At 65.7% G+C, this 57,671-nt stretch carries 50 protein-coding genes and 2 CRISPR repeat arrays (1 of these 52 running past the window's edge); of the genes, 24 read left to right on the top strand and 26 right to left on the bottom strand.

Features of this window, described 5'->3' with window-relative positions; genetic code table 11:
* Positions 1-2,607 carry the 5' portion of a CRISPR-associated helicase Cas3' gene (gene cas3, locus ACYVG8_RS04885; RefSeq protein WP_460745097.1) on the bottom strand. Its footprint begins 147 nt before the window's first position, so the window shows 2,607 of its 2,754 coding nt (coding positions 1-2,607); its start codon is at positions 2,605-2,607; its stop codon lies off the left edge, out of view.
* Positions 2,608-2,880: 273 nt separating this feature from the next.
* Positions 2,881-4,559: a CRISPR direct-repeat array (repeat unit 29 nt; unit sequence GTGTTCCCCGCGGACGCGGGGATGAACCG).
* A gap of 275 nt (positions 4,560-4,834) precedes the next feature.
* Here cas3 and cas1e point away from each other — a divergent pair.
* Positions 4,835-5,755: a type I-E CRISPR-associated endonuclease Cas1e gene (gene cas1e / locus ACYVG8_RS04880; protein ID WP_028500591.1), complete on the top strand. Its 921-nt coding sequence runs from the start codon at positions 4,835-4,837 to the stop codon at positions 5,753-5,755.
* Positions 5,736-6,035 (top strand): type I-E CRISPR-associated endoribonuclease Cas2e, encoded by a 300-nt coding sequence (gene cas2e / locus ACYVG8_RS04875; RefSeq protein WP_107889575.1) that lies wholly within the window; start codon positions 5,736-5,738, stop codon positions 6,033-6,035. The genes cas1e and cas2e overlap by 20 nt, the downstream gene beginning before the upstream one ends.
* Positions 6,036-6,126: 91 nt before the next feature.
* Positions 6,127-7,620: direct repeats of the CRISPR family, unit length 29 nt; unit sequence GTGTTCCCCGCGGACGCGGGGATGAACCG.
* A 173-nt stretch (positions 7,621-7,793) separates the two neighbouring features.
* Here the strand turns inward: cas2e and ACYVG8_RS04870 are convergent.
* From ACYVG8_RS04870 to ACYVG8_RS04805, 14 genes are all read right to left on the bottom strand, one after another.
* Entirely contained in the window at positions 7,794-9,575 is a 1,782-nt protein-coding gene (locus ACYVG8_RS04870) for a family 2A encapsulin nanocompartment cargo protein cysteine desulfurase (protein ID WP_028500593.1), read from the bottom strand.
* A complete protein-coding gene (locus ACYVG8_RS04865) occupies positions 9,550-10,479 on the bottom strand; it encodes a family 2A encapsulin nanocompartment shell protein (RefSeq protein ID WP_028500594.1) in 930 nt (309 codons plus the stop codon). Before ACYVG8_RS04865 ends, ACYVG8_RS04870 begins: the two co-directional genes overlap by 26 nt.
* Before the next feature lie 100 nt (positions 10,480-10,579).
* On the bottom strand, positions 10,580-10,804 hold the full coding sequence (locus tag ACYVG8_RS04860; RefSeq protein ID WP_112692317.1) for a helix-turn-helix domain-containing protein: 225 nt from the start codon (positions 10,802-10,804) through the stop codon (positions 10,580-10,582).
* A complete protein-coding gene (gene epsC / locus ACYVG8_RS04855; RefSeq protein ID WP_112692318.1) occupies positions 10,801-11,775 on the bottom strand; it encodes a serine O-acetyltransferase EpsC in 975 nt (324 codons plus the stop codon). The genes ACYVG8_RS04860 and epsC overlap by 4 nt, the downstream gene beginning before the upstream one ends.
* A gap of 4 nt (positions 11,776-11,779) precedes the next feature.
* Positions 11,780-12,286 (bottom strand): rhodanese-like domain-containing protein, encoded by a 507-nt coding sequence (locus tag ACYVG8_RS04850; RefSeq protein ID WP_112692319.1) that lies wholly within the window; start codon positions 12,284-12,286, stop codon positions 11,780-11,782.
* 243 nt (positions 12,287-12,529) lie between these two features.
* Positions 12,530-12,943, bottom strand: a complete 414-nt coding sequence (locus ACYVG8_RS04845; protein ID WP_112692320.1) for a hypothetical protein — start codon at positions 12,941-12,943, stop codon at positions 12,530-12,532.
* A gap of 136 nt (positions 12,944-13,079) precedes the next feature.
* Positions 13,080-13,454 (bottom strand): Gfo/Idh/MocA family oxidoreductase, encoded by a 375-nt coding sequence (locus ACYVG8_RS04840; protein WP_028500598.1) that lies wholly within the window; start codon positions 13,452-13,454, stop codon positions 13,080-13,082.
* Positions 13,455-13,546: 92 nt separating this feature from the next.
* Positions 13,547-14,323: an ABC transporter permease gene (locus ACYVG8_RS04835; protein ID WP_156952612.1), complete on the bottom strand. Its 777-nt coding sequence runs from the start codon at positions 14,321-14,323 to the stop codon at positions 13,547-13,549.
* 10 nt (positions 14,324-14,333) lie between these two features.
* Complete coding sequence (locus ACYVG8_RS04830) at positions 14,334-15,527, bottom strand: ABC transporter substrate-binding protein (RefSeq protein WP_107889580.1); 1,194 nt, start codon at positions 15,525-15,527, stop codon at positions 14,334-14,336.
* Positions 15,528-15,529: 2 nt separating this feature from the next.
* Positions 15,530-16,339, bottom strand: coding sequence for an ABC transporter ATP-binding protein (locus tag ACYVG8_RS04825; RefSeq protein WP_084300398.1), 810 nt, complete (start codon positions 16,337-16,339; stop codon positions 15,530-15,532).
* A 10-nt stretch (positions 16,340-16,349) separates the two neighbouring features.
* A complete protein-coding gene (locus tag ACYVG8_RS04820) occupies positions 16,350-16,517 on the bottom strand; it encodes a rubredoxin (RefSeq protein ID WP_028500602.1) in 168 nt (55 codons plus the stop codon).
* Positions 16,514-17,614 (bottom strand): acyl-CoA dehydrogenase family protein, encoded by a 1,101-nt coding sequence (locus ACYVG8_RS04815; protein WP_051529089.1) that lies wholly within the window; start codon positions 17,612-17,614, stop codon positions 16,514-16,516. Before ACYVG8_RS04815 ends, ACYVG8_RS04820 begins: the two co-directional genes overlap by 4 nt.
* Before the next feature lie 25 nt (positions 17,615-17,639).
* Positions 17,640-18,209, bottom strand: a complete 570-nt coding sequence (locus tag ACYVG8_RS04810) for a carboxymuconolactone decarboxylase family protein (protein WP_107889582.1) — start codon at positions 18,207-18,209, stop codon at positions 17,640-17,642.
* Between the two features lie 105 nt (positions 18,210-18,314).
* Complete coding sequence (locus ACYVG8_RS04805; protein WP_460745096.1) at positions 18,315-19,736, bottom strand: aminotransferase-like domain-containing protein; 1,422 nt, start codon at positions 19,734-19,736, stop codon at positions 18,315-18,317.
* Between the two features lie 304 nt (positions 19,737-20,040).
* Here ACYVG8_RS04805 and ACYVG8_RS04800 point away from each other — a divergent pair, with 304 nt between their 5' ends.
* From ACYVG8_RS04800 to ACYVG8_RS04770, 7 genes are all read left to right on the top strand, one after another.
* On the top strand, positions 20,041-20,556 hold the full coding sequence (locus ACYVG8_RS04800; protein ID WP_112692321.1) for a DUF934 domain-containing protein: 516 nt from the start codon (positions 20,041-20,043) through the stop codon (positions 20,554-20,556).
* 88 nt (positions 20,557-20,644) lie between these two features.
* On the top strand, positions 20,645-22,066 hold the full coding sequence (gene ccoN, locus ACYVG8_RS04795) for a cytochrome-c oxidase, cbb3-type subunit I (protein ID WP_107889585.1): 1,422 nt from the start codon (positions 20,645-20,647) through the stop codon (positions 22,064-22,066).
* 56 nt (positions 22,067-22,122) lie between these two features.
* Complete coding sequence (locus tag ACYVG8_RS04790) at positions 22,123-22,305, top strand: cbb3-type cytochrome oxidase subunit 3 (RefSeq protein WP_028500607.1); 183 nt, start codon at positions 22,123-22,125, stop codon at positions 22,303-22,305.
* Between the two features lie 159 nt (positions 22,306-22,464).
* Entirely contained in the window at positions 22,465-22,785 is a 321-nt protein-coding gene (locus ACYVG8_RS04785; protein WP_158537421.1) for an Hpt domain-containing protein, read from the top strand.
* Positions 22,782-23,426 carry a response regulator gene (locus tag ACYVG8_RS04780; RefSeq protein ID WP_107889588.1) on the top strand — a complete coding sequence of 215 codons (645 nt, stop codon included), beginning with the start codon at positions 22,782-22,784 and terminating at the stop codon, positions 23,424-23,426. Before ACYVG8_RS04785 ends, ACYVG8_RS04780 begins: the two co-directional genes overlap by 4 nt.
* 112 nt (positions 23,427-23,538) lie before the next feature.
* Entirely contained in the window at positions 23,539-24,843 is a 1,305-nt protein-coding gene (locus ACYVG8_RS04775; protein ID WP_028500610.1) for an aminopeptidase P N-terminal domain-containing protein, read from the top strand.
* Entirely contained in the window at positions 24,844-26,007 is a 1,164-nt protein-coding gene (locus ACYVG8_RS04770; protein WP_112692323.1) for an FAD-dependent monooxygenase, read from the top strand.
* A gap of 6 nt (positions 26,008-26,013) precedes the next feature.
* Here ACYVG8_RS04770 and ACYVG8_RS04765 read toward each other — a convergent pair whose 3' ends face one another.
* Entirely contained in the window at positions 26,014-27,837 is a 1,824-nt protein-coding gene (locus tag ACYVG8_RS04765; protein WP_051529091.1) for an ABCB family ABC transporter ATP-binding protein/permease, read from the bottom strand.
* 235 nt (positions 27,838-28,072) lie between these two features.
* Here ACYVG8_RS04765 and ACYVG8_RS04760 point away from each other — a divergent pair, with 235 nt between their 5' ends.
* The 4 genes from ACYVG8_RS04760 to ACYVG8_RS04745 all read left to right on the top strand — a co-directional run bounded on the left by ACYVG8_RS04760 (position 28,073) and on the right by ACYVG8_RS04745 (position 32,847).
* The gene (locus ACYVG8_RS04760) at positions 28,073-28,897 is read left to right on the top strand and encodes a ChaN family lipoprotein (RefSeq protein ID WP_460745095.1); all 825 of its coding nucleotides are present in this window, start codon (positions 28,073-28,075) and stop codon (positions 28,895-28,897) included.
* A gap of 222 nt (positions 28,898-29,119) precedes the next feature.
* Positions 29,120-30,223 (top strand): alanine/ornithine racemase family PLP-dependent enzyme, encoded by a 1,104-nt coding sequence (locus ACYVG8_RS04755; RefSeq protein WP_028500613.1) that lies wholly within the window; start codon positions 29,120-29,122, stop codon positions 30,221-30,223.
* A 77-nt stretch (positions 30,224-30,300) separates the two neighbouring features.
* On the top strand, positions 30,301-31,743 hold the full coding sequence (gene arcD, locus ACYVG8_RS04750) for an arginine-ornithine antiporter (protein ID WP_028500614.1): 1,443 nt from the start codon (positions 30,301-30,303) through the stop codon (positions 31,741-31,743).
* Between the two features lie 180 nt (positions 31,744-31,923).
* The gene (locus tag ACYVG8_RS04745) at positions 31,924-32,847 is read left to right on the top strand and encodes a LysR family transcriptional regulator (protein WP_036386986.1); all 924 of its coding nucleotides are present in this window, start codon (positions 31,924-31,926) and stop codon (positions 32,845-32,847) included.
* Positions 32,848-32,936: 89 nt separating this feature from the next.
* Here the strand turns inward: ACYVG8_RS04745 and ACYVG8_RS04740 are convergent, their stop codons facing one another.
* On the bottom strand, positions 32,937-35,216 hold the full coding sequence (locus ACYVG8_RS04740) for a sensor histidine kinase (RefSeq protein WP_460745094.1): 2,280 nt from the start codon (positions 35,214-35,216) through the stop codon (positions 32,937-32,939).
* Positions 35,217-35,455: 239 nt separating this feature from the next.
* Complete coding sequence (locus ACYVG8_RS04735; RefSeq protein WP_107889592.1) at positions 35,456-36,403, bottom strand: helix-turn-helix transcriptional regulator; 948 nt, start codon at positions 36,401-36,403, stop codon at positions 35,456-35,458.
* 335 nt (positions 36,404-36,738) lie between these two features.
* On the opposite strand from ACYVG8_RS04735, the gene moeB reads away from it, so the two are divergent.
* The 7 genes from moeB (at position 36,739) to ACYVG8_RS04700 (ending at position 44,822) form a co-directional block, all read left to right on the top strand.
* Entirely contained in the window at positions 36,739-37,902 is a 1,164-nt protein-coding gene (gene moeB / locus ACYVG8_RS04730) for a molybdopterin-synthase adenylyltransferase MoeB (RefSeq protein WP_107890341.1), read from the top strand.
* A gap of 89 nt (positions 37,903-37,991) precedes the next feature.
* A complete protein-coding gene (locus ACYVG8_RS04725) occupies positions 37,992-38,468 on the top strand; it encodes a M67 family metallopeptidase (protein ID WP_199489776.1) in 477 nt (158 codons plus the stop codon).
* 38 nt (positions 38,469-38,506) lie between these two features.
* Positions 38,507-38,779, top strand: a complete 273-nt coding sequence (locus ACYVG8_RS04720) for a MoaD/ThiS family protein (protein WP_028500618.1) — start codon at positions 38,507-38,509, stop codon at positions 38,777-38,779.
* Positions 38,780-38,784: 5 nt separating this feature from the next.
* Positions 38,785-40,602, top strand: a complete 1,818-nt coding sequence (locus ACYVG8_RS04715) for a CoA transferase (RefSeq protein ID WP_460745092.1) — start codon at positions 38,785-38,787, stop codon at positions 40,600-40,602.
* Positions 40,584-42,248: a class I adenylate-forming enzyme family protein gene (locus ACYVG8_RS04710; protein ID WP_460745091.1), complete on the top strand. Its 1,665-nt coding sequence runs from the start codon at positions 40,584-40,586 to the stop codon at positions 42,246-42,248. The genes ACYVG8_RS04715 and ACYVG8_RS04710 overlap by 19 nt, the downstream gene beginning before the upstream one ends.
* A complete protein-coding gene (locus ACYVG8_RS04705) occupies positions 42,245-43,477 on the top strand; it encodes an acyl-CoA dehydrogenase family protein (RefSeq protein ID WP_051529093.1) in 1,233 nt (410 codons plus the stop codon). The genes ACYVG8_RS04710 and ACYVG8_RS04705 overlap by 4 nt, the downstream gene beginning before the upstream one ends.
* 124 nt (positions 43,478-43,601) lie before the next feature.
* Positions 43,602-44,822, top strand: a complete 1,221-nt coding sequence (locus ACYVG8_RS04700; protein ID WP_051529094.1) for an MFS transporter — start codon at positions 43,602-43,604, stop codon at positions 44,820-44,822.
* Here ACYVG8_RS04700 and ACYVG8_RS04695 read toward each other — a convergent pair.
* A complete protein-coding gene (locus ACYVG8_RS04695) occupies positions 44,781-45,887 on the bottom strand; it encodes a sigma-54 interaction domain-containing protein (RefSeq protein ID WP_276325003.1) in 1,107 nt (368 codons plus the stop codon). The genes ACYVG8_RS04700 and ACYVG8_RS04695 overlap by 42 nt on opposite strands.
* A 290-nt stretch (positions 45,888-46,177) precedes the next feature.
* On the opposite strand from ACYVG8_RS04695, the gene ACYVG8_RS04690 reads away from it, so the two are divergent.
* Positions 46,178-48,316: a TonB-dependent siderophore receptor gene (locus ACYVG8_RS04690; protein ID WP_460745090.1), complete on the top strand. Its 2,139-nt coding sequence runs from the start codon at positions 46,178-46,180 to the stop codon at positions 48,314-48,316.
* 407 nt (positions 48,317-48,723) lie between these two features.
* Here the strand turns inward: ACYVG8_RS04690 and ACYVG8_RS04685 are convergent, their stop codons facing one another.
* Complete coding sequence (locus ACYVG8_RS04685; protein ID WP_159076015.1) at positions 48,724-49,179, bottom strand: GNAT family N-acetyltransferase; 456 nt, start codon at positions 49,177-49,179, stop codon at positions 48,724-48,726.
* A gap of 418 nt (positions 49,180-49,597) precedes the next feature.
* On the opposite strand from ACYVG8_RS04685, the gene ACYVG8_RS04680 reads away from it, so the two are divergent.
* The 3 genes from ACYVG8_RS04680 (at position 49,598) to ACYVG8_RS04670 (ending at position 52,375) form a co-directional block, all read left to right on the top strand.
* On the top strand, positions 49,598-49,924 hold the full coding sequence (locus tag ACYVG8_RS04680) for a BON domain-containing protein (protein WP_233495223.1): 327 nt from the start codon (positions 49,598-49,600) through the stop codon (positions 49,922-49,924).
* A gap of 188 nt (positions 49,925-50,112) precedes the next feature.
* Positions 50,113-51,963 (top strand): bifunctional diguanylate cyclase/phosphodiesterase, encoded by a 1,851-nt coding sequence (locus tag ACYVG8_RS04675; RefSeq protein ID WP_460745089.1) that lies wholly within the window; start codon positions 50,113-50,115, stop codon positions 51,961-51,963.
* Positions 51,964-52,243: 280 nt separating this feature from the next.
* On the top strand, positions 52,244-52,375 hold the full coding sequence (locus tag ACYVG8_RS04670; RefSeq protein ID WP_460745088.1) for a hypothetical protein: 132 nt from the start codon (positions 52,244-52,246) through the stop codon (positions 52,373-52,375).
* A 587-nt stretch (positions 52,376-52,962) separates the two neighbouring features.
* Here ACYVG8_RS04670 and ACYVG8_RS04665 read toward each other — a convergent pair.
* From ACYVG8_RS04665 to ACYVG8_RS04640, 6 genes are all read right to left on the bottom strand, one after another.
* Entirely contained in the window at positions 52,963-53,376 is a 414-nt protein-coding gene (locus ACYVG8_RS04665; RefSeq protein WP_460745087.1) for a hypothetical protein, read from the bottom strand.
* Positions 53,373-53,915, bottom strand: coding sequence for a glycoside hydrolase family 19 protein (locus tag ACYVG8_RS04660; RefSeq protein WP_460745086.1), 543 nt, complete (start codon positions 53,913-53,915; stop codon positions 53,373-53,375). Before ACYVG8_RS04660 ends, ACYVG8_RS04665 begins: the two co-directional genes overlap by 4 nt.
* A gap of 60 nt (positions 53,916-53,975) precedes the next feature.
* Positions 53,976-54,467 carry a hypothetical protein gene (locus ACYVG8_RS04655; RefSeq protein WP_460745085.1) on the bottom strand — a complete coding sequence of 164 codons (492 nt, stop codon included), beginning with the start codon at positions 54,465-54,467 and terminating at the stop codon, positions 53,976-53,978.
* A gap of 58 nt (positions 54,468-54,525) precedes the next feature.
* A complete protein-coding gene (locus ACYVG8_RS04650) occupies positions 54,526-54,942 on the bottom strand; it encodes a hypothetical protein (protein WP_460745084.1) in 417 nt (138 codons plus the stop codon).
* The gene (locus tag ACYVG8_RS04645) at positions 54,939-55,508 is read right to left on the bottom strand and encodes a hypothetical protein (protein WP_460745083.1); all 570 of its coding nucleotides are present in this window, start codon (positions 55,506-55,508) and stop codon (positions 54,939-54,941) included. The genes ACYVG8_RS04650 and ACYVG8_RS04645 overlap by 4 nt, the downstream gene beginning before the upstream one ends.
* A gap of 3 nt (positions 55,509-55,511) precedes the next feature.
* Positions 55,512-57,671: hypothetical protein (locus ACYVG8_RS04640; RefSeq protein ID WP_460745082.1), on the bottom strand; the 2,160-nt coding region annotated here is incomplete at its 5' end.

Below are 57,671 nucleotides of genomic sequence, written 5' to 3'. Positions count from 1 at the left end.
ACTGTGCAGCTGCGCCAGCGCAGCGGCAAAACGTTGCTGCCAGTCGGCGCTCAGGGCCTGCAGCTGGTGGCTGGGCAGGCGGATCGCCGACATCGACCACTGGCGCAGGGGATCAGCATCGCGGTACAGCGGGCGCAGTCCGGATTCCGGTGTATCGCCGGCTTCCGCCAGATAGACGGTGCGCGTTTCCGCGCCGAGCCGGGTCGGGATGTTGGCTTCCTCATCCCAGAAATGGCTGCTGCCCTCGCAATAGCCTTTGCCCAGCTCCAGCGAATTGAAGCGGGCGATGTCGGCCTGGCTCATCGCTTCGCCCAGGCATCTGGCCGATGCCTGCTGCAGGGCCGCCGGAACCCGGGCTTCGGCGTCATCGCCATAAACCGCTTCCACCAGTTGACGAACCGCGCCTGTCTGCCCGGGCACTCCCGGAGAGATGATGCAGCCGGCGGCCAGCAGCGCCTGCTGGGTCAGCCATGATTTGGCGAAGTCGGGATAGACGTATTGCGCGCCGGCAAAGACCTTGCCGTACCAGTCGGCTTTCGGTTCCGGGTCCGGTGGCGGACCGAACACGCACAGCCGGGGAGCCGGGCGCCGCTCGATCCCGTCGTCGGCCGGCTGGCCATCGGCATGGCGGGCATGCCGCTGCAGACGGCCGGCGCGCTGGATCAGCAGATCGATCGGTGCCAGATCGCTGATCATGATGTCGGCATCAAAATCCAGAGACTGTTCCAGTACCTGGGTGCCAATCAGCACCTGACCCCGGCGCATGGCGGCGGTAGCGTGTTTGCCGAAAAGGTCCAGCACGCGATTTTCGATATCCAGCCGGTGGCCAATGGCAAAGCGGCTGTGGAACAGGTGCAGGTTTTCGGCCGGCAGCCGCGCCTGCAGGGCGGCAAAGCCCTGGCGCGCATCGTCGACGGTATTGCGAATCCAGCAGACGCAGCGTCCGGCAGCCGCTTCTTCCGCAATCAGGTCAAGAACGGCGGCCTTGTTGTCAAAGAGCTGCACGGCGACCGTGCGTCTGACCTCGGCGCGGGTTTCACACGGCGTTGCCAGTGTCACCTGAGCGGCAAGCCGGGTGGTCAGTGGGTAATGCGGATCGAGCTCGACGTATTCGGCTGCCAGTCCCAGCCCGGCGCGAAAGGCGTTCAGCAAACCGGTTTTGACCGTGTGCGGCACGGTGGCCGACAGCAGAATGGCGCTGCCGCCCTGTGCCGCGTGTGCGCGCAACAATTGGCACAGCAGGGTTTTGACATACGGGTCGAAGCTGTGAACTTCGTCGATCACCAGCACCTTGTCGCGCAGACCGGCCAGTCGCAAGGACTGGTGCCTGGCCGGCAGTACGGCCAGCAGGGCCTGGTCGATGGAACCGACGCCGACATGGGCCAGCAGTGCCTTCTTGTTGCCATCCGCCAGCCAGGCATTGCAATGCATGCTGGCGCTGCCTTCCTGCGGGCCGTAACCGTGATCCGGCTGTTGCAGCGTGCGGGTGAAATCGTCGACCAGTTGCCGGGCAGAATGGGCCAGCACGATCGAGGGGGCACTCTGTGGCTGATAAAGCTTGCGGTAGATGGCGCCGACGCGCCGGTACATCTGGTTCGACGTCGCCATGGTGGGCAGGGCGAAGTACAGCCCCTTGCCGTGACCGGCCGCCATCAGCCGGTGTGCCAGAATCAGCGCCGCCTCAGTCTTGCCGGCGCCCGTCACGTCCTCCAGCAGGAACAGCTGCGGTCCCGGATCCAGCGTCACCGTGGCGGCATAGTGCTGCAGCGGGGTGGGGGTGTGCAGATAGTCGATAAAGTCGGTCAACCGGTCGGCACCGCAATAGGGGGCCACCACACATGCCCCCAGCCCGTTGTGGGCGATGGCCTGGCGCGCGGCCGGCAGGGCATGGTTGAACCAGTAATCGTCGAGCGGCAGCGGCTCGCTGTGATAGCGAAAAAACGCCTGGCTGGAACCCAGCCAGTCGGCCAGAACCATCAGGCCGGCCAGTGGCCAGCTGACGGTTTTGCTGTGCTCGCGCGAGATGCCCTCTGGCGCATGCAGCCCCTCCGGCAGCAAAAGCGCCACCACGTCCTGACAGAATGCCGTTGCCGCCGTCTGGTCATCGACCAGGAAATAGTCATCGGCATGCAGCTTGCTGCTGCTTCCTTCTTTTGGCGGCTGGCCGTGATGGCCGCAGACCACGCGTATCCACTCGCCCCACAACTTGTCTCTGGGGGCTGGCAGCAGGTTTTCGGGCAAGGTGCGCGACAGACAGTCCAGCCAGAGCAGAAAGCCCAGGGTATCGTGGCGCTGGGTATACGGTCGTGCCTTTTCGCATGACACCAGCCCGGGAGAATCATGCGGACAAAGTCGCTGGAAACTGCGGGAGAACTTGCCGATATCGTGCAGGGCGGCAAAGAAAACCAGATGCTCCGCCAGTGCCCGGGGTTGCCAGTTCCAGCGCGCGGCGAGCACTGCCAGCCATTCGGTCTGCTGTTCCAGCAGACAGTGCATGACCGCTGCCACATCCAGCGAGTGCAGGGGCAGCAGGTGCCAGGCGGCACTGTCGGCCGTGGCCGGGGAGGCCTTGCCCCAATAGCGCCAGTAGGATGCGGTAGTCTTCAAGACGATCCTGTTCGTACGGCATGTAAGTGAGCGAACAGACTATTCCGTTTGATTAATTTTTTCAAATCATCGACATGGCCATCATGATGCTGGTGATGTGACGTGGTCGAACGGCATGACCTTGTGTAGGGTAGTGGTGCCTGTGAACGCTGGCGGTGGGGCCTGAAATACCAGTCATGCTGCGAGACGGAAAGCGCTGCTGCAAGCGTGCTGAAAATCGGTAGATTTTTGAGGTGTTAAATTGTCTTTTTTAATCAGTTGGTTATTTTTAGAGTGTTCCCCGCGGACGCGGGGATGAACCGGCGGAAAAGGCTGTGTTGCACTGTGATCAACCGTGTTCCCCGCGGACGCGGGGATGAACCGCTGCGGTAGCGCTCGTTCAGGCTGGCCGTGGCGTGTTCCCCGCGGACGCGGGGATGAACCGTCGGCTCTGGAGCAGTATTACGATCCGAATCAGTGTTCCCCGCGGACGCGGGGATGAACCGCTGGCCGCCTCAGACCATGACGTGACGCCAACGTGTTCCCCGCGGACGCGGGGATGAACCGATTGATTGATCCCATACGCGGTCGGATTGAAGCGTGTTCCCCGCGGACGCGGGGATGAACCGGCTGCCAGCAGCGTGACCTTTCGCTGGGTCGCGTGTTCCCCGCGGACGCGGGGATGAACCGACCGAGGCGCTGGACAGCGTTGCCGCCGGCGCGTGTTCCCCGCGGACGCGGGGATGAACCGACATAGCCGTGTCGCTGAAGGTGCCGGTGGTGGTGTTCCCCGCGGACGCGGGGATGAACCGCGCCGTAGCGTCACTGCGCGACCTGAGCAACGGTGTTCCCCGCGGACGCGGGGATGAACCGTTTGCGCAGGGGGAGGCAGAGCATTCCGCGCAGTGTTCCCCGCGGACGCGGGGATGAACCGATCGGGTTGTTCCGGCCTTCGGAGGCGGCAGCGTGTTCCCCGCGGACGCGGGGATGAACCGTGATCGGTATTTCTCAGGGTTGGCGTCTTGGGGTGTTCCCCGCGGACGCGGGGATGAACCGGAGGCGAGGGTGCGAGGAGGACCAGGAGGCGCGTGTTCCCCGCGGACGCGGGGATGAACCGGAAGAACTCCGGGCTGAAATCGCTTCCATGATTGTGTTCCCCGCGGACGCGGGGATGAACCGTTCCCGGCGTACAGGTAGACGATCAGGATGTAGTGTTCCCCGCGGACGCGGGGATGAACCGCGTTCCAGCTCCATCAGCGGGAGCAGATCGGCGTGTTCCCCGCGGACGCGGGGATGAACCGCACTCGATCGTTTCGCTCAGCGGGCGAACAAAGTGTTCCCCGCGGACGCGGGGATGAACCGCCTAGACCTGCCCAAGCCCCGGCCCCGGTCAAGTGTTCCCCGCGGACGCGGGGATGAACCGACTACAAGGAAGCGGCTGCGCTCGGCTCGACCGTGTTCCCCGCGGACGCGGGGATGAACCGCAGAAAGCACAGCCCGCCTGTCCTAGCGACAGGTGTTCCCCGCGGACGCGGGGATGAACCGATCGACGTGAACACCGAGAAAATGCGCGTGTTGTGTTCCCCGCGGACGCGGGGATGAACCGTCCAGCCAGAGGATCGCGATCAGCGTCGTGAAGTGTTCCCCGCGGACGCGGGGATGAACCGAGGGCGAGTAATGGCGTTCATTTCGCTGGAGCGTGTTCCCCGCGGACGCGGGGATGAACCGTCCGGCAGCCGCACGCGGGCAAACCCCGGCCGGTGTTCCCCGCGGACGCGGGGATGAACCGGCGAGGGTCCATCTGCACCGCCGTGACAACGGGTGTTCCCCGCGGACGCGGGGATGAACCGGGGAGATCCAGCGCTTCGCCGACTACGACGTTTGTGTTCCCCGCGGACGCGGGGATGAACCGCAGATGGCGCATATCGCACCACCAGCAAAGGAGTGTTCCCCGCGGACGCGGGGATGAACCGGTTGTCGCATATTGCCGTGATGCCTCCGCCATGTGTTCCCCGCGTGAGTGGGATGGTGTTCCATTGGACGCTCAGGTTTTGCGCACCATGCTTTTCGCATGACATACTCATTCTGTCCTGATCAATGCGCGGGAAGGCCATATGGGCGGCGGAGTCATCCAGTCATCAGGTGAAGCTTGGCATTTTGATACGCTGCCGCCGGTGTGCCGGCAGCCATCGGCAGCAGGTGGCGTGCCGAGTCTCCATATATGCGGCATTGGCCGAGGGATGACCCGATGAGCCAGCCTCTTCCCAAACTCAAGCCGATTCCGGTCAGGGAACGGCTGTCGGTGCTGTTTGTCGAGCGCTGTCAGCTGGACGTGCTGGATGGTGCATTTGTCGCCGTCGATACGACCGGGATACGGACGCATATTCCGATCGGCGGTGTTGCCTGTCTGCTGCTGGAGCCCGGGGTTCGCGTGTCGCATGCGGCCTGCAAGCTGGCTGCCGAAGTGGGTACGCTGCTGGTCTGGGTGGGTGAGGCCGGGGTACGGTTGTACTCGGCAGGCCAGCCGGGCGGAGCGCGGGCGGACCGGCTGCTGCATCAGGCCCGGCTGGCGCTGGATGATGATGCCAGGCTCAAGGTGGTACGCGAGATGTACCGGCGCCGTTTTGGCGACGAGCCGCCGCAGCGGCGTTCGGTCGAGCAGTTGCGCGGTATCGAGGGCACGCGCGTCCGGGCGCTGTACAAGTTGCTGGCCGGGCAGTATGGCGTCAAATGGCAGGGGCGAAACTATGATCGCAATGACTGGGACGCCGCCGACCCGGTCAATCGCTGCCTGTCTGCGGCCAACCATTGTCTGTATGGCGTGGTCGAGGCGGCCGTACTGGCGGCCGGCTATGCGCCGGCCATCGGTTTTATCCATAGTGGCAAACCGCTGTCGTTCGTCTACGACATCGCGGACCTGTACAAATTCGAAACCGTTGTTCCGGCCGCTTTTGCCGTTGCCGCGAAATCGACCGGCGGCAATGACGAACGGACCGTGCGACAGTCATGCCGGGACATGTTCCGCCGCACGCGACTGCTGGAGCGGATCATCCCCGATATCGAAGAACTGCTGGCGGCGGGCGGGCTGAGCGTGCCGGTCGTGGACGGGGTGGTCGAGGTGGCGATTCCGGAAGAGAAGGGGCTTGGCGATGCTGGTCATCGTACTTGAGAATGCCCCGCCCAGACTGCGCGGCCGCATGGCCATCTGGCTGCTGGAGGTACGGGCCGGCGTCTACGTTGGCACGTACAATCGCAAGGTGCGTGAATACCTGTGGCAGCAGGTGGAAGAAGGGCTGGAGGACGGCAATGCGGTAATGGCCTGGCAAGCCGCCAATGAGGCCGGTTTTGAGTTTGTCACGCTTGGTCGCAATCGACGGATGCCGGTCGAATTCGACGGTGCCAGACTGGTGTCGTTTCATCCTCCGGATGCCGGTGACGTCACAGCCTAGGGTGGTTTGACGCTGGTCTTGGGCAAGGCAAAAAGTTGGTAGATTTTCCGGGTGCAAAATAGTCTTTTGTAATCAATTGACTATTTTTAGAGTGTTCCCCGCGGACGCGGGGATGAACCGGCGGGCGGTTCGTCAGGAAAAAATCCGCCAATGTGTTCCCCGCGGACGCGGGGATGAACCGCCATCTCCCAACAAGAAATGGGAATATCAACCGTGTTCCCCGCGGACGCGGGGATGAACCGCAGACCTACCCGGACCTCAAGGGCCGGCCCGAGTGTTCCCCGCGGACGCGGGGATGAACCGAATAACCCGAACCTGTGGTTTAGGTGCCGGGGGTGTTCCCCGCGGACGCGGGGATGAACCGGCGCTGTGTGACGAGCTGGACGTCATGAAGGCGTGTTCCCCGCGGACGCGGGGATGAACCAGGCAGGGATTGATCTTACCGGTCAATTCACCAGTGTTCCCCGCGGACGCGGGGATGAACCGGTGGAGCCGCGTGGCAATGCGCTGCTGATAACGTGTTCCCCGCGGACGCGGGGATGAACCGCGCGGCATGCTGCTTTGGCATCCGCAGCAACCGTGTTCCCCGCGGACGCGGGGATGAACCGTATGGCGTTGCCTTTCAGTCCAAGAGTGAGAAGTGTTCCCCGCGGACGCGGGGATGAACCGGGGAGGGGGCGTCAAAAGTCTACCGATCCCGAGTGTTCCCCGCGGACGCGGGGATGAACCGAATTTGCACAGCCACTCAAGCTCGGCCAGGTTGTGTTCCCCGCGGACGCGGGGATGAACCGAACAGTGGGACCAGCTGCACCGCATGCGCGATGGTGTTCCCCGCAGACGCGGGGATGAACCGCTGGCCAGCATCTTGACCTTTGCCTCGGCCTGGTGTTCCCCGCAGACGCGGGGATGAACCGTTCGTCCGCCGCGGGACCGACCTCGACAGCTAGTGTTCCCCGCAGACGCGGGGATGAACCGCGCAGCGGCCACGTTCGGCGGTTCCATGGCCCGTGTTCCCCGCAGACGCGGGGATGAACCGCAACCACATATTGGCGTATTTTTTACTTCGGCGTGTTCCCCGCGGACGCGGGGATGAACCGCACTGTTCAGTGCCGCCAGGTATTCCGGCAGGGTGTTCCCCGCGGACGCGGGGATGAACCGGTCTGGCCATCGACCTTGCCACCGAACGCATGGTGTTCCCCGCGGACGCGGGGATGAACCGATTACTGGAACAAAACGCTTGTCCTCAATCTTGTGTTCCCCGCGGACGCGGGGATGAACCGACTTCGCTGCACTTGGCAAAGACCCGGTTAACGTGTTCCCCGCGGACGCGGGGATGAACCTCGCCATCCAGCAATGTAATGTGCCGCTCTATCGTGTTCCCCGCGGACGCGGGGATGAACCGCTGGTGCAGTCGATGAGCATTTCCGCCGACGGGTGTTCCCCGCGGACGCGGGGATGAACCGGGCAACTTTGCCGGTACCGACCAGGAGCGCGAGTGTTCCCCGCGGACGCGGGGATGAACCGATGTGATTGCGCTGCAGGCCTATCTGACGGCCGTGTTCCCCGCGGACGCGGGGATGAACCAGATATGCCGGCATTTTGGTCATGACCAAATCGTGTTCCCCTCCGGCGCGCGGAGAAAATACCCACTTCCCATGACTGCCGACCCGGTACGGAAGCGACCAGAACAAACGGGCAACCCCGTCCATTCCCTCCCGGGAATGCACCGGATTGCCCGTTCTGGCTTGACGCGCCCCTCTACCGTCGTGCCAGTCCCCTGACCACGGCCACCAGCTTGTCGACCTCTTCGCAGGTGTTGTAGAACGCCAGCGACGGCCGCACCGTGGCTTCGACGCCGAAGCGGCGCAGGATCGGCTGTGCGCAATGGTGGCCGGAGCGCACGGCGATGCCTTCGCGGTTCAGCGCGTCGCCGACTTCCTCCGGTTTGTAGCCCTGCAGGACGAAGGATGCGACGCTGGTCTTGTGCTGCGCGGTGCCGATCAGGCGCAGGCCGGGGATGGCGCGCAGGCCGTGGGTCGCGTATTCGAGCAGCGCGTGCTCGTAGGCGGCGATATTGTCCAGGCCCAGCTGCTCGACGTAGTCGATGGCGGCGCCAAGGCCGACGGCGTCGGCGATGTTGCCGGTGCCGGCTTCGAAGCGGGCCGGGGCGCCGTGGTACAGCGTGCGCTCGAAGGTGACGTCGGCAATCATGTTGCCGCCGCCCTGCCACGGCGGCATGCCGTCCAGGATCGCCTTCTTGCCGTAGACCACGCCGATGCCGGTCGGGCCGAACACCTTGTGGCCGGAGAACACGTAGAAGTCCGCATCCAGCGCCCGCACGTCAACCCGCAGGTGGGACACCGCCTGCGCGCCGTCGACCAGCACCGTGGCGCCGACGCCGTGTGCAAGCGCCACGACTTCGTGCACCGGGGTCACGGTGCCCAGCGCGTTCGATACCTGGGTCACCGCAACCAGCCTGGTGCGCGGTCCGAGCAGCTTGCGGTACTCGTCGAGCAGCAGTTGTCCGCTGTCGTCGACCGGAATCACGCGGATCTTTGCGCCCTTTTCGGCTGCCAGTTGCTGCCACGGCACGATATTGGCGTGGTGTTCCAGGTGGGAAACGATGATTTCGTCACCCGCGCCGATATTGGCTGCGCCCCAGCTCTTTGCCACCAGATTGATGGCCTCGGTTGCGCCGCGCACGAACACGATTTCGTCCGGCGAGGCCGCGCCAAGGAAGCGGGCCACCTTCTGTCGTGCCGCCTCGTAGGCATCGGTCGCCCGCGCCGCCAGTTCATGCGCGGCACGGTGGATGTTCGAGTTCTCGTGGGCGTAGAACCAGGCGAGCCGGTCGATGACGGCCTGCGGCTTGTGCGTGGTCGCGGCATTGTCGAACCAGACCAGCGGCTTGCCGTTCACCCGTTCCTGCAGGATCGGGAAGTCGTGGCGCACCCGGTTCACGTCCAGCGGCGGCTGGCTGGCGGCCTGTGGGGCACTGCGGGCCGGACGGCCGTCGGCTGCCGGGTCGAGGAAGTAGAAATGACCGCTGCCGTTTGCCGGTGCTGCCCGGTCCCGTGGCCGGTGGTCGATGTCGGCCAGCAACTCGCGCAGCGCCGTTTCGCCGGGAAAGCCGAATGGCTGTGCGGCGAGGCTGTGCGGTACCGACAGCCCGCTGGCGGACGGATAACCATTGCCGCTGTCGAGGAAGTAGTACGGCGACGACGAGGAGGGCGCCGACGGCGCAGCCAGCGTCGGCAGCGCGGCAGCGTAGCCCTGCGGCACGCCGGGCGCGGCATTGTGGCCGCGCGGTACGCCGGCGGCGGCCGGTGCTTCGCCCGGCGGGGCTGCCGGGGCCAGCGTCGGCGAGCCGCTGCCGGAGGCGATGACCGGTCCGGTCGCGCGCAGCGGGGTCGGTGCCGTCGGGGCGGCCGGCGGCGACCCCGGCAGCGCGGCGAAGAACTCGCCGGCCAGCTGCGCCAGGGTCAGCACGTCCGGCAGGCCGGCCGGGACCGGCTCACTTGTAAGTGTCTGGATAGTCATGGTACTTGCCAATTTCCACGTCTTCGAGAACGGCCAGCGCATCGTCGGACAGCACTGCCAGCGAGCAATACAGCGAGATCAGGTAGGACGCGATGGCATTGCGGTTGATGCCCATGAAGCGCACCGACAACCCCGGGCTCTGCTCGCCGGCCAGGCCGGGCTGGAACAGGCCGACCACGCCCTGGCGCTTGTCGCCGGTGCGCAGCAGCAGGATGCGGGTCTTGCCGTCCTCGACCGGCACCTTGTCCGACGGGATTAGCGGGATGCCGCGCCAGGTCAGGAACTGCGAGCCGAACAGGCTGACGGTCGGCGGCGGCACGCCACGACGGGTGCACTCGCGGCCGAAGGCGGCGATGGCCAGCGGGTGGGTCAGGAAGAAGCCCGGCTCTTTCCACACCCGGGTCAGCAGGTCGTCGAGGTCATCCGGGGTCGGGGCGCCGGTCAGGGTCGACAGCCGCTGCTCGTCGGCCACATTGGCCAGCAGGCCGTAGTCCGGGTTGTTGATCAGCTCGCTTTCCTGGCGCTCCTTGATCGTCTCGATGGTCAGCCGCAGCTGTTCCTTGATCTGGTCATGCGGGCTGGAGTACAGGTCGGACACGCGGGTGTGCACGTCCAGTACCGTGGTCACGGCGTTGAGGAAGTATTCGCGCGGCTGTTCTTCGTAGTCGACAAAGGTCGACGGCAGTTCCGACTCGTCCCGTTGCGAGCAAGCGACACGTACGTCGCGCGGGTTCCTGACCTTGTTCAGACGGTAGATGCCGGCTTCGACCGGTTGCCATTGCAGCAAGTGGGTCAGCCAGCGCGGCGAGATGATGGAAAGTTGTGGAACCGTCTTGGTGGCGTTTGCCAGTTGACGGGCGGCATTGTCGCCGAGCGCCAGCTGCGCATCGTGTTGAGCGGACATCAAACTGCTCCTGGGGTGAGTGGAAGGGAATCGGCAAACAGGGTCCGCTCGTTGATGGCGACTGGATATGCTATCGACATCAACGGGCGGTCCTGGGCATTCAGGCTGCGAGGCGGGTTCCGCAGCGGGCGACCCGTCCGGGCCGTTTCAATCCGGGCGCGCCGGCGAGCCAGGCCATGGTGTTCAGCGATGGCACCACGTCGCCACGCTCGATCCTGCCGGGGCAGGATCGGTTCAGGTCGGCGCGTTCCGCCAGCGCTTCCTGCGCGCAGGCCCGTGTCTCGCGGAGCTGGCGCACCTCGCGGCCAAAGTGATGCGGGTTCATGGCGCCGGTCCGTCGCGCGGTGGCGTTTCCTGCTGCAGACCGGCCTGGGTGATGGCGCTGCCCGGCGGCACGCTGCGGGTCAGCCAGACATTGCCGCCGATGGATGAGCCGCGGCCGATGGTGATCCGGCCGAGCAGGGTGGCGCCGGCATAGATGACCACGTCGTCCTCGACGACCGGATGGCGTGGACCACCCTTGCGCAGCGCACCGCTGTCGTCGGTCTCGAAGCGGCGCGCGCCGAGGGTGACGGCCTGGTACAGGCGCACGCGCTCGCCGATCACGGCGGTTTCGCCGATGACTACGCCGGTGCCGTGATCGATAAAGAAGCCACGGCCGATCTGCGCGCCGGGATGGATGTCGATGCCGGTTTCGGCATGCGCCAGTTCGGCGACGATGCGCGCCAGCAATGGCACGCCAAGCCGGTACAGCGCATGGGCGAGCCGGTGATGCATGATGGCGACGATGCCGGGGTAGCACAGCAGGATCTCGTCCACACTGCGCGCGGCCGGGTCGCCGAGGTAGGCCGATTCGACATCGCTGTCGAGCAGGCGGCGGATCTGCGGCAGGCGGATGGCGAACTCGCGCACGATGCCGCGCGCCTTGTGGTCGATCTGCGCGTCCAGGTTTCCACTCTTGTGGCGCAGTACGAAATGCAGCTCCAGCCTGACCTGGCCGAGCAGGGCGTTCAGCGCCCGGTCCAGGGTGTGGCCGACGTAAAAGTCCTCACCGGCCGGACGCAGGTCCGGCGGGCCGAGTCGCAGCGGGAAAAGCGCCGCACGCAGTGCGTGGGTGATGTCGGTCAGGATGTCGCGCGAAGGCAGCTCGCGGCTGCCCGGTTCGGCCTGGCGGTGCTGGGCGGCGCGCCACTGGGCGCGGGCAGTGCGCAGTTCGGCGACCACCTGTTCCAGCGGCCACAGGCCGTCGCCGGCGTCTGTGGCGGCGGGCGGAATGGCGAGGAAGGGAGAATTCATGCCGTCAGTCCTGTTGCCACGGCAGTTGCCGGTGACGCCAGCCCCCGGCCGCGCCGCGCTGCTGGTGCGCATCCAGCTCGCCCTCGAAGCCTTCCAGGACATTGAATACCGCGTCAAAGCCGGCGCGGGTGGCGGCCGCAGCGGCCTCGGCCGAGCGCTTGCCGCTGCGGCACAACAGCAGCAGCACGGCGTCCTTGCCGCCGGCGCGGGTTTCCAGTTCTTTCAGAAAACGCGGATTGCGGTTCAGTGCGGTGCCGGACGCCCACGGCACGTTCTGCGTGTCAGGCACGCGGCCGACGAATTTGACCTCTTCCGGCGAGCGGACATCGACCAGCTGCGCGGCGCCGGCCTCGACCAGTTGCCATGCCTGCTGCGGCGTGACGCTGCCGGCAAACGGCAGGTTCGCGACCCGGGCCTGGTAGCGGGCGGCGGCGAGAACCGGGTGTTCGTGACGGGGGGCATCAGCCCGTTCGCTGGCGGGGGAAATCAGGGACAGGGCTACGGTGGACATGCGGTTTTTCTCCATTCGGTTCGCGTCGGCACGGGCTGGCCGTGCTGGCGATAACCATCAGGATATGAATCCGCGATATGGCTGTAAAAGAATAAAGACTGGATTGGTTAGCACAAATCGTGATGATGAAACCGGCGCTTGCCGGCATGAAAAAACCCGCGCGCGGCGGGTTGGTCAGGGACTGAAGCACAAACTGGAACAGCAGACCGGGGGGTCTGCTGCGGTTGAACCGGCGTCTTGTGCTTACTTGGCGGCGGGCCGCTTGCTGGTCCGCTTGGCGGCCGGCTTTTTTGCGGCCGGGGCAGCCGGGGTCTTGGCCGGTGCCTTTTCCACTACCGGGGGGGCGGCGGCTTCGACAGCCGGGATGTCGCCGTCAGCGACCTCTGCGGCCTCTGCCGGTTCGTCGCTCGGTCGGGCACGCAGTTCGTTGGCCAGTTGCTCCCACAGCTTGCTGCGCGAGGAGATGTGGTGATCGAAGCGCCAGTCCTGGATCAGCTCGATGGCCAGGTCGAAGTGCGGCATGTTCAGGTCATACAGTGACTGCAGCCGGAACGGTTCGCCTTTTTCGATGGCGAGCACCAGCGACTTCAGGATGGTGATCTGCTCGGGTTCCTGATTGTTCTCTATGAGTTTTCGGATCTTCTTTGCAGCATTCATCTTCAGCCCGGAGGATATGACAAAGTCTCATTATTTATAGTCTATTTACAACTTGCTAGTGAATCTTTTATGAAAGGTCGGAAAAAGCCGGCCGCCGGCCTTCCCCCGGGCATGGGAAGGCCGGCCGGCGGCGGTATTACACGTAGTGTTCGTTGTCGTGCTTGCCGTCGATCCAGTGGCCGGCCGACAGCGACAGCATCAGCAGCGCGATGCGCTCATGCATGATCAGCGTATGTTCGTTGCGGGTGTCCTGCATGATCTGGCGCAGTGTTTCGCGCACGGCCGGGACGCCGGTCACGTCGATCAGGATGTCGATCGAGGCATCGCGTGCCAGTTCGCGGAAGTCGGTAGTGACGGGGCGGCCATGCTCGCGCGCCAGCGCAATGCCCGGCTGTTCGAGGTCGAGGTCGGCCAGGCCGACCAGTTCGACGAACGGGGCGTCAAGCAGTTGGCGCAGCAGGGGGGTGCCGGTTTCACCGGCGCCGATCATGGCGATACGAATGGCAGTCATGACAAATTCCATGTGACAAAAATCAACCCCGCCATTATGCAACACGGATGTCATGTTGCGTTGATGGCGGTCAAAACGGAGGCGGCGGGCGTTCAGGCTTCCGCATGCACGGCACGCTTCAGCCAGCGTGCCAGGGCGTCGAGCAGGTAGCCGAGCAGGCCGATCAGCAGAATGACGGCCATCAGTTCCGAGTAGGCGAGGCGGTCTCGCGTATCGAGGATGAAATAGCCGAGCCCGGCGCTGACGCCGAGCATTTCGCACGGCACCAGCACGATCCAGACGATGCCGATGGCGAGCCTGACGCCAGTCAGGATATGGCCGAGGATGCCGGGAAGGATGATGCGGAACAGCGTTTCCGTGCGCGTGGCACTGAGGCTGCGGCCCAGTTGCAGCCAGCGCGGGTCGAGCTGGCGCACGCCGGCGGCGGTGTTCAGCATGATCGGCCACACCGCGGCGAAGGCGAGCAGGAAGTAGATCGGCGCATCACCGACACCCAGCACCATGACCGCGATCGGCATCCACGACAGTGGCGAGATCATGCGCAGGAACTGGAATGCGGCCGAGGTGCCGGCCTCGACCGGCCGCGACACGCCGACGGCCAGGCCGAGCGGCACACCGATGGCGAATGCCAGGCCGAGCCCGACCAGTACCCGGCGCAGGCTGACCAGCACATGGCGGGTCAGCTCGTTGCCGGCCAGCAGCTCGTACAGGCTGACGAAGGTCGGCCCCGGTCCGAGCAGGGCTGCCAGCGGCTGCTCGCGACCCAGCCACTGGATACCCAGTGCCCAGGCTGCCAGCAGCAGCGCCAGCCCGCCCACGGCCAGCGCCAGCCGCGCGGCCTTGCCGTTTCCGGCCGCAAGAACAGACATCCGCATCCTCCTAGACCGACACGATTTCATTGCGGGTGAACGAATCGGGGAAGCCGAACGTCTTCAGCCCGCCGACCTGGCGCAGCGCCTGCCTGACGAAGCGATCATCGACCAGGTCGCGGGCGACCTGCTCGGGCTTCAGCCCGGCGAGGAAGGCGTTGTTGCCCTCGATGCGGGTGGTCTTCAGCATCCGCACCAGGGTTTCGGTGTAGCTCGGGAACGGATACGGCTGGAAGTCGATCCGCTCTTCCTTCCAGTCCGGGTGACGGATGGCGCCACTGGCTGCGTACTGGCGCGCCTGGGCCGCATTCGGCTCCAGCACCCGGGACAGGGTTTCCACACTGTGCGGCGTGTAGCGGTTGGGGCCGTCCCTGGACAGCAGGCGCGCGGTGGCGCCGCGGTTGTCCTGGATCCAGGCCTGGGCCTTGACCAGGCTGGTGACCACTTTCTGGCTCCATTCCGGGCGCTGGTTCAGATCGCGCTCGTGCATGAAAACCACACAGCAGGCATGGTTTTTCCACACGTCGCCGGTAAAGCGCAGCACCTTGCCGACCTTCAGCAGCTCGGCGGCGGCATTGAACGGCTCGGCGACGATAAAGCCGGCGATCTGGCGGCTGGCCAGTGCCGGGGTCATGTCGGCCGGGGACATCACCACCAGATTCACTTCATTGGCGCGCGGTGCGGCGCGGCCGCCGCTGATCGCCTGCAGGCCGTTCTGCGTCAGCAGCTGCTGCAGCACCACGTTGTGCATTGAATACCAGAACGGGATCGCCACCGTCTTGCCGCCGAGCTGGCGGATATTGTCGATCTCGGGCAGTACGGTCAGGGCCGAGCCGCCGACATGGTTCCAGGCGACCACTTTGGCCGGCACCTTGCTGCCGTAGCGTGCCCACACCGTGATCGGCGACAGCAGGTGGACCACATTGACCTGGCCGGACACAAACGCTTCAACCAGTTGCGCCCAGCTGCGGAACAGGCGCGGGGCTTCCACCGTCAGCCCTTCGGCCTCGTACAGCTTGTTGTGATGGGCGACCAGCAGTGGTGTGGCATCGGTGATCGGCAGGTAGCCGATCCGCACCGGCGCATTGGCATCGGCGGCGGCGCGGGCCTCGAACGACTGCAGCAGCGGCAGTGCGCCGCCGGCGGTCAGCAGCGCGGACAATTTCAGGAACTCCCGGCGGGAGCGCAACGGATCTTGGGTCATGGTCAGGCCTGTTGGGGGAGGGGGGAGGGCGTGCGGGCATGTCGCAGCCGTTGCACGATGTCGAGGCGCAGCTCAGTCAGCGCCCGGTCCTGGTCGGCACCCGGCGCCGGCAGGTTCAGCGTCCAGCTGTCGATCAGGCGGCCGGGCTGGCCGCCGATCAGCAGAATGCGGTCGGCTACCCGCAGGGCTTCGTCGATATCGTGGGTGACCAGCACGGCGGCCGCCTGGTGATGACGAATGACCTCGCGCAGCAGCAACTGCATATCGCCACGGGTAATCTCGTCCAGCGCGCTGAATGGCTCGTCCAGCAGCAGGATGGCCGGCTGGCGCGCCAGGCTGCGGGCCAGCGCGGCACGCTGGGCCATGCCGCCGGACAGTTCGGCCGGGTGGCGCAGGCGGAAGGCGTCCAGTCCGACTTCGGCAATGGCGTCATCGACCCGCCGCCGCCGGCTGGCGGCGTCCAGCGCCGGCTGGTGACGGAAATCCAGGCCGAAGGCGACGTTTCCGGCCAGGGTCAGCCACGGCAGCAGGCACGGGTCCTGGAACACCATGCCCAGACGCGGATGCGGGCCGGTCAGCGGCGCGCCGAGTGCCTGCACCCGGCCACTGTCGGCGGTCTGCAGGCCGGCCAGCACGCGCAGCAGCGACGATTTGCCGACCCCGCTCGGGCCGAGCAGCGCCACGGTTTCGCCAGCGGCGAGCGACAGGCCGAAGCCTTCCAGTATCCGCTGGCGCTGGCCGTCCGGCCGCGGGTAGGACAGGGAAATATTTTCCGCCCACAGGGCGGGCAGGGCATCGGGCCTTGCGGTCACTGCGGGCTCCTTAATCCGGAATGAGGAAGAAATCGGGCTTGCCCAGACCGCAGTCGGGGCAGACCCAGTCGTCGGGAATGTCGGCGAACGGGGTGCCGGGGGCGATGCCGTGGTCGGGCAGGCCCAGTGCTTCGTCGTAAATGAAGCCGCAAGGACCGCACATCCACTGCACGCTCATGCGGCGTGCTCCAGCGCATGGATTTCCTTGCGCAACTGTTTCAGCGCCGGGGTGACGATGGCGACGAACACCGCTTCGCGCAGCCGGCGCTGGGCCGGGTGGCGGATCAGGTAGCCTTTGGCGCCGGCATGCAGCACGGCGGCGTTGGCGGCGCGCAGCGCCAGTTCTGCCGCGGCGGCGCGCAACTTCAGCACGTCCAGCGGCCGTACCGTGCCCTGATCGGCGGCGTCGGCCAGGGCGGCGGCCTGCGCGCGCGCGGCGGCCAGTTCTGCCGCCAGCGGCGCTTCCTGCTGATCGAGGAAGGCGTTGACGTGGCCGTGGGAGACCGCCGACTCGCGCAGGATGCGCAGGCAGGCGTCGACAATGCCGAAGCCGATGCCAAGCTGGCCGAGCACGAAACCGGGCTTGATGCGGCGGATATAGCCGGCGAACTCCGCCGGAGCGGCGATGACGGCATCGGCGTCGATGGCGACGTCATGCAGGCGGACATTCAGCGTGCGCGTCCCTTCCAGACCGGCGAATTCCGGGCAGGCGTGCAGCGAGACGCCGGCCTGGTCGCACTGGAGCAGGAACATCACGTAGCCGCCGTCGTCGACGGCGGCGGCAGCGGCGAATACGTGACCGGAGCCGATGTTGGATACCCATGGCAGGCTGCCGTCGATGCGGTAGCCGCTACCATCGCGGCGGGCACGCAAACGGATGTCCTCGATGCCGGCCAGGTGCTTCATCGCATTGGACAGGCCGGTGCCGCCAAGCCGTTCACCGCGCAGCAGCGGTCCGAGATGGCGTTCGCGCACGGCGGCATTCGGTGCATGGCGCAGATACCAGATACAGGTGGTCTGGCACCAGACCAGAAAGGCGGTTGAACCGCAGACCCGGCCGACGGTGTCGATGACGCCGATCTGGCTGGCCAGCCCGCTGCCGCCGTCCTCCGCGGCCAGCGCGGCCGAAAAGCCGCCGAGGGCGCCGAGTTCGCGCAGGAAGGCTTCCGGGTACAGACCATCGCGGTCGATGTCGATGACCCGTGGCGCCAGTGTCTGCTGCGCCAGTCCGGCGACCCGGTCATGCAGTGCGGGCGTTGTGGAAATATCGTTCATGGCGGTTTCCTCCGGGCCGGCCCGCTTACGCGTGCGCCGCGGCCGGCGCGTCCCAGCGCCAGGTCGCCAGTTCGGGATTCAGCGGTGTTTGTGCCAGGTTGTTGGCGAAGTTGCACAGCGTGGCCAGGCTGACACCCAGCACGGCATCCAGCGCATTGGCCGGGGTGAAACCGGCGGCGAGGAAGGTGGCATACGCGTCGTCATCGACCTGGCCGCGGCCGGCGATAACGGCGAGGGTGAAGCGGGCCAGCGCGTTCAGGCGCGGGTCGTCGAGTGCATGGCGTTCACGCAGCGCGGCGAGCACGGCCGGCGGCAGCAGTGCCTGTTTCTCGACCATGGCGCTGTGGCCGGCGACGCAGAATGCGCAGCCGTGGGTGGTGGCGGCGGTCAGCTGGACCACTTCACGTTCGGCGGCATTCAGGCTGGAGCGGGCGTTGATGGCGGAAACGGTGCGGTAGGTTTCCAGTGCGGTCGGGGCATTGGCGAGCACGCCGATCAGGTTCGGGATAAAGCCGGATGCCTGGCGGACGCTGTTCAGCGCGTCACGCGCGGCTTCGGGGGCAGAATCGGGGCTGTGGATGGGAAAGCGGCTCATGGGGCATTCCTGATTCAGGGTTGAGGGAGCGATGGTAAGTTTTGCCATATGCATTAAAAACATCAAAAAAGTTTCTGTTTATTCTTTTCTGTGCTTAGGGTCGGCTCAGGCCCGGTTGCCGACGGTGGCCAGCTTGCCGAGCGTGGCGATCGCCTGTTCGATGTCGGCGTCCCAGGGATGGCCGTAATTGAGCCGGAAGCAGTTGGCGAAGCGCGGATGGCTGGTAAAGATCCGCCCCGGTGCGATGCTGATGCCGTGTGACAGCGCGCGCTGGTGCAGGTCCAGCGCATCGATGCCGTCGGGCAGCTCGATCCACAGAAAGTAGCCGCCGTCGGGTCGGGTAGCGCAGGTGCCGGGCGGAAAGTGGCGGGCGACGGCCTGCATGACGTCGCGCTGCTGCGAGGACAGCGCCTGGCGCAGGTGACGCAGGTGGCGGTCGTAGCCGCCTTTCTCCAGGTAGGCGGCCAGCGCGGCCTGGGCCGGTGCCGAGGTAGTCAGCGTGGTGGTCAGCTTGTGGCGGGCGACGGTGCGGGCAAAGCGGCCGGGCGCGGCCCAGCCGATCCGGTAGCCGGGTGCCAGACATTTGGAGAACGACGAGCAGTGCATGACCAGCCCGTGGCGGTCGAAGGCCTTGGCCGGTGTCGGGCGCTTGCTGCCGAAATACAGCTCGCCGTACACATCGTCCTCGATCAGCGGTACATCGTGGCGGGCCAGCAGCTCGACCAGATCGCGCTTCTTGTGGTCCGGCATCAGGCTGCCAAGCGGATTCTGGAAATTGGTCATCAGCCAGCAGGCTTTCGGCCGGTGCCGGGTCAGTGCGCTTTCCAGTGCGGCGAGGTCGATGCCTTCACGCGGGTGGGTCTGCACCTCGATCGCGTGCAGGCCGATGCGTTCCAGCGACTGCAGCGCGGTATAGAAAGTCGGTGATTCGACCACTACCGCATCGCCGGGGCGGGTGACCGCCATCAGGCACAGGTTCAGCGCTTCCAGTGCCCCGTTGGTGATGACAATGTCGTCGGTGTGGACGTGCAGGCCATCGATCAGGTAGCGCAGCGCAATCTGCCGGCGCAGGCGGGCGTTGCCCGGGCTCAGGTCGTCGACCGAGCTCCACGGGTCGAGCTTCTGCACCGAGGACGCCATGACCTGGGCCAGCCGCGGCAGCGGAAACAGCAAGGGGCTGGGAAACGCCGAGCCGAGCGGCACCAGATCGCGGCGCAGCGTCGATTCGAGTACGTCGAACACCCGCTCGCTGATCTCCAGCGCGGCTGCGGTGGCGGTCGGCTGCGGCAGGTTTTCCGGCTCCGGCGGCAGGCGCGGCGCGGTGCCGGTCACGTAGTAGCCGGAGCGGTCGCGGGCGCGGATCAGGCCGCGTGCTTCGAGCAGGTAATAGGCCTGGAATACCGTCGACGGGCTGATCTCGCGGCTGGCGCTGGCCTGGCGGACCGAGGGCAGGCGGTCGCCGGGACGCAGTACGCCGGTGTCGATCGAGCGGGCGATATCGTCGGCCAGCATTTCATAGCGTGTCATCGGGAGCGGGGTCCGGGCGGAAGAAGGGATCCCGGATTCTAGGCAGCGCCCGCGGCGGGAAACAGACACACAAACGGGGCAAAACACCGGATCAGAGGGGTAACAGACCGGCAACTGCTCCGGTGTTTTTACTGTCATCTGCCCATACCGCCGACACGGTCTACGGCATAACCTCCCGGCATAAAAACCGCATCGCGTTTCCAGCCCGGAAACCGGCGATGGCGGGAGGGACGGAAAGGGGCCGTGGCAGCCATGCACATGACAGTCGACCGGAGCCGGCCAGCCGCACAGGCGGAGGCCGGCCATGAATGAATCCCGCAGCCGGGTGATCCGCAGCGGGCGGATCGAGAATGACAACTGGCTTGGCTTTGCCGCGGTGGATGCCTTTCCACCTGGCGGATCGGTGTTTGTCGACCAGCCGGGCTGGGTGCTGCCATTGCCGTTGTGGAAGGCCTGCCGTGCACGGCTGAGCGGTCGTCGGCATCCGCCGGCCGTCTGGCTGGATGCGGGTACCGATCCGGCCACCCTGCTGGAAGACGGCCGGCTGATTTTCCCGCCCGACGATATCGCCTTTATCGCCATCGATTTCTCCGGTCATGCCGACCGGCGCGGCCATGCGCTGGCGCGGGCCCTGCGCGACCGGCATGGCTGGCGGGGGGAGTTGCGGGCCGTCGGCGATGTCCGGGTCGAAACCGTGCACGCGTTGTCACAGGCCGGTTTCGACAGTTTCACCATCAGACCGGGTCACGACCCGTTGCAGGCGCTGGCCGCGCTGGAAGGCTGCCCGCCGGTTTGCGGGCCGGGGCCCCGGCGGACCTGAGCGTCCGCCCTGTCTGTTTTTCGTCCGTGTTTCACGCCGTGCCGGCGCGGGACGGGGGCGCCGTTGTTTCAGTCCTGGAGAAAGCGCTATGGAGTCGCAGTCGACATATAACTACAAGGTCGTACGCCAGTTCGCCCTGATGACCGTGCTATGGGGGGTCGTCGGCATGCTGGTCGGCGTGACCATCGCCGCGCAACTGGTCTGGCCCGACCTGAACGTCGGTCCGTATTTCCACTTTGGCCGCCTGCGCGCGCTGCATACCAGTGGCGTGATTTTCGCCTTCGGTGGCTGTGGGCTGATCGCGACCAGCTACTACGTGGTGCAGCGCACCTGCAACACCCGGCTGTTCTCCGATGGTCTGGCCGCGTTCACCTTCTGGGGTTACCAGGCGGTGATCGTCCTGTGCGTGATCACCTATCCGCTCGGCATGTCCTTCAACAAGGAGTACGCCGAGATGGAGTGGCCGATCAAGGTGCTGCTGGCCATCGTCTGGGTCGCCTATGCGGTCGTGTTCTTCGGCACCATCGCCAAGCGCAAGGTCAAGCACATCTATGTTGCCAACTGGTTCTACGGGGCGTTCATTCTGGCGATTGCGCTGCTGCACATCGTCAACAGCGCGTTTGTTCCGGTCACGCTGTGGAAGTCGTATTCGATCTACTCCGGCGCCGTCGACGCGATGGTGCAGTGGTGGTACGGCCACAACGCGGTCGGCTTCTTCCTGACCGCCGGCTTCCTCGGCATGATGTACTACTTCGTCCCGAAGCAGGCCGGTCGCCCGATCTATTCGTACCGGCTGTCGGTGGTCCACTTCTGGGCACTGATTTTCACCTACATGTGGGTCGGTCCCCACCACCTGCACTACACCGCGCTGCCTGACTGGACCCAGTCGCTCGGCATGGTGTTCTCGCTGATTCTGCTGGCTCCGAGCTGGGGCGGCATGATCAACGGCATCATGACCCTGTCGGGTGCCTGGCACAAACTGCGCACTGACCCGATCCTGAAGTTCCTCATCGTGTCGCTGTCGTTCTACGGCATGTCGACCTTCGAGGGGCCGATGATGTCGATCAAGACCGTCAACGCGCTGTCGCACTATACCGACTGGACCATCGGTCACGTTCACTCCGGTGCACTGGGCTGGGTCGGCTTCATCACCATCGGTTCGCTGTACTACATGATCCCGCGGCTGTTCAACCGGGAGCAGATGTTCTCGATCCGCCTGATCGAGGCGCACTTCTGGCTGGCGACGCTGGGCGTCGTGCTGTACATCGCCGCGCTGTGGATCTCCGGCGTGACCCAGGGCCTGATGTGGCGTGCGCTGAACCCGGACGGCACGCTGACCTATGCGTTCGCCGAAGTGGTCAAGGCCACCTATCCGTACCACTTCGTGCGGCTGGTGGGCGGGCTGCTGTACCTGAGCGGCATGGTGATCATGGCGTACAACGTGTGCCGCACCGTGATGATCGGCCGCGCCGTCAACGCCCGCATCCCGGTTCTCGCCGCCCACGCCTGAACGGAAACCCTTTTCCGCCCCGGCGTGGCCGGGGCGGGTCACCGACTGGAGCCGACATGTCAGAAACCGACGCGCTGATCCTCTCCCTGTATACCGTCGCCGCACTCGGCGGCTTCCTGTACGCCATTGCCTGGGCCTGTTTCCGCCGCGGCGCCGGCGAGGAATTCGACGAGGCCGCCGCCCTGCCGTTCGCCGACAACGACCGCCGCATCAGCCGGCGTTCGTCGCTGGATGGCTGAGCGGACACTGCCCCGGATCCGGCTAAAAAGCTGGGAAATCAGAAAAATCCTATTCAAAAGCACTGCCATGTCAGCGATCCTGAACACGATTTGTTCATTCTGAACAGCTTTCCCTGTCTACCTGCCCGGGGCGGGTGGACGGGGGGATCGATGCCGGGCATGAAAGACCTCCTCTTCTCTCCGGTCCTGCCACTGTCACGAGCGGCCATTCCCGTTCTGTTTCTCCAGGTGTTCGAGCAGACCATGCGCGACGACATGCGGAGCCTGCAGACGGCGATCCGGCTTGGCAGCAGGCTGGCCATTCTCCATCACGCGCACCGGATGAAAGGCGTACTGGCCATTGTCGAATCTGCTCCGGGGGTCCGCCTGTGCACGGCCATCGAGCGTCTGGCGGAGGAAAGGCGTCATCCGGCACGGATGGCGGCGCTGGCCGACGCGCTGGAGTGCTGCCTGTTTTCCACCTGGGAGGGTCGTGAATGAACATCGTGCTTGCGGATGACCACCCGATCGTGATGATCGGCATCAGGAACGCACTGCAATCCGTGAAAGAGCTTCGCATCAGCGGCGAGGCCGACAGCGCGTCCGGGCTGATCCGGCTGCTGGAAAGCAAGACGCCGGACATCCTGATTACCGATTTCTACATGCCGGGCAGCAGGCAGGGTGATGGCATCGGCCTGGTGACCTATGTGCAGCGCCATTTTCCGGCGGTCCGGCTGATCGTGCTGACCATGCTGACCAATGCGGCCGTGCTGCGCACGATCGTCGATGTCGGCGTGCAGGGGCTGTTGCTGAAGAGTACCGCCGCACTGGAGATCATCCCGGCCCTCCATGCGGTGATGAATGGCGGCACCTATATCGACCGCGAGGCGGCCGACATCCTGTGCCGCGCCGACAAACTGCCCGACAAGGATGGCAATCCGCTGCAGCGGCAGCGGCTGACGACGCGCGAGCTGGAGGTCGTCCGCCTGTTTGTCACCGGCAACTCGGTGTCGGATATCGCCAGACTGCTGAATCGCAGCGTCAAGACCGTCAGCACCCAGAAGCGCCAGGGCTCGCGCAAGCTCGGCGTGTCGAACGACCGTGAGCTCTACGAGTATGCCCGGCTGAACGGGCTGCTCTGACAGCAGCGCACCGCAGTGGCTACAATGACAGCCTTGTCGCGATGCGCGGCCGTCGCCGGCCGCCGTCGCAGTTCCGACACCGCGACGGCGGTGCCCAAAGACGGAAATTCACATGACCGACGTCACTCCCCATCTCGGCCGCCGCGAGCGGTTGATCCGGTCGCTCGGCGATGGCATCGCCATCCTGCCGACCGCGCCTGAACAGCACCGCAATGGCGATGCCCATTATCCGTACCGCTTCGACAGCAGCTTCTACTACCTGACCGGCTTTGCCGAACCGGAGGCGGTGCTGGTGCTGGATGCGAGCAATGGCCGTTCGGTGCTGTTCTGTCGCGAAAAGAATCTGGAACGGGAAATCTGGGACGGCTTCCGTCATGGCCCCGAAGGCGCGCGCGAGGCGTTCGGCTTCGACGAGGCCTGGCCGATCGACGAGTTCGATGCCCGGCTGCCCGACCTGCTGGCGAACCGGGATACGCTGCATTACGGCTTTGGCCGCGATGCGGCGTTCGATACCCGCATCAATGCGGCACTGAACACGGTGCGCGCCCGCTTTCGCACCGGTGTGACGGCACCCACGGTGCTGAAGGACGTGCATGCGCTCGTGCACGAAATGCGGCTGGTCAAGGATGAGCATGAAATCGCTCTGATGCGCGAGGCCGCACGCCTGTCCGCTGCCGGTCACGTTGCCGCGATGCGCGCCGCGCGTCCGGGACGGCATGAATACCAGGTCGAGGCGGAAATCCTGCGCACCTTCATCGCCGGTGGCGCGCGCTATCCGTCGTTCGAGAGCATCGTCGCCGGCGGTGCCAACGCCACCACGCTGCACTATGTCGGCAACGGCAGTGTGCTGCGCGACGGCGACCTGCTGCTGATCGATGCCGGTTGCGAATACCAGGGTTACGCCGGCGACATTTCGCGCACTTTCCCGGTCAACGGCACCTTCAGCGGTCCACAGCGCGACCTGTATCAGGTGGTGCTGGCGGCCAACCAGGCCGCCATCGACGCGCTGGCGCCCGGCGTGCGCTGGAACGTGCCGGCCGATGCGGCGCTGGCGGTCCAGGTGCGCGGCCTGATCGACCTCGGCCTGCTGCAGGGCAGTGTCGACGGCAATATCGAGTCCGAAGCCTATCGCCAGTTCTACATGCACCGCATCGGCCACTGGCTCGGCATCGACGTCCATGACGTCGGCGATTACAAGATCGATGGCGAATGGCGCGAATACCACCCGGGCATGGTGACCACGGTCGAGCCCGGCCTGTATGTGCGGCCGGCCGACAATGTGCCGGAGGCGTTCTGGAACATCGGCATCCGCATCGAGGATGACGTGCTGCTGACCGCGAGCGGACACGAGGTCCTGTCGGGCGACGTGCCGAAGTCGGTCGAGGCGGTCGAGGCCCTGCTGGCGGAGCGCGACTGAATGCTGCCACTGCATGTTGATGTCGCCGTGGTCGGCGGCGGCGCGGTCGGCGCGAGTGTCGCGCTGGCGGCGAAGGCGGCCGGTCGCTCGGTACTGCTGGTCGAGGCACGGGCGCGGGATGCCGATGTGCGCGATCCGCGCGTGCTGGCGCTGTCGCATGCCAGCCAGCAGGCGCTGGCCGCTTCCGGCATCTGGCACGACGGCATGCCGTCGACGCCGATCGACCGGGTCCATGTCAGTCAGGCGGCGGCTTTCGGCCGCACCGTACTCGACCGCGATGACCTCGGCCTGGCACACCTTGGCCATTCGGTCGCATATTCGGATCTGTATGCGGCTGCGCGCGAGGCGCTGCTGGCCGCCGGCGTGCCGGTCGCGTTCTCGTCGCGGGCGACCACGCTGCGCAGCGGCAGCAGCTTTGCCGAGCTCGGCATCGCGCCGGATGGCGCCGCACCGCACTGGCTGACGGCACGGCTGGTGGTGCTGGCCGATGGCGGGGGGCTGATTGACCAGTTGCCGGATGTGGTGCGACGCGAGCACGACTACCGGCAGTGCGCGGTGCTGGCGCGGCTGCGGCCGGAAACCCCGCATGGCAATGTGGCGTTCGAGCGCTTTTCCGCCCGGGGACCGATGGCACTGCTGCCGGTCGGTGACGAGCTGATGGCAGTGTGGACCCGCAGTCACGACGATGCCGAGCGGCTGATCGCGCTGGATGACGAGGCATTCGGTGCCGAGTTCGGCGCGGCATTCGGCGAGCGGCTCGGGCGGCTGACGCCGACCGCACCGCGACTGGCGGTGCCGCTGCGGCTGAAGGTCGCCAACCGTATCGTCAGCCGCCGCGTGGCACTGGCCGGCAATGCGGCGCAGACCATGCACCCGATTGCGGCCCAGGGCCTGAACCTCGGCCTGCGCGATGCCGCGCTGCTGTCCGGGCTGATCGCCCGTCCCGGCGACGCCGGCGACGCGACGCGGCTGGCCGAGTATGCGCGCCGCCGTCGCGTCGACAGCCTGGCCGTCACCGGCTTCACCCACAGCCTGGTGACGCTGTTCGATCACCAGGACCCGGTCAGCCGGGGCGCGCGGGGCGCAGTGATGGCAGTGCTGGATGCGGTGCCGACCTTCCGCAAGCGGTTCGCGTCATCGCTGGTGTTCGGCATCGGCGGCTAGGCGGAATCAGGCCGGTCCGACCGCCTGACTGGCGGGCTGGCCGGCCGCAGCGGCTTCCTCTTCCTGCAGTTGCAGGCGCCACATCTCGGCAAAACGCCCGTCGCGTTCGACCAGTTCGCGGAAGGCGCCGCGCTCGACGATGCGGCCCTGCTCCATGACCACGATCTGGTCGGCATCGATGATGGTCGACAGCCGGTGGGCAATGATCAGCGTGGTGCGGTTGGCGGCAATGGCGGCCAGTTCGGCCTGGATGGCCTTTTCCGTTTCCGAGTCCAGCGCGCTGGTCGCTTCATCGAATACCAGGATCGGCGGATTTTTCAGCAGGGTGCGGGCAATGGCGACGCGCTGTTTCTCGCCGCCGGACAGCTTGAGCCCGCGTTCGCCGACCTGGGTGCGGTAGCCGTCCGGCAACTGGCTGACAAACTCGTGGATGCGCGCTGCACGCGCGGCCTCGATCACCTCGGCTTCGCTGGCCTCGGGCCGACCGTAGGCGATGTTGTAGTAAATGGTGTCGTTGAACAGCACTGTGTCCTGCGGCACGATGCCGATCTGCGCGCGCAGGCTGGCCTGGGTGTAGTCGCGGATATCGCGGCCGTTGATGCGGATCGCGCCGCCGGTGACGTCATAGAAGCGGAACAGCAGCCGCGACAGCGTCGATTTGCCGGCGCCGGAGCTGCCGACCACCGCGACGGTATGACCGGCCGGAATGTCGAAGCTGACATCGTGCAGGATCTGCCGCTTCGGGTCGTAGTGGAAATCGACCTGGTCGAAGCGGATGGCGGCGGAGCGGGTCGACAGTGTCTGCGCGTCAGGCTTGTCGGCGATTTCTTCACCGACTTCCATCAGCGTGAACATCTTCTCCATGTCGGCCAGCGAGTGCTTGATCTCGCGGTAGACGAAACCGAGAAAATTCAGTGGTGCATAAAGCTGGATCAGATAGGCGTTGACCAGCACCAGATCGCCGATGCTCATCTGCCCGGTGACCACGCCATTGGCCGCCATGCCCATCAGCAGCGCGACGCCGATGGCGATGATCGCGCCCTGGCCGGCGTTCAGCAGGTTCAGCGAGGTCTGGTTCTTGATTGCGCTTTCTTCCCACGAGGCGAGATTGCGGTCATAGCGGGCGACCTCGTATTTCTCGTTGCCGAAATACTTGACCGTCTCGAAGTTCAGCAGCGCGTCGATCGCCTTGCTGTTCGCCTGGCTGTCGAGGTCGTTCATGCTGCGGCGATAGACCATGCGCCACTCGGTCACCGCAAGCGTGAACAGAATGTAGATGGCGATGGTACCGAAAGTGACGGCGGCAAAGCTCCAGTGATACCTGCCGAGCAGGATGAAGGCGACCAGCGCGATTTCCAGCAGAGTCGGCAGGATGTTGAACAGCATGAAATTCAGCAGGAAGCCGATCCCCCGGGTGCCGCGTTCGATATCGCGGCTCATGCCGCCGGTCTGGCGCTCGAGGTGGAAGCGCAGCGACAGCCGCTGCAGATGCGCGAACACCTGCAGCGCGATGCGGCGGATCGCCCGCTGCGTCACCTTGGCGAATACCGCGTCGCGCAGTTCGCCAAACACGCCGGTCGCCAGCCGGGCCAGACCATAGGCAACCACCAGGCCGAGCGGCAGCGTCAGCACGGCATGTTGCGGGCCGAGCGTGTCGACCACATCCTTCAGCAGCAGCGGCACGCTGACGTTTGCCAGCTTGGCAATGACCAGACAGGCCATGGCCACAATGACGCGGCCCTTGAATTCGAGCAGATAGGGCAGCAGCGTGCCCAGGGTCTTGAGATCGTTGCGGTTTTCCGGGGCCGGGCCCGAGTGACTGATGCGCATGGTGGTCTAAGCTGATTCCTGGTGAGTCGCAAGGAGCGTGCCGGATGTGGATCCTTCTCCTCGAGGCCGGGCTGGCCCTGGCCATCGGTCTTTTCGTTGTCTGGTGGACCTGGCCCAAAAAGAACGAAAAGAACAAGTAAGGAACAACTAGTGTATCGGCATTGCCGTTCGGGAGGGAGCGCGCACGCAATCCGGGCTACACTCGCGGCTTCACCCGTCCCGCTCCGGATTTGCCATGTCCCTGCGCCCGTGCCGATTGCTGCCCGCCGTTTTCCTGTCCGTCCTTGCTGCCGGCGCGCAGGCAGCCCCTGCACTGGCTGAAGCGTTGCAGGGAACGGCCGTGGTGCTGATGGGCGAGGTGCACGACAACGCCGATGGCCATCGCGAGCGCCTTGCGCTGCTGACGGCCGCGGTGGAGGCCGGCTGGCGGCCAGCCATCGCCATGGAGCAGTTTGACCGCGAAAGCCAGCCGGCCCTGACCATGGCGCAGCAGCGTTGCGGACAGGACGCCGACTGCGTGATCGCTGCTGCGCGGACCGACAACGGCGGCTGGGACTGGCGCTACTACCGCCCGGTGGTCGCACTGGCGCAGCGCTACCAGTTGCCGCTGCTGGCGGCGAACGTGTCCCGCGCCGATGCCGCCAGGGTGGCGCGCGCCGGCTTCCCGGCCGCGCTGGATGCAGCCAGCATCGCCCGTCACCGGCTGACGCAAGCGCTGCCGGCTGATCTGGCGGCAGGGCAGGGCGAAGCCGTGCGTGACGGCCATTGCCGCCTGCTGCCGGACAGCGCCGTGCCCGGCATGGTCAATGCCCAGGTCGCCCGTGACGTGTTCATGGCCGATGTGCTGGACGGCCAGTCCGGGCGCGGCGTGGTGCTGCTGGCCGGCAACGGCCATGTGCGGCGCGACCTCGGCGTGCCGCGCTGGTTGTCCGGCGACCGCCCGCCGCTGGTGATCGGTTTTGTCGAGCAGGACCCGCCCGAAGCGGCGTTCGATCACCTGCTGCGCCTTGCCCCCGTCTCGCGTCCGGACCCGTGCGCGGCGCTCGCCGCCCCGCGCTGACCCTGCCCCCGTTCTGCGCCGTTCTGGCGATACATTTGGTTTTGCAAATGTAAAGTAAGTCACCTTCGGTATTTAAGCCGGAGAGTGGCCGCAGTAAATTACGCTCAAGCCAAAAGAAACAACAAGGCTCGCATCCAGATTGAATATCGCCTGATGTTCAATCCGGATACGAGTTCGGGTACCCGCTCTTCCCTTATTCGCAACGGTTTGGTGAGGAATATCATGTCTCAGACTTTTCCATGTCTTTTTGTCGATCTGGCAGTGATTAGAAACAATGCCCAGGCGATGGTCTCGTTGTGCCGTGACCACGGAATCACCCCGGTTGGCATTACCAAGCTGGCGCGTGGCGCCTGCGAAGTGGCGCAAGCCTTTATTGATGGTGGCATCAAGACTGTCGGGGATTCCCGTATTGGCAATCTGGAAAACATGGCCGGCATGCCGGTCGAGAAAATGCTGCTGCGCATTCCGCAAGTCAGTCGCGCCGTCGACGTGGTTACGTATGCCGATATTTCGCTGAACTCGGAACCGCGCACGGTGCGGGCCCTGTCCGCCGCCGCCGCCGCCCTGAACCGGACCCACAAGGTCATCGTCATGCACGACCTTGGCGACCTGCGTGAAGGCTGCTTCCGGGCTGAAGACACCGTGGCGCTGGCAAAGCTGGTGCTGGATCTGCCGAACCTCGAACTGGAAGGCGTCGGCGCCAACCTGGCCTGCTACGGCGGGGTCGAGCCGACCACGGAAAACCAGCAGACACTGGTCGATATCGGTCGGCGCATCGAACGCGAACTCGGCGTCAGGCTGCACACCGTGTCCGGTGCCAGCTCGGCCGGTCTGCCCTTGCTGCTGCGTGGCGGGATGCCGGCCGGCGTGACCCAGCTTCGCCTTGGCGCTTCGCTGCTGATGGGCATCGGCCTGAATGACGACCCGATTCCCGGCACCACCCAGGATGCATTCGAACTGGGCGTGGAAATTATCGAGCTGAAGGAAAAACCGTCGGTCCCGATCAATTCCACCGCACTGGATGCATTCGGCAACAAGCCTGAGTTCGAGGATTTCGGCAATCGCCAGCGTGCCATTTGCGCCCTGGGCAAGCAGGATATTGATTTTGAACAGTTGATTCCGTCCGATCCGGCCATTCGTATTATCGGCGGCAGCAGCGATCACCTGATTCTGGATGTCACCGACTCGAAAATGAATTACCAGGTCGGCGATGCGGTGTATTTTTCACTGAGCTACGGTGGGGTCTTGCAGGCAATGACTTCCGACTATGTCCGGAAAACCTACCGTAATGCGAAAAAAGCAGAGCGGCTGGCGGAGGCGGCCTGATCGGTGGCCGGGGGCCATGAAAAAATTTTGCGGTAAAAAATCAGAATCTATTAATTTGTTAACTTTTGGGAGCCAACATGTCTGACGGTACTCAAGTTGCAGCGCCGAAACTGAAATTGGGCGCACTCACCGCGCTGGTTGTCAGCGCGCTGATCGCGGCAGGCATTTTCTCTTTGCCCCAGAATATGGCGGCAAGCGCGGGTGCCGGTGCGATCATCATCGGTTGGGTAATCACTTTCTTCGGCATGCTGACGCTGGCCTTCGTCTTCCAGACCCTGGCCAACCGCAAGCCTGAAATCGAAGGCGGCGTGTACGGTTACGCCCGGGCAGGGTTCGGGCCCTATATGGGCTTCAACTCGGCATGGGGCTACTGGATCTCGGCGTGGATCGGCAACGTGTCCTACTTCGTGGTGATCTTCTCCGCACTGGGTTCGTTCAGTGCGCTGGGGTTCTTCGGCGAAGGCAATACCCTGCCGGCCATCGTCTGCTCGTCCGTGCTGTTGTGGATGCTGCATTTCATGATCTGCCGCGGCATTCAGAGCGCAGCCTTCATCAACATCCTGACCACGGTGGCCAAGCTGGTTCCGCTGGCCCTGTTCCTGGTGCTGGTGATCGTGGCATTCAAGGTCGACACCTTCCGTCTCGACTTCTGGGGTACCGCCGCACTGGGCAGCATCATGGATCAGGTCAAGAGCACCATGCTGGTGACGACCTGGGTGTTCATCGGTATCGAGGGCGCTTCGGTGTTCTCCAGCCGTGCCGAAAACATGCGTGACGTCGGCAAGGCCACCATGATCGGTTTCGCCCTGTCCATCGTGATGTTCGTGGCCGTGACCCTGCTGTCGATGGGCATCCTGACCCAGCCGGAACTCGCCGCACTGAAAAACCCGTCGACCGCTGGTGTGCTGAAGGCCGCTGTCGGTGACTGGGGTGCCACGCTGATGAATATCGGCCTGGTGATCTCGGTGGGTGGCGCGCTGCTGGCTTGGACCCTGCTGGCTGCCGAAGTGCCGTACCTGGCAGGCAAGGATGGCACGATGCCGAAGTTCTTCGGCGTGGTGAACAAGAATGGTGCCCCGGTCAATGCACTGTGGCTGACCAATGGTCTGGTGCAACTGTTCCTGATCATCACCCTGTTCAACTCGGCCGGTTACCTGACCCTGTTGCTGCTCGCAACCTCGATGATCCTGATCCCGTATCTGCTGTGCGCGCTGTATGCACTGATCATTGCAGTTCGCAAGGACGGCTACAGCGAGGCTGAATCCGGTACCCGCACCAAGGATCTGCTGGTCAGCCTGGTGGCATCGGTCTACGGCATGTGGCTGCTGTACGCTGCTGGTCCGAAGTACCTGTTCCTGTCGATGATCCTGTACGCCGTCGGTGTGGTGTTCTACCTGAAGGCACGCAAGGAACAGAACCAGAAACCGTTCATGCCGGCTGAAGTGGTTATCGCCGTGGTCGTGGTTCTCCTCGGTATCTACGCCGCTTACGAGCTTGCAACCGGTGCGCTGACCCTGTAACGATTTATTTGGCTCTCCGGCCAGTTTCGCCCCGCCCGCGCGGGGCGTTTTTTGTTTTCCGGCCTGGCTGGCCGCGACCGGGTGGGCAGTGCGCCGCCTGCATATTGCGCACGGTCATGCGTCCAGCGTGCGCCGGCAGCGTAAAATGCCGGCCCATCACGACGTCTGTGGACGGATCCCATGCGACTGGACAATTTCGACATCCGCCTGCTGCGGGTGTTCATGACCATTGCCGATTGCGGCGGTTTCTCTGCCGCGCAGGCGCACCTCGGGCTGAGCCAGTCGGCGATCAGCAACAAGATGCACGACCTTGAAACCCGGATGGGGCTGCGCCTGTGCGAGCGTGGCCGCAGCGGGTTCAGGCTGACGGCCGAAGGCGAGCGCATCTACGAGGAAACCCGGATCCTGCTCGGACTGATCGACCAGTACGAGGACCGGGTCGGGCAGATCCGCCACGTGCTGTTCGGCCATGTCCGCATCGGCATCATCGACACGCTGGCGACCAACCCGGAGTGCCGGCTGGCCGAGAGCCTGCGTCAGTTCTGCCATGATTTTCCGCAGGTCAATGTCTCGGTCACGGTCATCGACTCGATGGATATCGAGTCCCTGCTGCTGCAGGGCCGGCTCGACCTCGGCATCACCTCGTCCGAGAAGGACATGCCGGGCCTGTCCTACGACCGGCTGTTCGTCGAGCGGCAGTGCCTGTACGCGTCGCCGGAACATCCGGTATTTGCGCTGGGCAAGGAGGTGCTGGACAAGGGTGATGTGCAGGCGTTCGCCGTGGCCGGACGCGGCCAGTCGCACTTCATCACCCCGCTCGAAGCCGGCTTCAATACCCGCGCGGTGTCCGCCCATATGGAAGGCACGGTGTTCCTGCTGCTGTCCGGTGAATTCATCGGCTATCTGCCGAACCACTGCGCGAAGGTCTGGGTCGACCAGGGGCGCCTGCGGCAACTGCCGGCGCCGGCGCTCGAGTACTCGCCGGCCTTTGCCCTGACCCGGCCGCGCTATGGTATCCGCTCGCAGGCGGCGGACCGTCTGTCCGAGGCGATCCTGGCCAGCCACTTTTCGCACCCGCAGGCGGCCGACGACGCTGCAAATTAATATACATGCAGGAATGTATGTGTTAAAGTGGCTTCGCACTCAAAGCAGGAACACGCTGTTCCCCATGCCTTGCGTTGCCTCTTCTGGATTCATGCCCGCCCCGTGCGGGCATCTTTTTGCCCGTTTCCGGCCGCCGGTGTGGCTGCGGCCAGTGCCTGGACTGCCGCAAAATCCAGCGCGTCCAGTGCGGCGCGAACCGCTTCGACAAAGGGGCGAGCTTCCGGACAGCTGCAGGTCATCAGCACGATCCAGTCCTCGATATCGGTGATCAGGCCGGCTTCGGCCATCTGCGCCAGTTCGCGCAGCCGCGGCTCGGGCGGCAGGACATGCGAGGGCGGGGGGGGGACCGCCGGCATGGCCGGCGGGGGCGGCAGGTCGATCTGCATGGTGCGGGCGCTGCTGTCGGCGGCACGGCACGGGATGGCGAAATGGAACTGGCTGCCCTGGTCCGGGGTGCTGTGCAGGGCCAGCGTGCCGCCCATGTACTGGATGATGCGCCTGGAGATGAACAGGCCGAGGCCGGCGCCGCCATGGTTGCGCTGCAACTGGGCGAAGGCCTCGAAGATATGGGCCTGCTTCTCCGACGGGATGCCGACTCCGGTATCGCTGACCGAGATGCCCAGATGCGGTTCGCCGTTGTCGTATTCAATACCGACCCGCAAGCGGATTTCGCCGTCGTGGGTGAACTTGGCCGCGTTCGACAGCAGGTTCAGCAGCACTTGCTGCAGCCGGTAGCCGTCGAGCATCAGCGTGTCCGGGATATCGTCGGCATAGTCGAGGATAAAGGTGTTGTGCTGCTGCGCGGCCAGAATGTGCGCGTACTGCGAAATGTGGTTGATCAGGTCCGGCAGGCGAAGCGGTGCCGCGTCGATGCTGAGCGGATGCAGCTCTCCCTTTGCGTACTCGAGCAGTTCGTCGATCAGGCCCAGTTGGTAGGACGCGCTGTGGGCAATGGTCCGGGCGTGCGCGGCCAGCTCCGGAGGCGAGCCGTCCTGCAGCAGGCGTGCATAGCCGCCGATGGTGACCAGCGGGGCGCGCAGATCGTGGCTGATATAGGCCAGGATGCGGGTCTGGTCGTCATGGGCGGTCCGCGCTTCGGCCAGGGCCTGGTTCAGCGCCGAGGTCTGCCGGTCCACTTCCTTCTGCAGCCGGTCCTTTTCCTGGATATGCCATGACAGCAGCAGCGCCTGGGCTTCGGCACGCTCGGCGCGCATCCGGTTCACCCAGGCGGCCAGGATCGCCAGCATGAAGGCCATGATCACGATGGCGACCAGCGGTGTGTAGTTGATGTCCGGCAGCCAGTGGCGGGTACTGCCGCCGAGCTCCAGCGCGCGGATCAGGATGCCGACGACGGACACCATGAAAAAGGAAATCACCAGCCAGGCCGTGCCCGGCATGCGCTTGATGAACAGCAGGCCGACGGCCACCAGCAGCATGCTGGTGACCAGTGGCGTGTAGATGCTGATTTTCGCGATCAGATAGTAATCGCCGAACAGCGACATCAGCGCAATGCCGACAAACAGCATGGCAGTGCCGATAAAGACACTGGCCCAGGGCAGCGAGATTTTCTCCCGCCGGCACAGGAAGTACAGGTAGGCGATGATGAAGGTTGCGGTCAGCGCACCGAGGCAGGCATTGGCCTGATATCCCCACGCGGTCACTTCCGGCCACAGATACTGTTTCGCATAGCCGCGGTACGACGCTTCGTACAGCAGGAAGACGGCGCAGGTCACGCCCTGCAGGCCGAACAGCCAGTCGCGCGAGAACAGGCACAGGAACAGCGAGTAGATGCACAGGACGACCAGGCCACCCAGGTTGATCCCGTCCAGCAGCGCTTCCAGGCTGCCGCTGGCATGCAGTGTCCCGGGTGTGGTCAGGACGGCATCCATGCCGATCGAGGTCGGGCTCTTGACGCGAATCCAGATCTGCGCGCGCTGGTGGGCGGCCAGTTCCAGGCTGAGGCCGGGCATGCGTTCCGGCGCGTATGACCAGTGCTGCTCGCTGTTGGGCACGGCGAGGCCGGCCCGGGTTTGCGACCAGTGCCCGTCCTGCTCGACATGGAAGGTGACGTCGGCGAGGCGCGGCGACAGGAACATCAGCCGCAGGGACTGCGGGAGCGGACGGTCATTGACCACGCTCAGCCGCAGCCACCAGGCCGAGCGGGTGAACCCGGGGCGCAGCAGATCGGTCGTGGCCGGGACGAAGTCACTGGCGCGGGAACGAACCCCGGCCAGATCCAGCTGCGCATCGGGATCTTTCAGCACGTCCAGATACGGGGTCAGGCTGAGCGGCCAGTCGCTGCGCTGTCCCAGTCGCAGCTCGCCCGCCTGCGCAAACGGCAGCCAGAACAGCAGGCACAGCAGCAGCATCCATCCGCCGGTGTATGACGCTGGCCTTGTCGTGGACAACGGTGGCGGACCTGGGCGGAGGGTAGGCATGCGAGGACAGGGGCTGGGGCGGCGATGGCAGACGGACGATCGTCACCGGGGCCGGGGAGGGCAATGAAGGCATTTCCAGCAGGAAACAGCCGAATGGCAAAAATCATAGCATGAAACAGCCGGGTTTCAGCATGCCTGCGGCGTACCCGCTCCGGCCGGACCGGGCCGCATCAGCGCTTGGGACCGAACACCGACTTTGGCGCCCTGCCATAGAAACGCGCGAAAGCAGCGCTGAAATTGCTCGGATGCTCATAGCCGACCTCGTAGGCGACTTCGGCCACCTGGCGCCCGGTCTCCAGCAGCGCCCAGGCTTTCCGCATCCGCAGTTCCAGTTGCAGTCGCAGCGGACTTTGCCGGAAGCGGTGGCGGAAGCCGGAGCGCAGCTTGCTCTCGCTGAGGCCGACCGCTGCGGCGAGGTCGCTGATGCCCATGTAGTGGCCGTTGTGCATTTCCAGCAGGCGCCGGGCTTCGTCCAGCTTGTCGGCATCGCGCTGGCGGAGACGCGGGGTGTGCCTGTCCTGTGACAGATCCAGATGGCGCAGTTGTTCCGCCAGCAGGCTGAGCACGTGGATATGGGTCTGCAGAATGTCCGGCGTCGGTTCGGATGCCTGCCACAGCAGGGCATTGGCGTGGGCGAGGCAGGCCGGCGAGGTGGGCCGGTACGCGAGTTGCCGCACGCCGCTGCGGCTGTCCAGCAGCTTCCGGCAGCCATGATCGTCGGGCAGGTAGTGTCGCAGCATGCGTTCGCCGACCAGCAGCCGTATCTGCCGGACACTGTGGTCGTGGCGGTAATGGCGCTCGCCATGGCTGCTGAGAAAACTCGAGACCGTGGTGTGACCGCTGCGGAACGACAATTCGGTGCCGCAATGTCCGCGGAATTGTGACTCGCCGGTCAGGCCCAGCGTGATGGCCAGCACCGGGCGTTCCAGTTGCTTGCGGCTCTCTTCCACCAGATCCCGCTGCGGCCGGTAATGGGTGCGCAGCAGGCTGAAATCCGGTGCGATGCCGAGGCAGTCGGTGTGGCACTCGCCCAGTTCTTCCGGCAGGCGGAGCCTGACCCAGCCTTGCTGCTGTCGCTCGCTGCCATGCGCTTCGTTCGCCATGATCCGGTATGACATGTTGTCTCCCTGCCCGCCTGTGTCCGGGCTGTTCGCATATGAGATATTTCAATACGCACACAAACGATATCAATAATCATTATCTTTAGTGCGTACTATCCTGTGTGTCTGCTGGATAACGCCGCAAGTGCTGGCACACGGTGCGGCGTTCGCTTGCTGCATGCGAAGGGAAAGGGCAGGTACCACCATAGGCGCTTATTGCGGCGCCGGTACGGGATTGCCGCATTCCGGCGCGAACGAAAGCGATAGATGTCGCGCTGAAATCGATATTCACATCCCTCTGGCTGCGGATGAAAATAATTCTCATTGACCAATCGGAACTGGAGACGGGCACGATGATACTGCCGCCACTGGTTGCACCGGACGCCACGCTGTCCAGTGCCGAACTCACCAGCTACAGCCGTCACCTGCTGATGCCGGGGTTCGGGCCGGACGGGCAGCGACGGCTGAAGCACAGCCGGGTGCTGGTGATCGGCGCCGGCGGACTCGGTTCCCCGGTCCTGCTCTATCTGGGGGCCGCCGGCGTCGGCACGCTGGGGGTGATCGATTTCGACGTGGTCGAAGCGTCGAATCTGCAGCGCCAGATACTGCACGGGGTCGCCGATATCGGCCAGCCGAAAACCGGGAGTGCCGTCCGGGCGCTACGGGAACGCAATCCATGGATTCATGTGCGATCGCATCGCGAACGGTTCGATGCCGGCAACGCGCGGGCCCTGCTCGCCGACTATGACCTGGTGGTGGACTGCAGCGACAACTTCGCCTCCCGCTATCTGGTCAACGACAGCTGCGTGCTGGCCGGCAAGCCCTATGTGTGGGGGGCCATTTTCCGCTTCGAAGGACAGGTGTCGGTGTTCTGGGAACAGGCGCCCGGCGGTGCCGGACCGAACTACCGCGACCTCTATCCGTCGCCGCCATTGCCGGCCCGTACGCCATCCTGCGCGGAAGGGGGGGTGCTCGGGGTGCTGTGCGGAACGATCGGCACCCTGATGGCCACGGAGGCGATCAAGCTGATTACCGGCATCGGCACCAGCCTGCTGGGGCGCCTGCTGATCTATGACGCTCTGGACATGAGCCTGCGCTGCCTGCCGCTGAGGCGCGCCCCGCAGCGCGAGGTCGTGACCGGCCTGGGCGAGTATCCGGCCGGGCGCGGCGCGGCTGGCGAAGGCGATGCGCCGGTGCCGTCGCTCCGCGCGCAGGAATTGCAGCAACTGCTGGCCCGCCACGAGCCGGTCGTGCTGATCGATATCCGGGAGCGGTTCGAGTGGGACATTGTCCGCATCGACGGCGCGCGCCATATCCCGCGAGACGAGCTGATCCGCCAGGACGTGCTGGAGACGCTGGACAAGTCCGCCGCCATCGTTCTGCACTGCAAGCATGGTCTGCGTTCGCGCCAGGTGCTGCGCGACATGCAGGGGCACGGCTTTCGCAATGTGAAACACCTCGACGGCGGCATCATCGCCTGGATCCGGGACGTCGAGCCCGGACTGCCTTGCTACTGAACGGAATGCACTGCGCATCCGATTCCGCCCTGAGGGCGGGACGACCGCGCGACCGGATGGCCCGTGGCCATCGGCAACAGGGAGGAAACATGATGTTGATCATCCATCAGCGACTGGCTGACGCCATTGTCCGCCAGGCACTGGCCGACCATCCCCTTGAAAGCTGCGGCGTGCTGGCCGGTCCGGCCGGTACCGGCGTGCCGACCCGATGCATTGCGATGGACAACGCCGCGCAGTCGGAGTGCTTTTTCCGCTTCGATTCGCACCAGCAGTTGCGGCTGGCGCGCGACATGGCGCAGCTGGGACAGGAAGCCGTGGCGATCTACCACTCGCATACCGGCAGCCATGCCTACCCGAGCCGCAGCGATATCGACTACGCGACCGATCCGGCCCTGCATTACCTGATCGTGTCCACCGATGCCGGGTATCCACCCGGGCTGCGCAGTTTTCGCATCGGCAACGGTCACGTGGTCGAGGAGCGGATCGCTGCGGTATCCGCCTATCGCGATGTCCGGTTCAACCATGGCCTCGACACCGGCGATACCAGACCGGCCACCGCTGCCTGAACGGCGATCCGGCCACCTTCACTTTCCAGGAGAACGACATGGACATCACTGTCAGCATTCCCGCGCTGCTGCGCCCGCTGACCCGCGATCGCGGACAGATCGTCGCTCACGGATACACCGTGGGTGAACTGATCGAGAATCTCGATGCCTGCTATCCGGGTATCGGGCCGGGGCTGATGGCCGGCGGCGCGGTGCACGGTTTCATCAATCTGTATGTCAACGACGACGATATCCGTTTCGCCGCCGGGCTGGCGACCCCGCTGCAGGCCGGCGACCACGTGACCATCCTGCCTGCTGTGGCCGGGGGCTGACGGGAATGGTCGCTCGTCTGCTGAACGGATGCACGCTGGCCCTGTGCACTCCGCCACCTGCACTGGCGGCCTTTGCCGGCCGGCTCGACTACCAGGCGCGACGTCTGGGGCTGCGCCGCGTCGACGATGGCGTCAGGCTGGCTGGCGGCCTCGGCTTTACGCTGCACACGCCGTTCACGGCACCGGTTTGCTGCGACTGGCTGAGTCAGGGCGGCGGGCATGGACATGCGGCCGGCGAGGCCCTGCTGCAGGCGGCGTCCGGGCTGATGTCGGTGCATGGCCGCGCTGGCGGCGCCCCGCGCCTGCTCGGTGTCGATTACGTGTCGACGCTGGCCAGCGTGCTGGCGCTGAACGGTGCGCTCGCCTGCGCCGTGGGCCAGTGGCGCGGCGGCCGTTTTCCCCGCTGCGACGGGTCGCTGCTCGGGGCTGCGCTGCTGGCGGTCGGCCAGTACCTGGCCGATGCCACGGCTCCGGATCAGGACGGGCTGGCCCCGGCCGTACCGGGCGAGGCGGCGGCCCATCCGCCGTTCGTGTCCGCCGACGGCATGCGTTTCGAACTGGAGGCGCTGGAGGCCGGCCCATGGCTGCGATTCTGGCGGTCGGCTGGCGTGGCCGCCGACGTGGCCGGGCAGGGCTGGCAGACATTCCAGTGGCGCTATGCCCGGGCCATGGCGCAGCAGCCGGCGCCGCTGCCGGCTGCTGCCGCGGCGCTGCCTTTCGCCAGCCTGTGCGAACTGGCGCGGGCGGCCGGCATCGCCCTCAGTCCGCTGCGCACGCTGGCCATGCGGGCCGGCGACGCCGCCGAGATCGAACTGAGGCGGCGGGGGCCATGGGCGTTCGCCTTCCCGCCGGCGGCGCCCCTGCCGCCGGATCCGGGCCGCGCCCCCGCCGCGCTGCCGCTGGAGGGGCTGGTGGTGCTGGAGTCGTGCCGGCGCATCCAGGGGCCGCTGGCCGGTCATCTGCTGGCGATGCTCGGTGCGCGGGTCATCCGCATCGAACCGCCCGGTGGCGATGCGCTGCGCGGCATGCCGCCGCTGGCCGGCGGCTGCTCGGCGCGCTTCGATGCGCTGAACCGGCTTAAAACCGTGATCGAGATTGACCTGAAGTCGGAAGCGGGGCGCCGCGAGCTGAAGGCACGGGTTGCCGGGGCCGATGTGTTCCTGCACAACTGGGCGCCGGGCAAGGCCGCAGCGTTCGGGCTGGATCGCGACGACCTGCTCGCGCTGAAACCGACGCTGGTATATGCCCGGGCGGCGGGCTGGGATGACGATGCCAACCCCGGATTGCCGGGTACCGATTTCATGGCCCAGGCGCATACCGGCGTGGCTGACGCGATCGCCTCGGCGTCGGGGACGCGCGGCGGCACGCTGTTTGCCGCACTGGACGTGCTGGGCGGTGCCGTGGCGGCCCAGGGCATTACGGCGGCGCTGTTCGCCCGGCGAGCCCGTCACAGCGGGGCGCTGGTACGGACCTCGCTGGCCGGTGCTGCCAGCCTGCTGTGTGCCAGCCCGGCCGATCCCGGTTGCAGCGGCGCCTTTCCCACCGCCGACGGCATGCTGGCGCTGGACTGCCGCGATGAGGGGGCGCTGGCGCGGCTGGCCGATCTGCTGGGCGGCACGCCGGCTGATGGCCTGGCCGTACTTGCCTGCCGTTTGCGGGAGAAGGGCGCCAGCGACTGGCTGCCGCTGCTGGCCGGCGCCGGCATCCCGGCCGCCCGCGTGGTCGAGGACCTTGCCCGGCTGCCCCGGCACCCGCACGCCGGGCCGTTGCTGGGCGATGGCGTGTATGCGCAGGTCAACTCGCCGTGGCACTTCCCCGCATGAACAGCGCCGGCCTGATCGACCTGGTCCCCGCCAGTCTGCGCCAGCAGTGGAAGGACGAGGGCATTTATCCGGACCGTCCGGTGTACCGGCTGTTCGCCGATCAGGTGCAGCGCCGGCCGACGGCGCCGGCGGTGCTCATGCCGGGGAAGGTCGTCAGCTATGCACAGCTGGACCAGGCCGTGCGGCGGCTGGCGGGCAGCTTCCGGTGCATGGGACTCGTGGCCGGGGACGTGATTGCCTATCAGTTGCCCAACGGCTGGCAGGGCTGCGCGATCGATCTGGCGGCCGCCGCGCTCGGGGCCGTGGTGGCGCCGTTGCCGCCCGGGCGCGGGAAACTGGACATCGCATCGCTGTTGCGGCGCAGCGCCGCGCGGGCATTCATCGTCGAGCCGCACGAGGCGCAGACCGACATGTGCCAGCTGGTCGAGGCATTGCGGCCGACCTTGCTGTCGCTGCGCTTTCCGATTGTCGACGGCCCGCCGCGTGCCGGCTGGCAGACACTGGACAGCCTGCTGTGCGGTCCGGCGCTGGCTGATGCTGCGCTGGCCGAGGTCGATGCCGATGCGCCGGTCCGGCTGCTGGTGTCATCCGGTACCGAGTCGGAGCCCAAGCTGGTCGCGTATTCGCACAATGCGCTGGTCGGGGGGCGCGGCCGCTTCCTGCAGCGCCTGCATCCGGACGGGCCGGGCTTCCGCGGGCTGTACCTGGTCCCGCTCGGCTCATCCTTCGGCTCGTCGGCCAGCTGCGGCGTGCTGTCGTGGCTGGGAGGCAGCATTGCCGTGTTGCCGCGCTTCGACACGGCCGCCGCCATCGACGCCATCGGTGAATTGCGGCCGACCCACCTGCTCGGCGTGCCGACCATGTTCCAGCGCATGGCGGCCGATCCGGCACTGGCCGCGGTCGATACCTCGTCGTTGCGGGCCATCGTCAGCGGCGGTGCGATGATCGATCCGGCGACCATCCGCCGCTGCACGGAGGCGTTCGGCTGCGGCTTCGTCAGCCTTTACGGCTCGGCCGATGGCGTCAACTGCCACAGCCTGCCGGACGACCCGCCGGACGTGGCGCAACACAGCGTTGGCAGACCGAACCCGTCTGTCTGCGACATCCGCATCGTCGATGAGGACGGCCGGCAGCAGGCGCCCGGGCAGCCTGGCGAGATCATGGCCCGCGGGCCGCTGAGTCCGATGCAGTACGTCAATGCGCCTGAACTGGATGCCCGCTATCGCAGCCGGGACGGCTGGGTCCGCACCGGCGACCTCGGCCATATCGACCCGCTGGGCTACCTGGTACTGTCCGGTCGCAAGAAAGACATCATTATCCGCGGTGGCACCAATATCAGCCCGGTGCAGATCGAGAGTCAGGCGACGGCACACCCCGACATCGTCGGCGCCGCCTGCATCCCGGTTCCGGATGCCGATCTCGGCCAGCGGCTCTGCCTTTGCGTGACGCTGAAGCCCGGGGCGTCACGACCGTCGCTGGAAGACGTCAACCGGCATTTCCGGCTGCACGGGCTGGCTGCCGACAGGCTGCCGGACTACCTGTGCTTCTGCCGCCAGCTGCCGCTGGGACCGGCGGGCAAGGTGGACAAGAAGCGGCTTGCCGCCGATATCCGCTTCCTCGGCACGGCCGGGAGCGCACCGGCATGAATGAACCCTTTTGCGGCAGCACGTACGCGGCACGGGTCCTGGCCGGGCGGGTCCGCCACTTTGTCGGCCACGATATCGTCCCGCACGAGCCGGTGCTGGCCGGCGGCGGTGCGCGGGCGGCGGCATTGCTGGCCGGACTGTCGGCGCGGGCCCGCCGCGCCGGGCTGTGGGGCATGTACTATCCGGCCGAGCTGGGGGGGCGGGTCGCGTCGCTGCGCGACTATCTGCTGGTGGCCGAGCAGGAGGGCGCCTCCGAGTACGGACCGGCGATATTCGGCAGCGATGTCGCGCTGGATGTACACATGCTGCACCGCCATGGCCATGCCGAACTGCGGCAGCGCGTCCTCGAACCGCTGGCGGCCGGCCGCGTCGTGTGCGCCTACGGAATGTCCGAGCCGGACAGTGCCGGCTCGGTACCGGCCACGCTCAGGACCTGCGCCCGGCGGGAGCAGGACCAGTGGCGTATCGACGGGCGCAAATGGTTCGTCTGCCGCGGCGGCAATGCCGACTTCGTCACGGTCGTGGCACGTACCCGCGACGGCGGGCCGGTCGGGCAGTCGCTGTCGCTGTTGCTGGTACCGGCGACCAGCGCCGGTTACCGCATCGAGCGCGAACAGCCGGTGTTCGGTCGCCTGCAGGGGCAATGCGAACTGGTGCTCGAAGCGGTACGGGTACCGGACGCGCATCTGCTCGGTCAGGCGCACAGTGGCCATGTGCTGATACGGGAGCGGCTGCTGCTCGGCCGCGTACTGCATGCCGGGCACTGGCTGGGGCTGGCCGAACGCTGTTACGGGCTGATGTGCCGGCGCATCGCCTCGGCCCGCGGCCGGCTGGTGCGGCTGGCCGACAAGCAGCTGACCCGGCTGAAGGTCTTTGAATGTTACAGCGCCATCGTCAGCGCCCGAGCCCTGCTGGTACTGGCGGCCGGCAGGCTGGACCGGGGGCTGGTGGCGGATATCGACGTCAATGTGGCCAAGGTGGCGGCGTCGCGCGCGGTGAGTCTGGTGTCGGATGCCGCCATCCAGATCTACGGCGCCGAAGGGGTCAGCGACCAGACGCCGCTGTCCGGCATTTACCGCACGGCACGCGCCACCCACATCATGGATGGCGCGGACGAAGCGCTGATCAGCGCTGTGGGCAAACGCCTGCTGGAGACGTTCGCCGACGACGGGCAGATGGATTTTTCCCGCACCGGTCCGGACCTCACCCCGCTGCCGGCCGGTGGCTGATGCGCTGCCGGCCCGCTTTTTCCCTCCCTCCGTCTTTCCGGTCACGACGGGTGGGGCCCGCCGGATACGGCATGGCCATGGCTGGCCGTGTCCGGCGTTTTTCTGATCGCCTGGAATTTTGCCCATGACACGCTTCCTGCCGGACCCCCCTGCCAGCAGCGACGTGATGCTGCCATCACTGCTGATACTGGGCATGGCATTGCCGATGCTGCTGCTGTATGCCGTCGCCGCACTGGGCCCGCTGCTGGTCCATGATCTCGCCATTGCGCCGGCCACACTCGGCTATCTGACCCTGAACGCTTTTGCCGTGGCGGCGGTCCTGTCCCTGCGGGCCGGTGTCCTGCTTGACCGGCTGGGGCCGCGCTCGACCCTGTGCCTGCTGTTTGCCTCGGTGGCGCTGATGTTTGCGCTGATGGCGGTGCTGCCCGGCTTCTGCAGCCTGCTGCCGGTGGCAGCCCTGGCCGGGCTGGCCCAGGCGCTGGCCAATCCGGTGACCAACCAGTTGATTGCGCAGCGGGTCCGGCTGTCGCAGCAGGCTTTCATGGTCGGGCTGAAACAGTCCGGTGTGCAGCTGGCGGCGCTGTTTGCCGGGCTGGTCCTGCCGGGATGCGCGCGGCTGGTCGGCTGGCGTGGCGCCTTTCTGCTGATGGCGGCCCTGGCCGCATGGCTGGTGTGCTGCGCCTGGCGACTGCCGGCCCTGCCACTCGCCATCGCCCGTCCCCTGCCGCCTGCGGCCATGAACCGTCCGCTGGTACTGCTGATGGCCATCCAGTGCTGCGTCGGCATGGTGTTGTCGTCCTTTGTCCTGTTTCTGCCGCTGCACGCCGTCGGGCTGGGACTGTCGGCGACCAGTGCCGGTGGCATGGTGGCGCTGTTCGGCGCCATGGGCATGCTGTCGCGGCTGGTGCTGACGCCGCTGGGGGCCCGCCTGGCAGAGGAGGCGCTGTTGCTGGCCGGACTGCTGCTGGTCTCGGCACTGTCGATTGCGCTGTCCCTGCGGGCCGATGCCGGCAGCCCCGGCCTGCTCTGGCTGGCCGTGGCCGGAGTCGGGCTGAGCGCGGTGGCCACCAATGCGCTGGCCATGGGCATGCTGGTACGGGATTCGCGCTTTGGTGCGCTGGCCCATGCTTCCGGCCGGGTATCGGCCGCGTTCTTCACCGGCATGGCGCTGGGGCCGGTCTGCAGCGGGCTGCTGATCCGCCACCGTGGCGATCCGGGCCAGGCCGGCTGGGGGCTGCTGCTGGTTTTGCTGCTGGCGACCGGGCTGTCGCTGTGGCTGGTCCGGGCGAGAGGGCGGCCGGCGCTAGCGCCGGGCGTCGATGACGCCGATCCGGATCAATCGTGAGCGGATCGCATTGCGGCTGATTCCGAGCAGACGGGCCGTGTGAACCTGATTGCGCCGGCAGTGCTCGTAGGCGGTACGGAGCACGGTGTCCTCGATGCGGTCGAACAGGTCCGGCGGCGGGCGCTCGAACAGCGTCAGCAACACCTGGCGCAAGGTGTCCTCTGCTGGCTGCGGCGCGCTGTCGGCCGGGCCGGTGGCGGCATCCGGCAGCGACAGTGACGACAGCTGCAGGTCTTCCGCACGGATCTGGTGGCTTTCGCTGACCAGCAGTGCGTGGTGAATGGCGTTTTCCAGTTCGCGGATATTGCCCGGCCACGGGTGGCGCAGCAGCTTGCGTTCGGCGTCCGGATGCAGGGGCACATTGCCCTGGCCCAGGCGCTGCCGGTAAACCGCGAGAAAGTGCTGTGCCAGCGGCAGGATGTCGCCGGGCCGGTCGCGCAGTGCCGGCAGTCCGAGCACGACCACGCCCAGCCGGTAGAACAGATCCTCACGGAACTTGCCGGCGGCGACGGCCTCTTCAAGCCGGACATGGGTGGCCGCGATGATGCGAACGTCGATCGGCACCGGTTTGCGCGATCCGAGCCTGACCACCTCGCGCTCCTGCAGTACCCGCAGCAGCTTGACCTGCAGCTTCAGCGGCAGGTCCCCGATCTCGTCCAGGAACAGCGTGCCGCCGGCAGCAGCCTCGAACCAGCCCGGCCGGGCGGAGAAAGCACCGGTAAAGGCGCCCTTTTCGTGGCCGAACAGCTCACTTTCCACCAGCGACTCGGCGAAGGCGCCGCAATTGACGGCAATGAACGGCCCGTGCCGGCGCCGGCTCAGTGCATGGACATGGCGGGCAATCAGCTCCTTGCCGGTACCGGTTTCACCGGTGAGCAGCACATTGGCTTCGCTCGGGGCGATCTGGCGCAGACGCGACAGCAGGGCGACCGATTTCGGGTCTTCGAACACCTGCGCGGTGGCGCGGATCGAGGTCGCCCGTACCGGCGAGTCGGGCAGGGTGATCAGGGTGTCGGTCTGCGCCGGCCGGGTGTCGCTGTCTGATCGTACGCGGTCAAAGTTCACTGCAGGCTCTCTGGAGATCATGGCGACACCACAGCATAAGGGATGGGGCGCGAGTGCTTTAGCAGGATTCCTTGATAGCAAATCAGCATGGCATGCCTTGCGTCCGCGCGGTCCGCGACGATTTGCCGCGGCTTGTCATGGCCGGCTGCGGCAATGGGTCACACGGCTGCGCCATGACCATCGACTACCATTCTTCGCCTTTGATGCGAGCGGATTTTCCGGTTGCACGGGGATCGGTCATGCCGCCGCCACCCGTGCCATCCGTCGATCCGGACACAAGGACAGGCTCGATGCGCAAACTGCTGTATGTGACCCCGCTGCTGGCGGTTTTTCATGGTGTGACGGTGCAGGCCCGGGGCCCGGCCGACGCCGGGGAGCCGGCCGACGGCCGCGAGGTGCCGGAACTGCTGGTAACGGCCGAGGCCATGCCCGGCTACAAGGCCGATGCAGCCACCGTGGCCGGCAAGGTGCCGCTTGCTCCGCGCGAGGTGCCGAACTCGCTGTCGGTGCTGACCCGGCAGCAGATGGACGATCAGGAACTGGTGACCATGTCGGATGCGCTGCGCCAGATTACCGGCGTGACGGTGATTGCCAACGACACCACCAATGACCAGGTGATGGCACGCGGCTACAGCCTGGGCGCGATGTATGACGGTGTGCCGTCCTATGCCGGGCTGACCGCCGTGCAGCAGTTCGATCTGGCCATGTACGAGCGGGTCGAGGTGCTGCGCGGACCAGCCGGTGTACTGCAGGGCAGTGGTGAGCCGGGCGGGGTGGTCAATATGGTCCGCAAGCGGCCGGGCGCGGCATTCGCCCTGAGCGGCACGCTGGCGGCCGGTTCGTGGAACAACTATCGCAGCGAGGTCGATGTGACCGGCCCGCTGAATGCCGACCGCAGCCTGCGCGGCCGGCTGGTGGTGTCGGGGCAGGATCGCGAGTATTTCCAAGACCGCACCCACACCGGCAAATGGCTGGTGTTCGGCACGCTGGAATACGATCTGCAGCCGGCCACCACGCTGGCGCTGTCCGCCAGCATCCAGAACGACAACACCACGGCACCGTCGTCGGGCCTGCCGCTGTATACCGATGCCCGGCTGATCAATACCGACCGCTCGACCAATGTCTATCCGGACTGGGTCAACTACCATATCCGGACCGAAGAAGTGTCGGCCAGCATCGAACACCGCTTCGACAATCGCTGGGTGGCCCGGGCTGCGCTGAATCACCGCAGCCAGCACAGCGATTCCAAAGATGCGTGGCCGGGCAGCGGTGTTGATCCGCTTACCGGCACTTTCAGCCGCTTCAATCGCAGTCAGAGCGAATCCGACTATGACCGCGACGGGCTGGATCTGTACCTGAACGGACCGTTTGCGCTGCTGGGACGCAGTCACAACCTGATGCTGGGCTTCAATGTCGACCGGCGGAAATCGGCCAGCAAGAGCGGCTCGGCACCGGCCGTGCCCAATGTGCTGTTCGGCCAGCCGGACAGCGTGCCCGAAGCGTCGATCCGCTATACCAGCGGCAGCGAGACGGTGACCAGCCAGCACGGGCCCTACGGCCAGTTGCGTGCCAGTCTGGCCGATCCGCTGACCCTGGTGCTCGGCGGCCGCACTACCACCTTCCGGACCCGGAGCCGCAATGTGTCACCGTCGGTGCCTACCGACTGGAGCACCGGCAATGCCAGGGCCGACAATCATTTCACGCCGTATGGCGGGCTGCTGCTCGATGTCAGCCGCGATGTCACCCTGTATGGCAGCTATGCGGATATTTTCGTGCCGCAGACGCAGAAGAAGGCCGATGGCAGCGTGATCGACCCGCGCACCGGCCGCCAGTACGAGCTGGGGGCCAAGGGCGATTTTCTTGACGGCCGGCTCGGCGCCACGCTGGCACTGTTCACGCTGCGCGACCGCAATCGCGCCTATCGCGATCCGGACTACCCGGCCAGCAGCACGCCGTACTATCTGGCCAGCGGGGAAATCGAGAGCAGGGGGTGGGAGGCGGAGCTGACCGGCAGCCCGCTGCGCGGGCTGGACCTGACTGCCGGCTATACCCGGCTGATGACCCGCTATGTGAAGGACCGCAGTCTGGAAGGAAAGGCCTATTCGATCCAGACCCCGTCGCACCAGTTCAAGCTGTGGGCGGACTACCGCTTCAGCGAGGACAGCCTGCCCGGCTTCAGCCTCGGTGGCGGCGTGCAGGCGAACAGCGGCAGCGAGAGCTCGCGCGGCAATCGCGCGGTGCAGGGGCAGGGTGGCTATGCAGTATTCAACGCCCGGGCCGCCTTCCGGCTGGACCGCCATTTCACCGTCGGCGTGCTGGTCAACAATGTGTTCGACAGGAAGTACTACGCCTCGGTCGGCACCAGCACGGCGTACAACTTCTATGGTGAGCCGCGCAATGTGATGCTGACCCTGCGCGGCAGTTATTGACGCGCAAGCCATGACGGACAGGCAATGGGCCAGGCTCTCCCGGTCAATATGGCGAAACAGATGGCGCGCATTCTTTTAGGCACTTCTCCGAAACTCGATACCCCGTCACTGGCCCCTTCGTTCCGGCCGCCGGTCGGCCTGTCGCCTGCCGCGCTGGACTGTGCCGGGCAGATCATCCAGCACTACAAGTACTCCGCAAGCCTGCCGACGATGCTGGCCCGCGGCCGTTCGCTGGCCCTGCACCCGGGGTATGCCTTTGTCGAGGTCTATCCGGACAAACTCATCAGCAGATCGAGGGCATCCGGCAGTGGGGGCGCGAGCGGGCGGTGCCGGCTTCGGGACAGCCAATCGGCGCTTCGGCCAATCCGCAGGGACGGGTGCGGCGCGCGGTCCTGCTGTAGGACCGGCTACAGCGTCAGTTCATAGCTGCGGTCGGCGCCTGCATCCGGTGACGGATCGGCAATGCGCTGCCAGCCCAGCGACTGGTACAGCCGTATCGCCGCGTGCATGTCTGCACAGGTATCCAGTATCAGCCGGGACAGCCCGCGCTGCCGGGCTTCGTCGATGGCGCGCGACAGCAGGGCGCGGCCGATGCCATGGCCGCGACAGGCCGCGTCGGCATGAAAACCGGACAGCTTGCCGCAGCCGTGGCTGACCTCCTGGATCGCCAGGCAGGCGCAAACCTGCTGGCGCCACTCGGCGACCAGTTCGATGGCATTGGGGCTGTCTTCGCGCCCGAGAGCGCCGATGGCCTGGTCCAGCCCGTCGAATTCCGCCTCGATGGCAAACGCTTGCAGCGAATGTCGCACGATGTCCCGCGCCCGGGCATTGTCGGCGGGGAGGGCATGGCGAATCAGCATCATCATCATTCCAGCAGAGGAGAGGCTCCAGTGTGCCGCAAATGGTCGCCGCCGGAGGAGGATTACTTGCGTGCCGGATTGATGTTGGGGTTCCGCGGGATGCTGGGCGCCCGGTGGGGAGCCGGCTGCGTCTTGCCCGGTGCCGGAGGGCCGGATTCCGGTCCGGCGGGTGATGGCTGCGCCGGCGTGTCGGGGGTGGCAAGGGGCGGCTGCGTGACGGGATTGTCCATGGTGTGTCCTTTTTTCGGGGGGTACGGGGCCTGTCATCCTGGGCAGGATCAGGCCCGCCGAAAATACGCCGGACACGGAACCGCTGTCTGTGCGTCATCGCACAGACAGCGGGTGCCAGCAAGTGCAGATTGAAGTGAGTCGCATTGCAAATATTCATTTGCAGGCACTCTGACTTCTGAAGGATCTGATCATGTCAAACCGCTATATGCGCAGTTTGCTGCTTGTGGCACTGGCCACGGGCTTTGTCACCGTTGCCGGTTGTGCATCGACACCACACAAGGAAAGCACCGGTGAATACTTTGATGATTCGGCCATCACGACAAAAGTCAAAGCCGCCATCTTCAATGACCCCGGCCTGAGCGCTGCCGAAATCAATGTCGAAACCTTCAAGGGCAAGGTCCAGCTGAGCGGCTTTGTCAATTCGCAGGAAAAAATCGATCGCGCCGTGAGCGTGGCCCGCAGCGTGAATGGCGTGCAATCGGTACACAACAAGATCAGCCTGAAGCAGGCGCCGTAAGTCTGTTTGCGGCAGCCGGTCCGGCATGAGGGCAGGGCGGTGACATGGCGCGTGGCGCATCGGCATGCACCGCAGCACGGGATGGGGCAAGGCATTGTTTTTGTGCGGAATTGGCAATTTGCAATTGCTTGCATATCCGGTTGTCCAAAACTATTGTCATAAACGGATTCCGTTATGGCGTTATTTTCATGCTGCCATCCCGCCTGCGTCTGGCCGCGGCACTGCTTGTCCCGGCTGCGGCGCTGCTGCTCAGTAGCGGCTACTGGTGGAGCCAGTCCCTGGCGCACCAGAAATTGCTGGACACCGCCCGTCAGGCGGCGGAACACCGGGCCATCCAGCTGGCCAGTGCCGTTGCCCAGCAGACCGATACGCTGCTGCAGATGGTCGATGTCACGCTGCAGACCCTGGGCAACGAGTACGTTGACGAGGAGTTCTCCGGCTTTCTCCGCTCGGTGTCCTATGCCCGTGCCAGTTTTCCGGCCGTGGCCGAAATGCAGGTGTCGATCAACAATGCCCAGGGACAGATGGTGTATTCCTCGGTGGGACTGAATCACACCATCTCGGTGGCCGACCGGGAGTATTTCCGGTTTCATCAGCGCACGGCCCGGTCCGGCCTGTTTGTCGGCGAGCCGCTGCTGGCCCGCACGACCGGCACCTGGCTGATCCCGATCTCCCGCCCGATGTTCGACAAGCGCGGCTTTGCCGGGGTCATTACCATCGGCATCGCGCCCGCCTACCTGCTGCAGCGCTGGCACGAGCTGCAGTTGCTGCCGCGTGATGTGGTGTACGTGATCCGCCGGGACGGCAGTTATCTGGCCCGCTCCCTGTCCCTGTCTCAGGCCATGACCGAGCGCGAGCCCGATGAAGTGCCCCATCCGGGCCGCAGTGGAAGACGCCAGGGGCTGCTGGAAAGGGACAGCGATTTCGATGCCGTGCACCGGCTGATCGGCTGGCAGAAACTGGGGACGGGTGATATGGCCGCAGCGGTCGGGCTGGATCTCGACGCCGTCATGTCCCCGGTCGAGAGCTATATCACCCAATCCCGGCTGCGCAGTGTGGCGATCAATATCCTGCTGCTGCTGGTCTGCGTGCTGATCACCTGGCTGATCATGCGCCTGCAGCGCCATCGGGCCATGCTGCAGGCCATCTACGATGTGCTGCCGGTCGGTGTCGTGGTGACGGATCCGCAGGGGCATATTGTCGACTGCAACCAGATGTCCGAGCAGTTGCTTGGCCTGGAACGTAAGGTGCAGCTGTCCAGCGATCTCAGCAGGTTCGAGGGGCGGCTGTACCACGCTGACGGATCGCGCATGAGCGCTGCCGAGCTCCCCGGCATGCGCGCCCTGCTTGGCGGGGAACTGGTGCACCATGAAGAAGTCGGCTTCATCCATCCGGCGCAGAAGGCAATGTGCTGGCTGTCGATCAGCGCCATTCCCTGCTCCGACGCCGGTTATGGCGTGGTGATTGCCTTTATCGACATTACCCATTCGCGGAATCACCGTCAGGCGGTGGAGCATATTGCCTTCCATGATGCACTGACCGGCCTGCCGAACCGCCGCCTGCTGTCGGACCGCCTCAACCAGGCCCTGTCCAGGACCGCCCGGCAACCGGGCCGGCTGGTCGTCTGCTTTCTGGATCTGGACGGGTTCAAGCCGGTGAATGACAAGCATGGTCATGATGCGGGCGATGCGCTGCTGATGGAGATCGCGAAGCGGCTGCAAAAGGTGGTACGCACTGGCGATACCGTGGCCCGGCTGGGCGGCGACGAGTTTGTCGTGGTGCTGAACGGGCTGGGCAGCGCACAGGAAATGGACGATGTCCTGGAACGGATTGCCGCCGCCGTGGCGACCCCGGTCGAGCTGGGCGCCAGTCAGACGGCACAGGTCACGGCCAGTATTGGCGTGGCCATGCATCCCGAGGATGGCGACGATGCCGATACCCTGCTGCGCTATGCCGATCAGGCCATGTACCGGGCCAAGCAGTCCGGGCAGTGCATCTGCCATTTCCGGCGGGAGGGCAGGGAGAGTGTTGTCTGGTGAGGAGGGGCCGGCCGGAGTCTTGTCGGGTTGTTGGCAAGCCTTTGCCCAAGGTGATTGCCCTCCTTCGGGAAGCGGCTGGTCTCACTGAAAACGATCTTCCCTCTGCGCTTGACCCTCTCTTGAGCGAGGTAGGATAATTCCCGGTTTGATTTCAAATGCTTAGTTATCGTTGCCATGACACTGTTTTCAGTGCAGCAAAAGCATTCCTGGGTGCGGCAGCGGCGGTCATGCGCTCCCGGCGCTGCACCGAAGCGACGAAAACCGGCAAAAACAGGTAGAAATGGACAGCAACAAGACCGCCGCAGACAACGACAAAACCCAGTCATGGCAAGGATTTGCCGGCCAGCTCCCGCCCCGCCGCGTTGCCGTGGCGCCGATGCTGGATTGGATGGATTTTTTAAATTTCATTTAAAAATCAATTGATTAATGATTGCGCTTTATTTTTCTGCATTCATGTCACGCAACAGCGCTCATTTTTTGGTTTTATTATCTTAATGACATAATGTTTGTGATATAGCTATGGTCCGGGCATTTGGCGAAATGCTGAGTTGCTGCTCCACGCCATTGGACAGACTGACGTAGCGAACGGACACACTTTCATGAATGACATGAACCCTGATAGAAAAGGGTTGGCATACCGCATTGGGAAGGCAATCCGATGGGCGTTAGATCACCATCCCATCGCGTTTCTTTTAGCCGTCTTAGTGCTTGGCATCTGTATAGGTCGGTCAACCACGATCTTTGGTTACTCCAGTGCCGAAGCATGTGCCATCGACGCAAAGACAAGGTGGGGAGCAGGGGCATGCTACGACCTGTACCCGAGCGTCAACGACCAGAAATAATTCAAATACAAAAAAGCCCCCTACCGCATGGTCACAACCGTGCAGTAGGGGGCTTTTTTATTGCTGCTTGTAGGCTTTATGCAACCCAGCACGCTCTGCAGTACAAATCGCATACAGCCGCACCAGCACCAGATAGCGTTCGACCAGGTCGTCAGGGCTATCGCTGGTCAGCGGCTCGATCTGTGGCGCTGGCGCCGCCAGATTGGCCGGCAGCGATGGCCGCGTTGGCATCGTCGACGGCGGACTGGATGCGGCGCAGGCGCTCAGCATCAAGGCGGCAGTCAGCAGGCAGAGGATTCTGGGTGACATAGGTTCGGTACTCAGTGCTGTGCCGGATGGCGTTGGTGTTGATCTGGTCGACGCGTTGCTGGATGTCGCCGGCGATGGTGTTCAGGCGGTTGGACTCGGTGCGGAAGTCGGTCAGCGCCTGGCGGGCCTCCGCCAGCGCCTTGCTCTGGACGACGCACTCGGCCTGCTGGTCGCGGGTGTGCCAGCCATGCCACCAGATGCCGGCCAGCAGCGCGAGAACTGCCAGTGCACCGGCGGCGTAGCGATAGAGCGCAGCGGTCATACGATCACCGTCTGCGCACGCTGAAACAGCGCTAGCCGGTCGGCCTGGCCGTTCAGCCCACCATTGATGCGGCGGGTGATGGTGGCGAAGTCCCCGCGATCGGCGAGTGCGTTCAGCCCCTTCTGGCTCCAGAACAGCGCCGCCGACAGGCAGGCCAGCTCCGGCTGCTCCAGCAGCTCCGGTTGGCGCAATAGGCGGTCATCGCTGAACAGCGCCTGCGACGTCGTGCCGTAGTTGGCACGGCCGGTCACCTGGATCAGGCCGCGCCCCATGAACCGGCGACCGTCACCGGCAACAGTGTTGCCGAGGTCGCGCCGGCCCTCGTAGCCCGACTGGGCGGCGGTCGGCCCCCATAGTTCACGGGTGTAGCGCAGCTGGCCGGACTCGTGCCCGATCTGCGCCAGGAATGCACGCTGGCGTGCCGGCGTGGTGATGGCGTACTGCGCCATGGCGGCGTTCAGGTGCGGCAGGAACGTCGCGGCCCGGGCGCCGGCTTTCGGATAAACCCGCTTGAGCTGGTCGAGTGAGATGTGTGACATTGGTATCTCCGAAAATGACGAAGCCCCGACTGGACGGGGCTTCTGAATGGAATGATTTGATTACTGTTCGCTGTCGCCGGCGTCGCGCTGGCCACCCAATCTGACGAACAGCAGGCGCTTGATCCAGCCGACATCTTTCAGCACAGCCATCGCAGCGTCGGCGATCGGGATCAGCAGCACGCCGCACAGCATGCCAGCGAATCCCACGCCGCCCGGGCCGAGCGCCCAGATCTCGGACGTGGCCACGCCGCCGAAATACGAACCACCGGCCGACACTGCCAGCAGCACGCTTTTCTCCGGCCAGGCGCGGCCGCGCAGGTTCAGCAGCAGGAACAGCGAGCCGACGAAGGCGCCGCCGGCAGCGGTCAGGTGAACGGGTGGCACGGCGCCAGTGGCTGCCTTGCCGGCGACGGCTGCGACGGCCTGGGCGGACAGGCCGGCCAGGGCGGCGGATACCGCGGCGACTATCAGACTGCGGAACGCAATCAGGGCGCCGAATCCGACGACGACAGCGATCAGGAATTGCCACGCACGGCGGCGGATATGGGTCATACGGTTCCCTCGGACGAAAAAAACCCCGCACACGGCGGGGATGGATTCAGGACAACAGTCAGGTCGCCGGGTGCGGATCGCCACCGAACGCAGCCGGGCCGAATGCCCGTACCGCGGCTGCATACAGCGCGGCACACCAGGCCGGCATGCCGGCTGCGCGCAACATGTCGTGGAACAGCGCCACGGTCGCGGCCCGGGTCACCGGCACATCGGCGGCGAACTGGCACAGTGCGTCATGCACCAGGCTCGGATAGAAGGTCGGCGGCCGGCCGTCGATGCCGGGCGGACCGTCCGGGGTACCGATCCACAGCCCGCCTGGCAAGCGCCTGGCGGGGCTGCAGCCGTCCCAGGCGTAACCGGCCGGAATGGTCAGCGCGCCGTCGCCAATCCGCAGCCACTCGTTGCAAAAGCAAATCCCCGCGAGGTGCGGGGATTTGAGGGTGTAGGCCGTATCGAGCCGATAGCGCCAGGTCACCACGCCACCTCCTGCACCTGGTCCAGCGTCCCGGCAGCCGCAATGCGGTCTTCGGCGGCCTGGCGGCGGCCGATCAGCACTCCGGATGCCAGCGCATAGGCACCGGCCTTGGCCTGCACCCGCTCGGCCAGCACGGCCACGGTCAGCCCGCGTGCGCCGGCAATCGCCGACAGCAGCGGCGTGTCGGCCTCGGCATCGTGCGCCAGCGCCTCGGCCTCACGTACCTGCTGCGCCCAACTGGTGACCTCGCCGTCCGGGTAGCTGGCGGCCAGCGCGGCCAGTGCTGCGCTGCATGCGGCATTGATGCGTGCCAGTGCCGCCTGTCGAGCCGCATCGAGCAGCGCGTCGTCATCCGGCGCCAACGCGAGCTGACCGAGGTACTCGGTATCGGCCATCGCGCAGGCCGGAATTTCCGGCGGCCGGCCGGCCGGGGTCACGGCGACAAAATAGCCGTCGGCACGGTAGTCGGTCGGCACCGTCCAGACATCGACGGTGGCCGGGGTGGCGAGACGCGGCAGGGGCAGCAGGGTCTCGCCGAGGATCAGGGTATGGTTTTCGATTTTCATGGGTCAGACCTTTGCGAGACGAGTGCCGGCGAGCCCGGTTACCGTCGATTCGGAGTCGATGATGCTGAGATGGAACAGGCCATCACCCGCACCGCCGCGGGCATGGCCACCGTGATAGGCGATGCAGCCGTGATTTTGGTAGAAGAGGTCTCCAGAGCTGCCGTTGGCAGCCAGCTCGTCTCCGGTAGCCGGTAAAAAACAGATCGACAGGTCATGGAGGGCACCACTGTCGATTGAGAATGTGGCTGGATAGGTTCCACTGCGTGGTGTGGTCTGGCCGGTGGTGATCCAGGTCTTGTTACCGCTCTTGTCCCATACCGTGTATCTGGAGTTCGCGTCGGTCCGGAGGCCGTCAACTATCTGGTAGATGTTGCCCCACAGGCCGACGATGCCGCGCCAGGTGGCTTGTGCCACGAGAGAATGATTGACTGGCAGCACGGCCATTTCGTCGACACAACCTTGACCGATCAGGGATTGGCTGTCAGCTCCCCCCATTTCGATCAGAGCCAGCAACTGGATCGCCGCAAGCTGGTAGATATTCCACAGACCAAATCCGGTTACACCTCCTGTGTTACGTGCTACGGCCATGGCCTTCAGGGTCAGGAAGGCGATGGCCACCGCCGGCGCCAGTCGGGAGTCAGAGCCGAGCTTGGCACCGCCGTCGCTGGTGCCCTGATATTTGCCGACCCAGAACTGCGCGACCGGCGCCCCATCGACCATGAACGCCGGGTGCAGCGCGTAGCCGGGCAGCGGCTGGTCCGAGATCGACCAGAATCGACGCCCCGCATATGGCCCTGCGGCCAGCGTGCCGGTCTTCACATAGAACGCCGGGATGCGGACCATCGCCTGCCCGTCGATCGTCACGCTGCTGATGGCGCCATAGATCGGGTGCGTGTTGAAAAACGACGCATCCGTGACCCGGTCATTGCCGTTCTCGTCGATGCGCCGCCAGGTCCCGGCTCCGCCGCCGGTCTGGGCCAGCACGATGCCGATCACGTTCGCAAACTGGGTTTTGGTGGTGACCCGAATTTCATTTGACCAGTCCGACCAGCCCTTGGCTGCCCCTTGGTGGCGCACGCGCAGGAAATAGCTGTTCTGGCCGGGCTGCAGTTTGCCGGCCGGCACCACGACCGACGTTTTGTTGACGGTATCGGTTCCGCTGTCCCAGACCGGCGCCGCATAGCTGCCGGCCGTGCTGCGGATCTGCCACTGGCTGGCCGTATGGGTGTCGGTCGCGCCCGACACGGCGAACGGGCTCGATGCCAGCGTCGGCTGTTCGGGGATGTCGACCGCGTTCATGGCCGGGCCGGTCAGCGTCGGCGTGGCGACGTAGACGAACGACGCAGCGGTGGTGAACGCGCTGGCGGCCGACCAATCCGACCACAGGCCGGCCACGTCACGTACACGGGCGCGCACCTGATAGGTTTTACCGACTGCCAGCACGCCGGCCGGCAGCGGGTAGGACAGCCCGGCCGGCAGTTCGCCGGAGTCGTGCAGCACCGCCGCAAAATCCGCCGTCGCCGACACCTGGAACTGCACCGCCGCCTGGGCATTTCCGGCCGGGCTGCTGTAGCCGGCCAGCGCCAGCGTCGGCCGCTCCATAATGCCGGTGGCCGCGGCGGCCGGCGCGCTGATCACCGGGGTAGCGGGACGCTGGGACGGGTTGATGAACCCACCGAGGCCGGTCGGCGCACCGAGTGCGACCAGATGCTGAATCGTCATCGGCTCGCCGCTGATGTCGAGGCGCAGTGCGCCGTCGCCACGCATCGGCAGCATGTATTCGTAGTCGGCAAATCCGGCCGGCACGCCATCGCCCTGGCGACGCACCGACCAGCCGCACTCGCGCCAGGTCGTCTGGTAGGCATCGCGGTAGTAGAGCCGCGCCTCGCCGGCATTCAGCGTGCGGCGCAGCACGACGGCACCGCCGTCGAGGTCGGTGCCGATATTGACTGGGCGGCTCAGGTAGAGGTCGCCAACGGCGGCCACCGCGTTTGCGGCACCGCGCACGTCGAGGCTCGACCGCGACAGGGTCGCGCCGGCCGCCCAGTCTCGGCTGAGGTTGGCACTCAGGCGCAGGCGGGTCGCCGACAGGATGGCCGACACCAGGACCAGAGCTGCAGTGCCGCCAGCATCAGCCAGCACATAGTAATCACCGACGCGCAG

This window comes from Microvirgula curvata, from assembly GCF_054781615.1.
Note: the sequence above shows the minus strand (reverse complement) of the source record. Positions and strands in the feature narration are given on the sequence as shown.

Coding starts and splice junctions, on each gene's coding strand:
- cas1e (WP_028500591.1), top strand. CDS start 4,835: ATGAGCCAGCCTCTTCCCAAACTCAAGCCGATTCCGGTCAGGGAACGG.
- cas2e (WP_107889575.1), top strand. CDS start 5,736: ATGCTGGTCATCGTACTTGAGAATGCCCCGCCCAGACTGCGCGGCCGC.
- ACYVG8_RS04870 (WP_028500593.1), bottom strand. CDS start 9,575: ATGACTATCCAGACACTTACAAGTGAGCCGGTCCCGGCCGGCCTGCCG.
- ACYVG8_RS04865 (WP_028500594.1), bottom strand. CDS start 10,479: ATGTCCGCTCAACACGATGCGCAGCTGGCGCTCGGCGACAATGCCGCC.
- ACYVG8_RS04860 (WP_112692317.1), bottom strand. CDS start 10,804: ATGAACCCGCATCACTTTGGCCGCGAGGTGCGCCAGCTCCGCGAGACA.
- epsC (WP_112692318.1), bottom strand. CDS start 11,775: ATGAATTCTCCCTTCCTCGCCATTCCGCCCGCCGCCACAGACGCCGGC.
- ACYVG8_RS04850 (WP_112692319.1), bottom strand. CDS start 12,286: ATGTCCACCGTAGCCCTGTCCCTGATTTCCCCCGCCAGCGAACGGGCT.
- ACYVG8_RS04845 (WP_112692320.1), bottom strand. CDS start 12,943: ATGAATGCTGCAAAGAAGATCCGAAAACTCATAGAGAACAATCAGGAA.
- ACYVG8_RS04840 (WP_028500598.1), bottom strand. CDS start 13,454: ATGACTGCCATTCGTATCGCCATGATCGGCGCCGGTGAAACCGGCACC.
- ACYVG8_RS04835 (WP_156952612.1), bottom strand. CDS start 14,323: ATGTCTGTTCTTGCGGCCGGAAACGGCAAGGCCGCGCGGCTGGCGCTG.
- ACYVG8_RS04830 (WP_107889580.1), bottom strand. CDS start 15,527: ATGACCCAAGATCCGTTGCGCTCCCGCCGGGAGTTCCTGAAATTGTCC.
- ACYVG8_RS04820 (WP_028500602.1), bottom strand. CDS start 16,517: ATGAGCGTGCAGTGGATGTGCGGTCCTTGCGGCTTCATTTACGACGAA.
- ACYVG8_RS04815 (WP_051529089.1), bottom strand. CDS start 17,614: ATGAACGATATTTCCACAACGCCCGCACTGCATGACCGGGTCGCCGGA.
- ACYVG8_RS04810 (WP_107889582.1), bottom strand. CDS start 18,209: ATGAGCCGCTTTCCCATCCACAGCCCCGATTCTGCCCCCGAAGCCGCG.
- ACYVG8_RS04805 (WP_460745096.1), bottom strand. CDS start 19,736: ATGACACGCTATGAAATGCTGGCCGACGATATCGCCCGCTCGATCGAC.
- ACYVG8_RS04800 (WP_112692321.1), top strand. CDS start 20,041: ATGAATGAATCCCGCAGCCGGGTGATCCGCAGCGGGCGGATCGAGAAT.
- ccoN (WP_107889585.1), top strand. CDS start 20,645: ATGGAGTCGCAGTCGACATATAACTACAAGGTCGTACGCCAGTTCGCC.
- ACYVG8_RS04790 (WP_028500607.1), top strand. CDS start 22,123: ATGTCAGAAACCGACGCGCTGATCCTCTCCCTGTATACCGTCGCCGCA.
- ACYVG8_RS04785 (WP_158537421.1), top strand. CDS start 22,465: ATGAAAGACCTCCTCTTCTCTCCGGTCCTGCCACTGTCACGAGCGGCC.
- ACYVG8_RS04780 (WP_107889588.1), top strand. CDS start 22,782: ATGAACATCGTGCTTGCGGATGACCACCCGATCGTGATGATCGGCATC.
- ACYVG8_RS04775 (WP_028500610.1), top strand. CDS start 23,539: ATGACCGACGTCACTCCCCATCTCGGCCGCCGCGAGCGGTTGATCCGG.
- ACYVG8_RS04770 (WP_112692323.1), top strand. CDS start 24,844: ATGCTGCCACTGCATGTTGATGTCGCCGTGGTCGGCGGCGGCGCGGTC.
- ACYVG8_RS04765 (WP_051529091.1), bottom strand. CDS start 27,837: ATGCGCATCAGTCACTCGGGCCCGGCCCCGGAAAACCGCAACGATCTC.
- ACYVG8_RS04760 (WP_460745095.1), top strand. CDS start 28,073: ATGTCCCTGCGCCCGTGCCGATTGCTGCCCGCCGTTTTCCTGTCCGTC.
- ACYVG8_RS04755 (WP_028500613.1), top strand. CDS start 29,120: ATGTCTCAGACTTTTCCATGTCTTTTTGTCGATCTGGCAGTGATTAGA.
- arcD (WP_028500614.1), top strand. CDS start 30,301: ATGTCTGACGGTACTCAAGTTGCAGCGCCGAAACTGAAATTGGGCGCA.
- ACYVG8_RS04745 (WP_036386986.1), top strand. CDS start 31,924: ATGCGACTGGACAATTTCGACATCCGCCTGCTGCGGGTGTTCATGACC.
- ACYVG8_RS04740 (WP_460745094.1), bottom strand. CDS start 35,216: ATGCTGCTGCTGTGCCTGCTGTTCTGGCTGCCGTTTGCGCAGGCGGGC.
- ACYVG8_RS04735 (WP_107889592.1), bottom strand. CDS start 36,403: ATGTCATACCGGATCATGGCGAACGAAGCGCATGGCAGCGAGCGACAG.
- moeB (WP_107890341.1), top strand. CDS start 36,739: ATGATACTGCCGCCACTGGTTGCACCGGACGCCACGCTGTCCAGTGCC.
- ACYVG8_RS04725 (WP_199489776.1), top strand. CDS start 37,992: ATGATGTTGATCATCCATCAGCGACTGGCTGACGCCATTGTCCGCCAG.
- ACYVG8_RS04720 (WP_028500618.1), top strand. CDS start 38,507: ATGGACATCACTGTCAGCATTCCCGCGCTGCTGCGCCCGCTGACCCGC.
- ACYVG8_RS04715 (WP_460745092.1), top strand. CDS start 38,785: ATGGTCGCTCGTCTGCTGAACGGATGCACGCTGGCCCTGTGCACTCCG.
- ACYVG8_RS04705 (WP_051529093.1), top strand. CDS start 42,245: ATGAATGAACCCTTTTGCGGCAGCACGTACGCGGCACGGGTCCTGGCC.
- ACYVG8_RS04700 (WP_051529094.1), top strand. CDS start 43,602: ATGACACGCTTCCTGCCGGACCCCCCTGCCAGCAGCGACGTGATGCTG.
- ACYVG8_RS04690 (WP_460745090.1), top strand. CDS start 46,178: ATGCGCAAACTGCTGTATGTGACCCCGCTGCTGGCGGTTTTTCATGGT.
- ACYVG8_RS04685 (WP_159076015.1), bottom strand. CDS start 49,179: ATGATGCTGATTCGCCATGCCCTCCCCGCCGACAATGCCCGGGCGCGG.
- ACYVG8_RS04680 (WP_233495223.1), top strand. CDS start 49,598: ATGTCAAACCGCTATATGCGCAGTTTGCTGCTTGTGGCACTGGCCACG.
- ACYVG8_RS04675 (WP_460745089.1), top strand. CDS start 50,113: ATGCTGCCATCCCGCCTGCGTCTGGCCGCGGCACTGCTTGTCCCGGCT.
- ACYVG8_RS04670 (WP_460745088.1), top strand. CDS start 52,244: ATGGACAGCAACAAGACCGCCGCAGACAACGACAAAACCCAGTCATGG.
- ACYVG8_RS04665 (WP_460745087.1), bottom strand. CDS start 53,376: ATGACCGCTGCGCTCTATCGCTACGCCGCCGGTGCACTGGCAGTTCTC.
- ACYVG8_RS04660 (WP_460745086.1), bottom strand. CDS start 53,915: ATGTCACACATCTCACTCGACCAGCTCAAGCGGGTTTATCCGAAAGCC.
- ACYVG8_RS04655 (WP_460745085.1), bottom strand. CDS start 54,467: ATGACCCATATCCGCCGCCGTGCGTGGCAATTCCTGATCGCTGTCGTC.
- ACYVG8_RS04645 (WP_460745083.1), bottom strand. CDS start 55,508: ATGAAAATCGAAAACCATACCCTGATCCTCGGCGAGACCCTGCTGCCC.